59 protein-coding genes and 2 pseudogenes (2 of these 61 only partly in view) are annotated in these 53532 nt (G+C 64.4%); 36 read left to right on the top strand and 25 right to left on the bottom strand.

Features of this window, described 5'->3' with window-relative positions; translation table 11 throughout:
- The 3 genes in view from flgA to flgF are tightly spaced (at most 16 nt apart) and all read right to left on the bottom strand, a layout consistent with a single transcriptional unit that may run on beyond the window.
- A protein-coding gene (gene flgA / locus ACSHT2_RS10415; protein WP_440641483.1) for a flagellar basal body P-ring formation chaperone FlgA crosses the window boundary here: on the bottom strand, positions 1-735 show its 5' portion. It extends 396 nt beyond the left edge of the window; 735 of the gene's 1131 nt are visible here — the first part of the coding sequence; it begins with the start codon at positions 733-735; the stop codon falls past the left edge of the window.
- 10 nt (positions 736-745) lie between these two features.
- Complete coding sequence (gene flgG / locus ACSHT2_RS10410) at positions 746-1534, bottom strand: flagellar basal-body rod protein FlgG (protein WP_319329728.1); 789 nt, start codon at positions 1532-1534, stop codon at positions 746-748.
- Between the two features lie 16 nt (positions 1535-1550).
- On the bottom strand, positions 1551-2312 hold the full coding sequence (gene flgF / locus ACSHT2_RS10405; protein WP_440642813.1) for a flagellar basal-body rod protein FlgF: 762 nt from the start codon (positions 2310-2312) through the stop codon (positions 1551-1553).
- A 383-nt stretch (positions 2313-2695) separates the two neighbouring features.
- On the opposite strand from flgF, the gene fliL reads away from it, so the two are divergent.
- The 5 genes from fliL (at position 2696) to ACSHT2_RS10380 (ending at position 9442) form a co-directional block, all read left to right on the top strand.
- The gene (fliL, locus tag ACSHT2_RS10400) at positions 2696-3193 is read left to right on the top strand and encodes a flagellar basal body-associated protein FliL (RefSeq protein WP_131874774.1); all 498 of its coding nucleotides are present in this window, start codon (positions 2696-2698) and stop codon (positions 3191-3193) included.
- A gap of 19 nt (positions 3194-3212) precedes the next feature.
- On the top strand, positions 3213-4415 hold the full coding sequence (gene fliM, locus ACSHT2_RS10395) for a flagellar motor switch protein FliM (RefSeq protein ID WP_061883026.1): 1203 nt from the start codon (positions 3213-3215) through the stop codon (positions 4413-4415).
- Positions 4412-4858, top strand: coding sequence for a DUF6468 domain-containing protein (locus tag ACSHT2_RS10390; protein ID WP_172782878.1), 447 nt, complete (start codon positions 4412-4414; stop codon positions 4856-4858). Before fliM ends, ACSHT2_RS10390 begins: the two co-directional genes overlap by 4 nt.
- 9 nt (positions 4859-4867) lie before the next feature.
- The gene (locus tag ACSHT2_RS10385) at positions 4868-5623 is read left to right on the top strand and encodes a MotE family protein (protein WP_440641482.1); all 756 of its coding nucleotides are present in this window, start codon (positions 4868-4870) and stop codon (positions 5621-5623) included.
- 102 nt (positions 5624-5725) lie between these two features.
- Positions 5726-9442 carry a tetratricopeptide repeat protein gene (locus ACSHT2_RS10380; RefSeq protein ID WP_440642812.1) on the top strand — a complete coding sequence of 1239 codons (3717 nt, stop codon included), beginning with the start codon at positions 5726-5728 and terminating at the stop codon, positions 9440-9442.
- Positions 9443-9451: 9 nt separating this feature from the next.
- On the opposite strand, the gene fliP is transcribed toward ACSHT2_RS10380, so the two are convergent.
- Complete coding sequence (gene fliP, locus ACSHT2_RS10375; RefSeq protein ID WP_440641481.1) at positions 9452-10210, bottom strand: flagellar type III secretion system pore protein FliP; 759 nt, start codon at positions 10208-10210, stop codon at positions 9452-9454.
- Positions 10207-11187, bottom strand: a complete 981-nt coding sequence (locus ACSHT2_RS10370) for a flagellar biosynthetic protein FliO (protein WP_440641480.1) — start codon at positions 11185-11187, stop codon at positions 10207-10209. The genes fliP and ACSHT2_RS10370 overlap by 4 nt, the downstream gene beginning before the upstream one ends.
- Before the next feature lie 353 nt (positions 11188-11540).
- On the opposite strand from ACSHT2_RS10370, the gene flgB reads away from it, so the two are divergent.
- The 9 genes from flgB (at position 11541) to ACSHT2_RS10325 (ending at position 19916) form a co-directional block, all read left to right on the top strand.
- Entirely contained in the window at positions 11541-11945 is a 405-nt protein-coding gene (flgB, locus tag ACSHT2_RS10365; protein WP_440641479.1) for a flagellar basal body rod protein FlgB, read from the top strand.
- Between the two features lie 36 nt (positions 11946-11981).
- The gene (gene flgC / locus ACSHT2_RS10360) at positions 11982-12407 is read left to right on the top strand and encodes a flagellar basal body rod protein FlgC (protein WP_319329714.1); all 426 of its coding nucleotides are present in this window, start codon (positions 11982-11984) and stop codon (positions 12405-12407) included.
- Between the two features lie 16 nt (positions 12408-12423).
- A complete protein-coding gene (gene fliE / locus ACSHT2_RS10355; RefSeq protein ID WP_319329711.1) occupies positions 12424-12732 on the top strand; it encodes a flagellar hook-basal body complex protein FliE in 309 nt (102 codons plus the stop codon).
- 101 nt (positions 12733-12833) lie between these two features.
- A complete protein-coding gene (fliQ, locus tag ACSHT2_RS10350; protein WP_440641478.1) occupies positions 12834-13097 on the top strand; it encodes a flagellar biosynthesis protein FliQ in 264 nt (87 codons plus the stop codon).
- Positions 13098-13114: 17 nt separating this feature from the next.
- The gene (gene fliR / locus ACSHT2_RS10345; RefSeq protein ID WP_440641477.1) at positions 13115-13888 is read left to right on the top strand and encodes a flagellar biosynthetic protein FliR; all 774 of its coding nucleotides are present in this window, start codon (positions 13115-13117) and stop codon (positions 13886-13888) included.
- A 10-nt stretch (positions 13889-13898) separates the two neighbouring features.
- Entirely contained in the window at positions 13899-14978 is a 1080-nt protein-coding gene (flhB, locus tag ACSHT2_RS10340; protein WP_440641476.1) for a flagellar biosynthesis protein FlhB, read from the top strand.
- A 154-nt stretch (positions 14979-15132) separates the two neighbouring features.
- Positions 15133-17712 (top strand): cell cycle histidine kinase CckA, encoded by a 2580-nt coding sequence (gene cckA / locus ACSHT2_RS10335; protein WP_440641475.1) that lies wholly within the window; start codon positions 15133-15135, stop codon positions 17710-17712.
- Positions 17713-17998: 286 nt separating this feature from the next.
- On the top strand, positions 17999-19015 hold the full coding sequence (locus ACSHT2_RS10330; protein ID WP_440641474.1) for a Tim44 domain-containing protein: 1017 nt from the start codon (positions 17999-18001) through the stop codon (positions 19013-19015).
- 193 nt (positions 19016-19208) lie between these two features.
- Entirely contained in the window at positions 19209-19916 is a 708-nt protein-coding gene (locus ACSHT2_RS10325) for a glutathione S-transferase (RefSeq protein WP_440641473.1), read from the top strand.
- A gap of 29 nt (positions 19917-19945) precedes the next feature.
- On the opposite strand, the gene ACSHT2_RS10320 is transcribed toward ACSHT2_RS10325, so the two are convergent.
- From ACSHT2_RS10320 to ACSHT2_RS10310, 3 genes are all read right to left on the bottom strand, one after another.
- Positions 19946-20620 (bottom strand): methyltransferase family protein, encoded by a 675-nt coding sequence (locus ACSHT2_RS10320; protein ID WP_440641472.1) that lies wholly within the window; start codon positions 20618-20620, stop codon positions 19946-19948.
- 114 nt (positions 20621-20734) lie between these two features.
- Complete coding sequence (locus ACSHT2_RS10315) at positions 20735-20908, bottom strand: hypothetical protein (protein ID WP_440641471.1); 174 nt, start codon at positions 20906-20908, stop codon at positions 20735-20737.
- 327 nt (positions 20909-21235) lie between these two features.
- Positions 21236-21709, bottom strand: coding sequence for a hypothetical protein (locus tag ACSHT2_RS10310; protein WP_440641470.1), 474 nt, complete (start codon positions 21707-21709; stop codon positions 21236-21238).
- Positions 21710-21919: 210 nt separating this feature from the next.
- On the opposite strand from ACSHT2_RS10310, the gene ACSHT2_RS10305 reads away from it, so the two are divergent.
- Entirely contained in the window at positions 21920-23575 is a 1656-nt protein-coding gene (locus tag ACSHT2_RS10305) for a fumarate hydratase (protein WP_440641469.1), read from the top strand.
- A 149-nt stretch (positions 23576-23724) separates the two neighbouring features.
- Here the strand turns inward: ACSHT2_RS10305 and ACSHT2_RS10300 are convergent, their stop codons facing one another.
- The 6 genes from ACSHT2_RS10300 to ACSHT2_RS10275 all read right to left on the bottom strand — a co-directional run bounded on the left by ACSHT2_RS10300 (position 23725) and on the right by ACSHT2_RS10275 (position 28067).
- Complete coding sequence (locus ACSHT2_RS10300; protein WP_440641468.1) at positions 23725-24648, bottom strand: SH3 domain-containing protein; 924 nt, start codon at positions 24646-24648, stop codon at positions 23725-23727.
- A gap of 17 nt (positions 24649-24665) precedes the next feature.
- Entirely contained in the window at positions 24666-24962 is a 297-nt protein-coding gene (locus ACSHT2_RS10295; protein WP_028181202.1) for a hypothetical protein, read from the bottom strand.
- 104 nt (positions 24963-25066) lie between these two features.
- Complete coding sequence (locus ACSHT2_RS10290) at positions 25067-25621, bottom strand: inner membrane-spanning protein YciB (RefSeq protein WP_440641467.1); 555 nt, start codon at positions 25619-25621, stop codon at positions 25067-25069.
- A gap of 12 nt (positions 25622-25633) precedes the next feature.
- Positions 25634-26209, bottom strand: coding sequence for a hypothetical protein (locus ACSHT2_RS10285; RefSeq protein WP_440641466.1), 576 nt, complete (start codon positions 26207-26209; stop codon positions 25634-25636).
- A gap of 76 nt (positions 26210-26285) precedes the next feature.
- Positions 26286-26549 (bottom strand): hypothetical protein, encoded by a 264-nt coding sequence (locus ACSHT2_RS10280; RefSeq protein WP_440641465.1) that lies wholly within the window; start codon positions 26547-26549, stop codon positions 26286-26288.
- A 126-nt stretch (positions 26550-26675) separates the two neighbouring features.
- Positions 26676-28067: a carotenoid oxygenase family protein gene (locus tag ACSHT2_RS10275; protein WP_440641464.1), complete on the bottom strand. Its 1392-nt coding sequence runs from the start codon at positions 28065-28067 to the stop codon at positions 26676-26678.
- 106 nt (positions 28068-28173) lie between these two features.
- Here ACSHT2_RS10275 and ACSHT2_RS10270 point away from each other — a divergent pair, with 106 nt between their 5' ends.
- Positions 28174-28896 (top strand): TetR/AcrR family transcriptional regulator, encoded by a 723-nt coding sequence (locus tag ACSHT2_RS10270; protein WP_440641463.1) that lies wholly within the window; start codon positions 28174-28176, stop codon positions 28894-28896.
- A 23-nt stretch (positions 28897-28919) separates the two neighbouring features.
- Here the strand turns inward: ACSHT2_RS10270 and ACSHT2_RS10265 are convergent, their stop codons facing one another.
- Positions 28920-29525 carry a hypothetical protein gene (locus ACSHT2_RS10265; RefSeq protein ID WP_440641462.1) on the bottom strand — a complete coding sequence of 202 codons (606 nt, stop codon included), beginning with the start codon at positions 29523-29525 and terminating at the stop codon, positions 28920-28922.
- A 164-nt stretch (positions 29526-29689) separates the two neighbouring features.
- Here ACSHT2_RS10265 and ACSHT2_RS10260 point away from each other — a divergent pair, with 164 nt between their 5' ends.
- Positions 29690-30256, top strand: a complete 567-nt coding sequence (locus ACSHT2_RS10260; RefSeq protein WP_440641461.1) for an SET domain-containing protein — start codon at positions 29690-29692, stop codon at positions 30254-30256.
- 181 nt (positions 30257-30437) lie between these two features.
- On the opposite strand, the gene ACSHT2_RS10255 is transcribed toward ACSHT2_RS10260, so the two are convergent.
- On the bottom strand, positions 30438-30836 hold the full coding sequence (locus ACSHT2_RS10255) for a hypothetical protein (protein WP_440641460.1): 399 nt from the start codon (positions 30834-30836) through the stop codon (positions 30438-30440).
- Between the two features lie 37 nt (positions 30837-30873).
- Positions 30874-31104, bottom strand: a complete 231-nt coding sequence (locus tag ACSHT2_RS10250) for a hypothetical protein (RefSeq protein ID WP_440641459.1) — start codon at positions 31102-31104, stop codon at positions 30874-30876.
- A gap of 280 nt (positions 31105-31384) precedes the next feature.
- Here ACSHT2_RS10250 and ACSHT2_RS10245 point away from each other — a divergent pair, with 280 nt between their 5' ends.
- From ACSHT2_RS10245 to ACSHT2_RS10235, 3 genes and pseudogenes are all read left to right on the top strand, one after another.
- Positions 31385-31792: an Arm DNA-binding domain-containing protein gene (locus ACSHT2_RS10245; protein ID WP_440641458.1), complete on the top strand. Its 408-nt coding sequence runs from the start codon at positions 31385-31387 to the stop codon at positions 31790-31792.
- Between the two features lie 87 nt (positions 31793-31879).
- Positions 31880-31981, top strand: a pseudogene (locus ACSHT2_RS10240) (hypothetical protein); the annotation flags it as partial.
- 31 nt (positions 31982-32012) lie between these two features.
- A complete protein-coding gene (locus ACSHT2_RS10235) occupies positions 32013-32765 on the top strand; it encodes a tyrosine-type recombinase/integrase (RefSeq protein ID WP_440641457.1) in 753 nt (250 codons plus the stop codon).
- A 19-nt stretch (positions 32766-32784) separates the two neighbouring features.
- Here ACSHT2_RS10235 and ACSHT2_RS10230 read toward each other — a convergent pair whose 3' ends face one another.
- Together ACSHT2_RS10230 and ACSHT2_RS10225 are read right to left on the bottom strand one after the other, a co-directional pair.
- Positions 32785-32997, bottom strand: a complete 213-nt coding sequence (locus ACSHT2_RS10230) for a hypothetical protein (RefSeq protein WP_440641456.1) — start codon at positions 32995-32997, stop codon at positions 32785-32787.
- A gap of 336 nt (positions 32998-33333) precedes the next feature.
- A complete protein-coding gene (locus ACSHT2_RS10225; protein WP_440641455.1) occupies positions 33334-34230 on the bottom strand; it encodes a LysR family transcriptional regulator in 897 nt (298 codons plus the stop codon).
- Between the two features lie 168 nt (positions 34231-34398).
- On the opposite strand from ACSHT2_RS10225, the gene ACSHT2_RS10220 reads away from it, so the two are divergent.
- From ACSHT2_RS10220 to ACSHT2_RS10200, 5 genes are all read left to right on the top strand, one after another.
- A complete protein-coding gene (locus ACSHT2_RS10220) occupies positions 34399-35403 on the top strand; it encodes an alpha/beta fold hydrolase (RefSeq protein WP_440641454.1) in 1005 nt (334 codons plus the stop codon).
- 5 nt (positions 35404-35408) lie between these two features.
- Positions 35409-36650 carry a sulfite dehydrogenase gene (gene soxC, locus ACSHT2_RS10215; protein ID WP_440641453.1) on the top strand — a complete coding sequence of 414 codons (1242 nt, stop codon included), beginning with the start codon at positions 35409-35411 and terminating at the stop codon, positions 36648-36650.
- On the top strand, positions 36637-37182 hold the full coding sequence (locus ACSHT2_RS10210; protein ID WP_440641452.1) for a c-type cytochrome: 546 nt from the start codon (positions 36637-36639) through the stop codon (positions 37180-37182). The genes soxC and ACSHT2_RS10210 overlap by 14 nt, the downstream gene beginning before the upstream one ends.
- Positions 37183-37247: 65 nt before the next feature.
- A complete protein-coding gene (locus ACSHT2_RS10205; protein WP_440641451.1) occupies positions 37248-37652 on the top strand; it encodes a DUF302 domain-containing protein in 405 nt (134 codons plus the stop codon).
- Positions 37653-37816: 164 nt separating this feature from the next.
- On the top strand, positions 37817-37984 hold the full coding sequence (locus ACSHT2_RS10200) for a hypothetical protein (protein ID WP_440641450.1): 168 nt from the start codon (positions 37817-37819) through the stop codon (positions 37982-37984).
- Between the two features lie 191 nt (positions 37985-38175).
- Here ACSHT2_RS10200 and ACSHT2_RS10195 read toward each other — a convergent pair.
- Positions 38176-39062 (bottom strand): IS630 family transposase gene (locus tag ACSHT2_RS10195; RefSeq protein WP_440642811.1). Its coding sequence is split into 2 segments (ribosomal slippage): positions 38176-38588 and positions 38588-39062, totalling 888 coding nucleotides; the frame shifts between segments, so codons are not numbered across the junction.
- Between ACSHT2_RS10195 and ACSHT2_RS10190 the strand changes: the two are divergent.
- From ACSHT2_RS10190 to ACSHT2_RS10180, 3 genes and pseudogenes are all read left to right on the top strand, one after another.
- Positions 39053-39466, top strand: a pseudogene (locus ACSHT2_RS10190) (tail fiber domain-containing protein); the annotation flags it as partial. The gene ACSHT2_RS10195 and the pseudogene ACSHT2_RS10190 overlap by 10 nt on opposite strands.
- Complete coding sequence (locus ACSHT2_RS10185) at positions 39463-40377, top strand: DUF2950 domain-containing protein (RefSeq protein WP_440641449.1); 915 nt, start codon at positions 39463-39465, stop codon at positions 40375-40377. The pseudogene ACSHT2_RS10190 and the gene ACSHT2_RS10185, both read left to right, overlap by 4 nt.
- Positions 40361-40729, top strand: a complete 369-nt coding sequence (locus tag ACSHT2_RS10180) for a hypothetical protein (RefSeq protein ID WP_440641448.1) — start codon at positions 40361-40363, stop codon at positions 40727-40729. Before ACSHT2_RS10185 ends, ACSHT2_RS10180 begins: the two co-directional genes overlap by 17 nt.
- Positions 40730-41401: 672 nt before the next feature.
- Here ACSHT2_RS10180 and ACSHT2_RS10175 read toward each other — a convergent pair.
- Positions 41402-42313, bottom strand: coding sequence for a LysR family transcriptional regulator (locus tag ACSHT2_RS10175; RefSeq protein WP_440641447.1), 912 nt, complete (start codon positions 42311-42313; stop codon positions 41402-41404).
- 233 nt (positions 42314-42546) lie between these two features.
- On the opposite strand from ACSHT2_RS10175, the gene ACSHT2_RS10170 reads away from it, so the two are divergent.
- The 8 genes from ACSHT2_RS10170 to ACSHT2_RS10135 all read left to right on the top strand — a co-directional run bounded on the left by ACSHT2_RS10170 (position 42547) and on the right by ACSHT2_RS10135 (position 51770).
- Entirely contained in the window at positions 42547-44073 is a 1527-nt protein-coding gene (locus tag ACSHT2_RS10170; RefSeq protein ID WP_440641446.1) for an amidase, read from the top strand.
- The gene (locus ACSHT2_RS10165; protein ID WP_440641445.1) at positions 44064-45203 is read left to right on the top strand and encodes an ABC transporter substrate-binding protein; all 1140 of its coding nucleotides are present in this window, start codon (positions 44064-44066) and stop codon (positions 45201-45203) included. The genes ACSHT2_RS10170 and ACSHT2_RS10165 overlap by 10 nt, the downstream gene beginning before the upstream one ends.
- Before the next feature lie 38 nt (positions 45204-45241).
- Complete coding sequence (locus ACSHT2_RS10160; RefSeq protein WP_440641444.1) at positions 45242-46291, top strand: branched-chain amino acid ABC transporter permease; 1050 nt, start codon at positions 45242-45244, stop codon at positions 46289-46291.
- A 2-nt stretch (positions 46292-46293) separates the two neighbouring features.
- Positions 46294-48045: a branched-chain amino acid ABC transporter ATP-binding protein/permease gene (locus ACSHT2_RS10155; RefSeq protein WP_440641443.1), complete on the top strand. Its 1752-nt coding sequence runs from the start codon at positions 46294-46296 to the stop codon at positions 48043-48045.
- A complete protein-coding gene (locus tag ACSHT2_RS10150; protein ID WP_440641442.1) occupies positions 48042-48800 on the top strand; it encodes an ABC transporter ATP-binding protein in 759 nt (252 codons plus the stop codon). Before ACSHT2_RS10155 ends, ACSHT2_RS10150 begins: the two co-directional genes overlap by 4 nt.
- Before the next feature lie 106 nt (positions 48801-48906).
- Positions 48907-50127, top strand: a complete 1221-nt coding sequence (locus ACSHT2_RS10145) for an acyl-CoA dehydrogenase family protein (protein ID WP_440641441.1) — start codon at positions 48907-48909, stop codon at positions 50125-50127.
- Positions 50128-50242: 115 nt separating this feature from the next.
- Positions 50243-50767: a flavin reductase family protein gene (locus ACSHT2_RS10140; RefSeq protein WP_440641440.1), complete on the top strand. Its 525-nt coding sequence runs from the start codon at positions 50243-50245 to the stop codon at positions 50765-50767.
- Between the two features lie 307 nt (positions 50768-51074).
- Entirely contained in the window at positions 51075-51770 is a 696-nt protein-coding gene (locus ACSHT2_RS10135) for a VIT1/CCC1 transporter family protein (protein WP_440641439.1), read from the top strand.
- 40 nt (positions 51771-51810) lie between these two features.
- Here ACSHT2_RS10135 and ACSHT2_RS10130 read toward each other — a convergent pair whose 3' ends face one another.
- The 4 genes from ACSHT2_RS10130 to ACSHT2_RS10115 all read right to left on the bottom strand — a co-directional run.
- Positions 51811-52023: a hypothetical protein gene (locus ACSHT2_RS10130; protein ID WP_440641438.1), complete on the bottom strand. Its 213-nt coding sequence runs from the start codon at positions 52021-52023 to the stop codon at positions 51811-51813.
- A gap of 39 nt (positions 52024-52062) precedes the next feature.
- Positions 52063-52374, bottom strand: coding sequence for a CBS domain-containing protein (locus tag ACSHT2_RS10125; protein ID WP_440641437.1), 312 nt, complete (start codon positions 52372-52374; stop codon positions 52063-52065).
- Between the two features lie 305 nt (positions 52375-52679).
- Positions 52680-53387 (bottom strand): SDR family oxidoreductase, encoded by a 708-nt coding sequence (locus tag ACSHT2_RS10120; RefSeq protein ID WP_440641436.1) that lies wholly within the window; start codon positions 53385-53387, stop codon positions 52680-52682.
- Positions 53384-53532: the 3' portion of a sugar phosphate isomerase/epimerase family protein gene (locus ACSHT2_RS10115; RefSeq protein WP_440641435.1), read on the bottom strand. 682 nt of this gene lie beyond the right edge of the window; the window shows 149 of its 831 coding nt (coding positions 683-831); the start codon falls outside the window, past its right edge — the gene reads right to left on this strand; it ends in the stop codon at positions 53384-53386. Before ACSHT2_RS10115 ends, ACSHT2_RS10120 begins: the two co-directional genes overlap by 4 nt.

Raw genomic sequence — 53532 nt, 5'->3', positions numbered from 1 at the left:
CGTGCCCGCGCGCATCGGCCGGCGCAGCTGCATGCCGATGCTGCGGTCGCGCGCTGCCGGTTCCCCGGGAACCTCGGCCTTCGGCCGGCGCTCCAGCGAGACGTCGGAGGATTTCAGAAGCTCGGCGCGGTCGATGTCGCGGGTCAGCACGGCCACCTCCACGGTCTCGATCGCGGTGCCGGTGAAGCGCAGCTTGGTCGGCGCAGAGTTGCTGTCGTTGGCAATCTCGAAGGCGATGTCGAAGCGGCCGCTGCGGGCGTCGTAGCGGGTTGCGACCGGCTCGAGCGCGCCGGTGTTGGAGGCATCGAGCCGCATCTCGGCGACGCTGCGGTCGAACGTGACGGTGATGTTGGCGGCTTCTCCGAGGCCGAAGCGGCGCTCGAGCGCAGCGGTGACCGCGTTTTGGATATCCTTGCTCGCGAGAGTGCGGGCGAGGCGGGTGACCTGGATCTCCTTGAGGTCGGCGGTCATGACGCCGATCACCTGTTTTGCCCGCAGCACCGAGAGTACTTGGCCGACCGTCAGCGTGCCGGTGGTGCCGAGATCGGGCGAGCGGTAGACCGGGATCAGCGCGGCTGAGCCGGCATTGTCGATGAGATCGCCGATCCGCACCACGTCCGAGGTGACGGTGACGCTTGCGCGCAGCGTCGGTGGGGGGATGAATTCGTCGGCGGCCATTGCCGGCAATGCCAGCGCGAGAAGGATGGAGATCGAGGCGAGCGTGGTGCGGATCATCGTCATCACCTCAGCGGAACAGCGCCGTGGTCGACTGCATCATCTGGTCGGCCGCGCTGATGACCTTGGCGTTCATCTCGTAGGCGCGCTGCGCGGCGATCAGATCGCTCATCTCCGAGACGACGTCGATATTGGCCTGTTCCAGGCTGCCCTGCGTGATCTTGCCGTAGCCCTCGGAGTTGGCGGTGCCGTCCTGCGGCGCGCCCGACGAGGGGGTCTCGATGAATTGGTTGTTGCCGACGGGCTGAAGGCCCGCCTTGTTGATGAAGCGCGTGACGCCGATCTGGCCGATGATCGACGAGGTCGTTGAACCCGGTAGCGTCACCGAGACCTGGCCCTGCTCGCTGACGGAGATCCCCGAGGCGTTGTTCGGAATGGTGATGGTCGGCTGCACCGGGTTGCCCTGCGCGGTGACGACGCGGCCCTGATTGTCCATCTGGAAGGTGCCGTCGCGGGTGTACTGGTAGGTCCCGTCGGGCATCAGGATCTTGAAGAAGCCCTCGCCCGAGATCGCGAGATCGAGGTCGTTGCCGGTCTGCGAGAGCGTTCCCTGCGTCATGCTGCGCGGGGTGCCGACGGTCTTGACGCCGCCGCCGATGTCGACGCCGACCGGCAGGATGGTACCCTGGTCGGACGACTGGGCGCCAACGCGGCGGACGTGCTCGTAGATCAGGTCCTGGAACGCCGCGGTCTGCTTCTTGAAGCCGGTGGTGCGCAGGTTGGCGATGTTGTTGGAGATCACCTGAACGTTGAGTTCCTGTGCCGCCATTCCGGTCGCAGCGGTATGAAGCGCCTGCATGTCAGTTCTCCTTCAATCAGGCCGGAACGTCGGCGAGCTTATCGATCGCATTCTTGTGGAGGTCGCTCTGCTGCTGGAGCAGGCTGGCGATCGCGGTGTAGCTGCGCATCACCTCGACCATGCGGGTCATCTCGCCGACCGCATTCACGTTCGACTTCTCGACATAACCCTGCTGCAGGGTGGACCTGGTGTCGGCCTGCTGGTTGGCCGAGCCGGCGCCATAGAGATTGCCGCCGAGCTTGGTCAGCTTGGCCGGATCGTCGAACGACACCATCCGGATCTTGCCGCGGATCGAGTCGGTGCGCGACGTCCCCTCGAGCACCGTGACGGTGCCGTCGGGCGCGACATTGATGTCGTGGTCGGTCGGCTGGAAGGTAATCGGGCCGGCATTGCCGAGCACGAGATTGCCGCTCGCGGTGACGAGCTGGCCGGTGCTGTTGAGCGAGAACTTGCCGTCGCGGGTATAGAGCTCGCCGCCATTGGCCTGCACCGCGAAATAGGCGCTGCCGTTGATCGCCATGTCGAGCGGATTGTTGGTCGCCTCCATCGGCCCCTGGCCGACGTCGCGGAAGGTGCCGCGATCGTGCACATAGGAGATCCGGCGGTCGCGACCGATGAAATTGTCCTGACGCGCATTCGAGTTGAGATACTCCTCGAACAGCGAATGGTCGGCCTTGAAGCCGTTGGTGTTGGCATTGGCGACGTTGTTGGCGATGACATCCATCTGCCGTTCCAGCGTCATCTGCCGTGACAAGCCGATCAGAAGCGCGTTCTGCATCGGAAATCTCCCCTGAGTGAGATCTGCCATTTCGCTCTCCCAAGCGCCTTGGCGGATCCCGTGAACGAGACATCAGGTTCTCCCAAACCGTGAGGTCTCGGCCCTCTCCCAGCGAAAGCCGTGCCAACTCAAAAAATTGTGTAATTTCAATTGTTTGTTGATTTCTGATGGGCGCGGGAGGGCGGCAGAAAGGTTCTGTTAGCCATGTTTGCCCGGCAGATTTTTCCTAGCGGAGGCCCAATCGAAAGGTTCCGTTAACCATTATTACCGTAGCGTTTGCGCATCAGAGGAGCGCATTGCGCTGGGACATTTGTATCGCGTCACTGTCTGCCAGGAGACTTCGCTCTTTCGACCCCTTTGAGAGATGAACGAGCGCGGCAACCATGGCAGAGAATGAGGAAGGCGGCGCAGCCGCCGACGGCGCGGAAGCCGCTCCGCCGAAGAACAAGCTCAAGCTCATCATCATGGCCGTCGGTCTGCTCGCCGTCCTCGGCGGCGGTGCGGCGACCTGGTTCTTCTTCTTCCGTCACGGCGAGGGCGAGCACCATGCCGAGGCCGCGCCGCCGCCGAAGCCGCCGGCCTTCGTCGACGTCCCCGACCTGATGGTCAACCTCGCCGGCTCGCCCGGCGAGCGCGTGCAATATCTGCGGCTGAAGATCGTGCTGGAGCTGAAGGAAGAGAAGCAGATCGAGGCGATCAAGCCGACGATGCCGCGCGTCACCGACATCTTCCAGACCTATGTGCGCGAACTGCGCCCCTCCGACCTCAACGGTTCCGCCGGCATTTTCCGCCTCAAGGAGGAGCTGACCAAGCGCGTCAACGCAGCGGTCGCCCCGATCCAGGTCAGCGCGGTGCTGTTCAAGGAAGTCGTGGTCCAGTGAGCATGGCGGACTAGGGATCATGGCGGGCAACGACCAGGTCGACCAGGATGCAATTGCCGCCCAGTGGGAGGCCTCGCTCGATTCCGAGGATCCCGCCGAGGCCGCGAAGGCTGCTGCCGAGAACGAACTATCGGAAACCATGGCCCTGCAATGGGCGGCCATGGTCGAGGACGGCAGCCGCGATCTCGGCACCGGCAAGAACTCCGGCGAGCGGGTGCTGTCGCAGGAGGAGATCGACAATCTCCTCGGCTTCACGGTCGGCGACGTCACGCTCGACGATCATTCCGGCATTCGCGCGATCATCGATTCGGCGATGGTCTCCTACGAGCGTCTTCCGATGCTCGAAATCGTCTTCGACCGCCTGGTGCGGTTGATGACGACGTCTTTGCGCAACTTCACCTCTGACAACGTCGAAGTCTCGCTCGACCGCATCACCTCGGTGCGCTTCGGCGACTACATGAACTCGATCCCGCTGCCCGCCGTCCTCACTGTCTTCAAGGCCGAGGAGTGGGAGAACTTCGGCATGGCGACGGTCGATTCCAACCTGATCTATTCGATGATCGACGTGCTGCTCGGCGGCCGCCGCGGCACCAGCCAGCTCCGCATCGAGGGCCGGCCCTACACCACGATCGAGACCGAGCTGGTCAAGCGGCTGGTCGAGGTGGTGCTGGCCGATGCCGAGCAGGCGTTCCGGCCGCTGTCGCCGGTGACCTTCACGATCGACCGGCTCGAGACCAATCCGCGTTTCGCCGCGATCAGCCGTCCCGCCAACGCCGCGATCCTGGTCCGCCTGCGCATCGACATGGAAGACCGCGGCGGCAATATCGAGCTGCTGCTGCCTTACGCGACCATCGAGCCGATCCGGGGCGTCCTGCTCCAGATGTTCATGGGCGAAAAGTTCGGCCGCGACCCGGTCTGGGAGGGCCATTTCGCCACCGAGATCGTGCAGGCCGAGATCGCCGTCGATGCGGTGCTCTACGAGGCCGACATTCCGCTCAAGCAGCTGATGCGGCTCAAGGTCGGCGACACGCTGCCGCTGGACATGCGCGCCGACGCCAACGTCACCGTGCGCTGCGGCGACGTCACGCTGACGGAGGGGCGGATGGGCCGGGTCGGCGACCGCGTCGCGATCCGCGTGACGAAACCCTTGCGCAAGCCAAGTACGACACTTGCGATGTTCGAGAAGGTGGACGAGCAGAACAAGATGATGGAGGCCCCATGAACCACTCCCTGGGAATGGCGATCGAGACGCTGGTGGCTATCCTGCTGATGCTGACGATCGTCTACTGCGTCATGCTCAACAAGAGGCTGACGCGGCTGAAGGCGGACGAGCATTCGCTGAAGGCGGTCATCGGCGAGCTGATCACAGCGACGGAGATCGCCGAGCGCGCGATCGGCGGGCTGAAGCTCGCCGTGCGCGACGTGAACGAGAACCTGGGCAGCCAGCTCGCCGCCGCGACGCAGATGTCGGACCAGCTCTACAAGCAGCTCGGCGAGGCCGACAACGTGGTGCGGCGCCTGTCCAAGATCGCGATCGCCGCGCGTCCCGTGACCAATCCCGAAACAGTTGCCGCGCCCGCGGCCAAGCCGTCGACGGCGAAGGCAGTGGCGGCTGCGGCCGAAGCCTTCTCCGAGCGCCGGCGATCCAACGGCCTTGCCGCATAAAGCCTGGGTATGAAGTCCTTTCGTAACATCCGCGTCATTCCGGTCGTCCTGGTCGCCGTCGCAGGCCTCGCCACGCTGAAGGTGGCGGGCCTTGCGATCAATGGCGGCTATGTCTTCGACTACAAGCCGAACCAGAAGTCCTGGGCCGAGGAGAACCTGAATTTCCCGACCGGTCGCGAGGACCCCGACATCACCGGATCGACCCATGGTGCGCCGAAGGAGGCGCCGAAGCCCGCCGCGCCCGAGACCAAGCCCGAGGGCACCGTGGTCAAGATTGAGGAAGGCCAGCCGCAGGTCTCGGCCTCGGAGCGTGCGATCCTGGAACGGTTGCAGGCGCGGCGGCAGGAGATCGAGGCCCGCCAGCGCGAGATCGACATTCGCGAAAGCCTGCTCAAGTCCGCCGAGAAGCGCATCGAGAACAAGGTCGAGGAGATGAAGGCGGTGGAAACCCGCATCTCCGCAACGCAGGCCGAGCAGAAGGCCGCCGAAGCCCAGCGCATGAAGGGCCTCGTGACCATGTACGAGGGGATGAAGCCCAAGGATGCCGCGCGGGTGTTCGACCGGCTCGAGATGGGCGTGCTGATCGAGATCGCCTCGGCCATCGCGCCACGCAAAATGTCGGACATCCTGGGGCTGATGTCGTCGGAGGCCGCCGAGCGGCTGACGGTCGAGATGGCCCGCCGCGCCAATGGCGGCGGCGATCAGTCGGCCTCGGCCGGCGATCTTCCCAAGATCGAGGGCAAGCCGACGCAAAAGCCGAACTGAGGGCTCATACTTAAGAAGTCCTTAATCGGCAAAACCTTAAATTCGACGGCACGGGCCGGCGCCAGTGCCGGCATGACCGCCGAACCGGAAGAAATGCCGCCAATGGCGCGAGAGGCTGCCGCTGGATTTGTGTCGCGAGCCCGCGCAGTGGCGCGGGGATTGTCGCGTCATGTCCGAACAGCGCCCTTGCTGGCGGCCTGTTTCCTGATTGGCCTCGCGGCCCCGGCCCGGGCGGCCGATCCGATCAGGGGCGAGGCGACGTTTTCCGCCGGCGGCGGCTTTGCCCGTCTCGTCATCAAGCTCGGCGAGGACGTTCCGTCCGAGGTGACGACCGCAGGCTCCATCCTCGTGATCCGCTTCGACCGGCCGGTCGACGTTCCCGTCGACCGAATTCCGGAAGGTGCGCCCGATTACGTCAACTCCGCCCGCCGCGACCCGGACGGGAGTGCGATCCGCCTGTCGCTGGCGCGGCGCGTCACCGTCAACACCATGAACGCCGGGGAGCGCACCTTCGTCGACCTGCTGCCCGAAGGCTGGAAGGGACCGCCGCCGAGTCTGCCCATGGACGTGGTCAAGGAACTCGCCGAGCGCGCACGCGTGGCCGAGCGCGCGCTGCGCGCTCAGCGCGCCGCCGCCGAGGCCAGGAAGCGGCCGCAGATCCGCGTACGTGCCTCGGTGCAGCCGACGTTCGTGCGCTTCGTGTTCGAGATGCCCGACGGCGTCGGCGTCTCCTCCGTGCTCAACGAGCAGAAGCTCACGCTCGTCTTCAACGCCAACCTCAATTTCGACCTGGCGGACGCGGTCGTCGCGGCGCCGCCGAACGTCGCCTCGATCAAGCAGAAGGCCGACATCGACCAGACCAATGTCGAGATCGCGCTGATCGGCGATTCAGACGTGCATTCGTTCCGCGACGAGAAGAACTATGTCGTCGACGTCGCCTTCCAGCCCGAAAAGGGCAAGACGGCCGCGACGCCCGAGGCGGTGATCGCGCAGATGAAGCCCGCCGGTCACGGACCGGAGCCTGCGCCGGAAAAACCGGCGGCCGAGAAGCCGAAGGATCCCCGCATCGAGATCGCGCCGCCGACCTCGGAGACGATCGCGCGCGAAGCCAAGATCGACATCAGGCCCGAGGTGAAGCCGGAAGCGCCCGCCACGCTGCCGTCCACCGAGGCGCCGAAACCGGCGGCCGCTCCCGCGATCGAAGCTGCGCCTGCTCCGCAAGTGCCCAAGGACGCTGCGAAGCCGGCGCCGCCCGCTCCCGAAGCTGCGGCGGCGGTTGCCAAGCCGGCGCCGGCCGATGCGCCGAAAGAGGCCGCGAAGGAGCCGGTCAAGGAAGTTGTCAAGGCTGCGCTCGCGGCCCCGGACGCGCCGCCGGCCATCGCCGGCGTCGATGCGCGCCGCGACAGCGACGGCCTGCGCGTGACGTTCCCGCTTCAGGTCGCAACGCCGGCGGCGGCGTTCCGCCGCGGCGATACGGTATGGCTGGTGTTCGATACGCCGAAGCCGATCGATGTCGAGGCGATCCGCACCAAGGGCGGCGCGATGATCGGCGAGGTCGGCCGCATCCCGCTCGACAAGGGGCAGGCGGTGCGCATCCGTCTCACCCGTCCGCTGGTCTACTCGCTGACGAGCGAGGAGGTCGGCAAGGAGACCAACTGGCTGTTGACGCTCGCCGACAAGATCCAGGCGACGCCGCTGCCGCTGATGATGTCGCGCAACATCACCGATCCGGCGCTCGCCAACATCGCGATTCCCTTCGCCAATCCGGGCCTCCTGCACAAGCTCACCGACCCCGATGCCGGCGATACGCTCTACGTCGTCACCGCGCAGCGGCCGGTGCGCGGCTTCATCAAGCGGCAGGACCTCGTCGATCTCTCGCTCCTGGAATCCGCGCATGGCATCGCGATCCGGCCCAACTCCGACGAGGTCGGCGTCGAGGTCGGCTCCGACAAGGTGATTGTCGGCAAGAAGGGGGGATTGACGCTCTCGCCGGTGGACATCTCGGCCGAGCGGGCGCCGACCGCGGTGCGCCCGATCTTCAGCCCCGAAGGCTGGCGCAAGGGCCAGTCGGAAAACTTCATGGCGCGCCAGAGCGAGCTGCTGACGGCGATCTCGGCGGTCGAACCGGCGCTGCGTTCGCTGCCGCGGCTCGACCTCGCGCAGTTCTACATGTCGCGTGCCATGTATCACGAAGCCAAGGCCGTCACCGACGTGATGCTGAGCGATCCCCTCAACAAGGAGGAGAGCGGCGCGCTGATCATGCATGCGATCGCGAGCATCCTGATCGGCCGGCCGGCGCAGGGCCTGAAGGACCTCGCCAATCCCGTGATCGGCAACAGCCACGATTCCCAGCTCTGGAAGGCGCTCGCCTATGCGCGCCAGGGCAAATGGGCGGACGCGCGCGAGAAGTTCAAGAACGTCGAATTCGCCATCGCCTCTCTGCCACTCGACATCCAGCGCATCGTGACGATGGACGCGATGCGCGCCTCGCTCGAGGTGAAGGACTATGCCGGCGCCTCCAAGCGCCGCAGCGAGCTCGAGGTGGTCGGTGTCCCGCCTGAGGCTGCGCCCGGATTCGCCGTGCTGCGCGGCCGGCTCGCCGAGGCGCTCGGCCACGACAAGGATGCGCTGGACGACTACAAGTTCGCGGTCGCCTCGAGCGACCGGCAGGCTGCGGCCGAGGCCAAGCAGCTCGACGTCGCACTGCGTCAGAAGCGCGACGAGATCAGCAAGGAAGAGGCGCTACGCGAACTCGAGACGTTGTCGATGACCTGGCGCGGCGACACGACCGAGGTCAAGACGCTCCAGATGCTGTCGCAGCTGTATGCCGAGAACGGGCGTTACCGGGATGCGCTCACCGCCGCGCGCACCGCGACGAGGCTTCAGCCGAACGCCGAAGCTTCGCGTCAGGCTCAGGATCTCGCCTCCGAGCTGTTCACGCAGCTATTCCTTGGGCCGAAGGGCGACGAACTGCCGCCGGTCGAGGCGCTCGGGATGTTCTACGAGTTCCGCGAGCTGACGCCGATCGGCCGCCGCGGCGACGAGCTGATCCGCCGGCTCGCCGACCGTCTCGCCTCGATCGATCTGCTCGACCAGGCCGCCGAGCTCCTGCAATACCAGGTCGATCATCGCCTTGAAGGCGCGGCACGCGCCCAGGTCGCCGCGCGGCTTTCCATGATCTATCTCGCCAATCGCAAGCCCGACATGGCGATCACCGCGCTGCGCGCGAGCCGCATCAGCGATCTCTCCGGCGAGCTCCGGCAGCAGCGCCTGCTCCTGGAAGCGCGCGCACAGAGCGACGTCGGCCGTCACGATCTCGCGCTCGACATCGTCTCCAACGTCTCCGGGCGCGAAGTGCTCCGCCTTCGCTCCGACATCTTCTGGGCGGCGCGGCGCTGGCGCGAGTCCGCCGAGCAGATCGAACTCTATTACGGCGACCGGTTCCGCGACTTCAAACCGCTCAATGCGGTCGAGAAGAGCGACATCATCCGGGCCGCCGTCGGCTATGCGCTCGCGGACGACTCGATCGGCCTGTCGCGCTTCCGCGAGAAGTACGCGCCGCTGATGAGCGAGAGCGCCGACCGTCTCGCCTTCGACGTCGCGAGCAAGCCGGCCGCAGCCTCGAGCGCCGAATTCGCAGAGATCGCCAAGCTGGCTGCCAGCGTGGATACGCTCGACGGCTTCCTGCGCGAGATGAAGCAGCGCTTCCCAGACGCCACGGCGCGCGCGCCGGGCTCGCCGCAGGCCAAGGACGAGTCCGACCACACCGGCTCGCTGCCCACGATCCCGGTCGTGCGGCAGATCAAGATGACCCGGTAGAGGCCTCCCTTACCCCCCGTAGCTCTGCACCAGGCTCCCGGCGACCAGCGACCAGCCGTCGACCAGCACGAAGAAGATCAGCTTGAACGGCAGCGAGATCGTCGCCGGCGGCAGCATCATCATGCCCATCGACATCAGCACCGAGGCGACGACGAGGTCGATGATCAGGAAGGGGAGGAACAACAGGAAGCCGATCTCGAACGCGCGCTTCAGCTCGGAGATCATGAAGGCGGGAACGAGAATGCGTAAAGCGAGCTCGTCGGGGGTGGCCGGCGGCGGCTCGCCCGACAGATCCAGGAACAGCTTGAGGTCTTTCTCGCGCACGTTCTTCTGCATGAAGCCGCGCAAGGGGACGGAGGCGCGCTGGAGCGCGTCCTCGACGCCGATCTGGTTGGCGACAAGCGGGCGGATGCCGTCGTCGTAGGATTTTTGCAGGACCGGGCCCATCACGAAGAAGGTGAGGAACATCGCGAGCGCAATGATCACCGAGTTGGGCGGGGCGGTCGCGGTGCCCAACGCGGTGCGCAGCAGCGACAGCACCACCACGATGCGCGTGAACGACGTCATCATGATCAGGATCGACGGTGCGATCGACAGCACCGTGAGCAGCGCGATCAGCTGGATCGCGCGCTCGGTGACGCCGCCGCCGCCAGCGCCGCCGCCGAGATTGATGCTGATGTCCTGGGCATGCGCCGGCATCGCGAGCGATGCCGCGCCGATCAGGACAGAAAGGAAAAGAACTCTACGCGGGAGGGTCGGCAACCTCACGAAGACGGCTTCGGACGGCCGAGCAGGGAGGCCATCTCGTCTTCGAGATTTTCAAAGCTGGTCTTTTCCGCGGCCGGCTTCACTGCCGGGGCGGGTGGCGCCGGCGGCTCGCTGCGGGCCGCACGCGGGGGCGCGGCCGGCGGCTCCGGTGCGACTGGAGGCGCGGTCGTTTCGCCCGCCGGGCGGCGCAGCGCAGCCTCTAGCCGCTGCGCCATTTCGGCGAGATTCTGCTCGGCGCTCGAGGGTGCAGGGGCCGGTGCCGATGCCGGCGGCGGAACGGGCGGCGCCTGCGGCACGGGCGGAGGCGGCGTTGGTGCAGCGGCGCGCTCGGGGCGCACTGGCGGCATCTTCATCGGCTCACTCTGGCGCGGTGGACGCGGCATCAGCGGCGGTTCGCCGCGAGCGATGCGGGGCGGCAGGGGCTCGGGCCGAGGTTCGCGCTCGGGACGTGGCGCGATCGGCTCGGGTGTAAAGCCTCCCAGGGGCGGTTCGCCGCGACGTTCGGCCAGCGCAGGAGCAGGCCGGCGCACCTCGTCGGCGAAGGATGGGCGGGCGGGCCGCGGCGGCGGCTCGGGCATTTGCGGCTCAGGATGATCGAGCAGTTCCGGTCGCGGCGCCTCGTCGGCCCACCCGGCGAGGTCGGGCATGGGGGCGAGGCGCGGCGGCTCGGCGGCGTTGGGACGCTGCGGGAGCTGGTCGCGGCTGGGCGCGGCGCGAACGATATTGGGCTCGACGACGATGTCGGTGGGGCCGCCGATCATCAGGAGATGCTCGACATTGTCGCGCCGGACCAGCACCAGACGGCGCCGGCCATCGACCGCGGCGGCATCGATCACGGCGAGCCTCGGCATCCTGCCGCGCTGGGTGTTGGCGCCCAGCCGGCTGCTGCCGAATCGGCGAACCAGCCATGCAGCGACGCCGATCAACGCCAGAACGACGATGAACGCGACGATGAAGGTGATAGGGCTGCCTTGCATACTTGTCCCCGACAAATGGCGCTTTTCTCGTGCCCATGGTCAGATGCGCCAACCACCGGCGTACGATGCCCCAAGCTGCGATTTCTTAACGTTCCACGGCAAGTTTTGCCGTCCCCAACTCTTAATAACCCATGAATCGCCCGATCCAAAACGACTTCTTGCCCTGTGTACGCACCGCCAAACGGTTGGGTTAATGCCACTTTTCGAGGCGTAGAATCACGGGCGTGCAGAAATGGTGTGTCGCTCGGGGACATACATCGAGATCGTCCTTAACCAGCTGTTAACCATACAGGCGGCAAATTCTGCCTAGCTTCGGACCTCAAGGTCCGCAAGGGGCGGAAGGAGCCGCGACGATGTCCATCAACGACCTCCCGGTGCTGTCGGCGCTTCGCACCAAGATGCAGTGGCACCAGGAGCGCCAGCGCGTCCTGTCCGAGAACGTCTCCAATTCCGACACCCCCAGATTCCGGCCGCGCGATCTGGTCGAGCCGAAGTTCGACAGGACCGGCGCCGTCACGGGGGGCATGGGGCCGCTGGCCCTGACCCGTACCAGCGCCTCGCACATGACCTCATCAGGCGCCGCTTCCGCATTCGACCAGGACAAGAACGCCGGCTTTGAGACCCGCCCCGCGGGCAATGCCGTCAATCTCGAGGAGGAGATGATGAAGGCCGCCAGCAACCAGATGGACTATGCGGCGGCGACCTCGCTCTATTCGAAGAGCCTGCGCCTGCTCAAGACCGCGATCGGCAAGGCCTAGGCGTGATTCCGGAACCAGGAGAGCTAGAGGCGCATCATGGCGAATGACAGCAGCGACTTTGCCCGCTCGATGGCGATCGCCACCTCCGGCCTGCGCGCCCAGGCCGGGCGCATGCGGGTGATCTCGGAAAACATCGCGAATGCCGACTCGACGGCGCAGACCGCCGGCGGCGATCCCTATCGGCGCAAGGTTCCGACCTTCTCCTCCGCGCTCGACCGCACGCTCGACGCGCAGGTCGTCACTCTCGGCAGGATCAAGCCCGACCAGTCCAACTTCCGCGTCAAATACGAGCCGAACAATCCGGCTGCGGATACGAGCGGCAACGTCAAATATCCCAACGTGAACTCGGTGGTCGAGATGACCGACATGCGCGACGCGCAGCGGTCCTACGAAGCCAATCTCAACATCATCAGTGCGACGCGCCGGATGATCCAGCGCACGCTCGACATCCTCAAGAGCTGAACAGGACATCTGAGCCATGGCATCACCGACAATCGCCGCGAACGCCTACGCCAACCTTGCCCGCGTGCTGGAGAACAGCGGCGCCGGCAAGGGCAGCGAGCCGACCGGGCAATCCTTTGCTTCGCTGCTGAAGGACGCCGTCGGCAGCGTCATGGAGTCCGGACGCAAATCCGACGCGCAGACGGTGGCGATGGCCGCCGGCAAGGCCAACGTGATGGATGTGGTGACGGCGGTCGCAGACACCGACGTGGCAGTGTCCACGCTGGTCTCGGTCCGCGACCGCGTGATCGCGGCGTATGAAGACATCTTGAAGATGCCGATCTGAATTGGGGGAGTGGCGAGTAGGGAGTGGGGGCGTTTTCCATTCGCCATTCGCTGCTCGCGATTCGTTTCCCTCTAGTCATCAACGAACAGCGGAACTGCCAAATGACCGGACCTGAGACCCTCGACGTCGCGCGCGATGCGATCTGGACCATCGTGATCGTGTCCTCGCCGCTGATGGTGGTCGGCCTCGTGGTCGGCGTCATCGTATCGCTGTTCCAGGCGCTGACGCAGATCCAGGAGCAGACGCTGATCTACGTGCCGAAGATACTGGCCATCTTCGCCACGATGCTACTGGCGCTGCCGTTCATGGCCGACGCGCTCCACGCCCACATGATGCGTATATCGTCGCGAATCATCGGCGGCTAAGGCAAGATGCGTAGATCATGCGCATCGACGTCTCGCTGCTGCCGGCGCTCGCCGCTTCCTTCATGCTCGCCTTCGCCCGGGTCGGCGCGATGGTGATGCTGCTGCCAGGGCTGGGCGAGACCAACATCCCGACGCGGATAAAGCTGTCGATCGCGCTGCTGCTCACGCTGATCATCCTGCCGCTGCATCGAAACGCCTACCATGTCGACATGGGCTCGCTCGCGCCGCTGCTGGTCCTGATGCTGCATGAGATCGCGATCGGTATCGTGCTGGGCGCGACCGCGCGCGTGACGCTGTCGGCGCTTCAGGTCGCCGGGGCCGTGATCGCACAGCAGATGGGGCTCGGTTTCGTCACGTCGGTCGATCCGACGCAGGGACAGCAGGGCGTGCTGGTCGGCAACTTCCTGACCATGCTCGGGGTGACGCTGCTGTTTGCCACCGACAGCCATCATCTGGTGATCGCGGCCCTGAACGACAGCTATACGATCTTCTCGCCGGGCGAGACCGTATCGAGCGGCGACATCGCCTCGCTGGCAACGCGTGCCTTCTCCGCCGCGTTCAGCCTCGGCTTGCAACTCTCGGGACCGTTCCTGGTGTTCGGCCTCGTCTTCAACATCGGGCTCGGCGTGCTGGCCCGGTTGATGCCGCAGATGCAGGTCTATTTCGTCGGCGTGCCGCTGTCGATCTTCGCAGGCTTCCTGGTGCTCGTCGTGGTGCTGACCGCGATGATGGGCACGTTTCTCGATTATTTCATCGGTGTCATGCACCAGATGATGCCGCTCAAGCAATAGGGATCGATCGATGGCGGAAGACAACGATCCCGAGAGTCAAACAGAAGACCCGACGCAAAAGCGCCTTGACGATGCGCTCGAACGCGGCGACGTGGCCAAGAGCCAGGAGATCAACACCTGGTTCATGATGGCGGGCGGCACCCTCGTGGTCTCGACCTTCTCGGGCTCGGTCGGCAGCGGGCTGCTGACGCCGATGCGCAACCTGCTCGCCAATTCCTGGATGATCAAGACCGACGGCAAGGCTCTGCTCGCGCTGATGCAGCAGATCGAATTCGTCGTGCTCGCGGCCGTCGGCGTGCCCCTCTTGATGCTGATGCTGGCGGCGATTGCCGGCAACATGCTCCAGCACCGCCTGGTGTGGTCGGCCGAATCCCTGAAACCCAAATTCAACAAGATTTCGCCCGGTGCCGGCTTCAAGCGCATCTTCGGCAAGCAGGCGGCCGCCAATTTTCTCAAAGGCATCGGCAAGCTGGTCCTGCTCGGTGCGATCATGACCATGGTCCTGTGGCCGGAGCGGCACCGCATGGAGGCGATGGTCCGGCTCGATCCGGCCGCCATGCTCGGCGCGACCACCAGCATGACCATTCATCTGCTCGGCGCGGTGGTCGCGGCGCTCGCGATCATCGCCATCGCCGATTATTTCTTCCAGTACCGAAGCTGGTTCCAGCGCCAGAAGATGTCGCTTCAGGAGATCAAGGAAGAATACAAGCAATCCGAAGGTGACCCGCACATCAAGGGCAAGATCAGGCAGTTGCGGCAGCAGCGCGCCAAGAAGCGCATGATGGCGGCGGTTCCCAAGGCCTCGGTGATCATCACCAACCCGACCCACTATTCGGTGGCGCTGTCCTACGAGCGCGGCATGTCGGCGCCGATCTGCGTCGCCAAGGGCGTCGACAACCTCGCCTTCAAGATCCGGGAGATCGCGCGCGAGCACGACATCCCGATCGTGGAGAACGTGCCGCTGGCCCGCGCGCTCTACGCCACGGTCGACATCGACCAGGAAATCCCGACCGAGCACTATCATGCGGTCGCCGAAGTCATCGGCTACGTCATGCGGCTGAGGCGCGGATTCAGCGCCGGGCGGGGATAAAACACCCGGAAAGTACCGGAAATGGCCCTAATCTGGGAATCAGCGTACCTTTCGCCCGTGCTGCCCTTGCACCCCTGGGTCCGATTCAGGCAGGGAGGACCCCACGCGCCCCGTAACGCGTTGATTCTCTGCCGACAGGCTGCGCCAGCTCGAGATGACTGCTGAGACCGACCACGACCTCACACGCGAGCCCGTTGCGGCGCACGAGCCGTCGCCGCGCTCGGGCAGCATTGCGCTGGTGCTGCTGGTGGCCGCCGGCCTCGTCGCGGTCGCCGTCGGGCTGATGACGCTCGGGCGCGCGCAGGCGCAGCCCTATATCCTCGGCACCCTCGCCGTCTTGGCGATGGTCGGCCTGTTCAACCTGTTCGCCTTCGCCGCCGGCATCATCCGCTTCGCGGACCGCAATCTCGATGATCCCATCATTGGCCGCATCTCCGATCACGCGTTCGACGGGCTCGCAGTCACCGATGCGCGCGGGCACGTGGTCTATTCCAATGCCGCCTATCTGACGCTGACCGGCGCCAGCGGCCCCCAGGACGTGCGTCCCGTCGAGCGCGTCTTCATCGGCAACCCCGACGTCTCCGAAGCGGTGTTCCGCCTGCTCAAGGCCGCCCGCGAAGGCAAGCGGCAGCAGGAGGAGGTGCGCATCTCCGGCCATGACGGCAGCCAGGGCCGCTGGCTGCGCATGCGGGTGCGCCCGCTCGGCACCGGAAAGCGCGAGGCGAAATACGCGGTGTGGTCGATCGCCGACATCACCCGCGACCGCGAGCGCCAGGAGGACGTGTTCCAGGAGCTCCAGCACGCGATCGAATATCTCGATCACGCGCCGTGCGGCTTCTTCTCGGTCAATCCGGCCGGAGAGCTCGCCTATGTCAATGCGACGCTGGCGAATTGGCTCGACTACGATCTCGCCGAGATCGGCTCGGGCGGCCTGAAGCTCACCGACATCGTCTCCGGCGACGGCGCCTCGCTGCTGACCTCGATCGTGGCGGTGCCGGGCGAGGTGAAGACCGAAGTCTTCGACATCGACCTGCGCATGCGCACCGGCAAGACCATGCCGGTGCGGCTCTATCACAAGCTCGCCTTCGGCGCCGACGGTGCGCCGGGGCCGTCGCGCACGCTCGTGATCAGCCGCGCCCGCGACGAGCGCAGCGACCCCGACCGCGCCGCCGAAGTGCGCTTCATGCGCTTCTTCGACCACACGCCGATGGCGATCGCGACCGTCGATCGCGCGGGCAATGTCGTGCGCGCCAATGCGCGCTATGCCAAGCTCGGGCAGGCGCTAGGGCTCGACAGCGCCAGCAAGTCGATCTTCCGCGCGGTCAGTTCGCGCGACCGGCACCTCTTGATCACGGCCATCAACCAGGCCGCCGAAGGCAAGGCCGACATCGCGCCGGTCGAGGTGGCGCTGGAAGGGGCCAAGGAGCGCTGGGGCCAGTTCTTCGTCACGCCGGTCGATACGGCCGAAAACGAGGCGGAAGCCGCCATCGTGCACATGCTCGAGACCACCGAGCGGCGCGCGCTGGAGAACCAGATCAACCAGTCCCAGAAGATGGAGACGGTCGGCCAGCTCGCCGGCGGCATCGCCCACGACTTCAACAACGTGCTGTCCGCCATCATGATGGCGAACGACTTCCTGCTGAACGCGCACAAGCCGACCGACCCGTCGTTCCAGGACATCATGCAGATCAAGCAGAACGCGACGCGCGCCGCGACCTTGGTGCGGCAGCTGCTCGCATTCTCGCGGCGCCAGACGCTGCGGCCGCAGGTGCTCGATCTCGGCGACGCGCTGTCCGATCTCACCATGCTGCTGCGCCGGCTGATCGGCGAGAAGGTCAAGCTCGACCTCGTCCACGGCCGCGACCTCTGGCCGGTGAAGGTCGACGTCTCCCAGTTCGAGCAGGTGATCGTCAACCTCGCGGTGAACGCGCGCGACGCCATGCCTGACGGCGGCAAGCTGATCATCCGCACCGCCAACATCGCCACCGAGGAGGCAGGCAAGCTCGCCTACAAGGGCATGCCGGCTGCGGATTATGTCCGGATCGAGGTCGCCGACACCGGCACCGGCATTCCCGCCGACATCCGCGACAAGATCTTCGAGCCGTTCTTCTCGACCAAGGAAGTGGGCAAGGGCACCGGCCTCGGGCTCTCCACCGTCTACGGCATCGTCAAGCAGACCGGCGGCTTCATCTATGTCGATTCCGAGCCGGGGCAGGGTACCTCGTTCCATATCTTCCTGCCGCGCCATCACGCCGAGCAGGACGCGCAGGCCGAGCAGCCCGCAGCCGCGATCAGCGCGACCGGCGGCACCGCGAAGGAAGCGGCGCCGGCTGAGGCCAAGCCGCGCACCGATCTCACCGGGCAGGGCACCATCCTGTTGGTCGAAGACGAAGAGGGCCTGCGCGCGCTCAACGCGCGCGGCCTGCGCTCGCGCGGCTACACCGTGGTCGAGGCCGAGAACGGCGTCGAGGCCATGGAGGTGCTGGAGGAGCAGAGCGGGGCCATCGATCTCGTCGTCTCCGACGTCGTCATGCCCGAGATGGACGGCCCGACGCTGCTGAAGGCGATGCGGGAGAAGAATCCCGAGATCAAGTTCATCTTCGTCTCCGGTTACGCCGAGGACGCCTTCGAGAAGAGCCTGCCCGAAGGCCAGCAGTTCGACTTCCTGCCGAAGCCTTTCACGCTCAGCCAGCTCGTTGCGGCGGTGAAGGAGACGATGACGAAGCAGGGGTGAGGAGCCTCAAAGCCGTCATCGTGAGGAGCCCTTGCGACGAAGCTATCGAGGCTGCTCCCTCGGAGGGCTTCTGGATTGCTTCCGCCGCGCTCCCAATGACGAGGAGAAAGCGGAATATTTGTCGCAATAGCGACGGTAACCGGCGACCTCGGTTCCCTCCCGCATCCCGTCAAGCCCCCGCCAAATATGGGCTTTTGCCACATCCCCGCGACTGAGGGCCGCAGCCGCTCGCTCCGAAACCGGCTTCACTTTTCGGGAAGTCTGCCCATCTTAAGCGCACGTCCCCATGCCGGGGATTTGGGAAACGAACATGACTTTCTCGCAACGCTCCCGCAGTCTCTTCAAGACGCTCGCCGTCGTGCTGGCGCTTGCGCTGCCGACCGCGCTGACGATCTCGTCCGCCGACGCCCGCGCCGGCGGCGGCTTCTCGTCGGGTTCGCGCGGCTCGCGCACCTATTCGGCGCCGCCGTCGACCACGACCGCGCCGGGCTCGACCTCGCAGTTCAACCGCACCTACGCCCAGCCGGGCGCAGGCATGAATTCGGCTGCTTCCGCGCCCGCGCGCGGCGGCCTGTTCGGCCGCGGCGGCGGTTTCCTGGGCGGCCTTGCGGCCGGCTTCCTCGGCGCCGGCCTGCTCGGCATGTTGTTCGGCGGCGGCCTGTTCGGCGGCCTCGGCGGACTGTCCTCGATCCTCGGCCTGATCATCCAGATCGCGCTTGTGGTGCTGGTGGTGCGGCTGGCGATGTCCTGGTGGCAGCGCCGCCACGCGCCTCGAACGGCCTATGCCAATGCTGACGCAGGTGCCGGTCCGGGACCGCAGGCGAACCAGCGCAGCGCTCTTGGCGGGCTCGGCGGTGGTCTTGGCGGCTTCGGCTTCGGCGGCAATGCCAACAACGCGCCGCTCGAGATCAAGCCGGACGACTATGAGGCGTTCGAGCGCCTGCTCGGCGATGTCCAGACCGCCTGGTCGAACGAGGACGTGGCCAAACTGCACACGCTCGCGACGCCGGAGATGGTTTCCTATTTCGAGCAGGACCTCGCCCAGAACCGCGCGCGCAACGTCGTCAACAAGGTGACCAACGTCAAGCTGCTGCAGGGCGACCTCGCGGAAGCCTGGCGGGAAGGCGAGACCGACTACGCCACGGTGGCGCTGCGCTTCGCGCTCTCCGACAAGACGGTCGACCGCAATACCGGCGCTGTCGTTGCCGGCAGCGAGCAGCCGGGCGAGGCCACCGAAGTCTGGACCTTCGCCCGACGGCCGGGCACCGGCTGGGAATTGTCGGCGATCCAGCAGGCCAGCTGATCGCTCGCGATTTGACAAGGAGGGGCGTCGTGCTCAGGCACGGCGCCCTTTTTCTTTGGGCCCACCGCTCTCTCCACGCGTCGCTGCGCCCGCAATGACGGAGTGATTAGCGGCAGGCGTCGCTGCGACGCTGACGGAACCTTGGGGCGAGTGCTACATTGGTTCCGTGCCCCCAAGCTGACGGACCTCTCCCATGAAATACGAGCTCTACTACTGGCCCGAGATCCAGGGCCGCGGCGAATATGTGCGGCTGGCGCTGGAGGAGGCGGGGGCCGCTTACGTCGATGTCGCGCGTGGTCCGCGCGGGACTGCTGCGATGATGAAGATGATGGACGCGCACAAGGGCACGCCGCCCTTTGCGCCGCCGTTCCTCAAAGCAGGCAAGCTCGTCATCGGTCAGACCGCCAACATCCTGCTCTATCTCGGCGGCCGCCATGGGCTTGCGCCGAAGACGGAACCCGGCAGGCTCTGGGTGCACCAGCTTCAGCTCACGATCACGGACTTCGTCGTCGAGATCCACGACACTCATCATCCGCTCGGACCCTCGCTCTATTATGAGGACCAGAAGGCACCGGCGAAGAAGCGCACGGCCGAGTTCTGGGAGGAGCGCGTGCCGAAATATCTCGGCTACTTCGAGCGGCTTCTCGACGGGGGCGGCGGCACCTATGTCGCCGGTCGCCGCCCGACTTACGTCGACCTCTCGCTATTCCAGATCGTCGACGGCCTGCGTTATGCCTTCCCCAGGCGCATGAAGGCGTTCGAGGCGGATGTCCCGGGCCTTGTCGGCCTGCACGACCGCATCGCCGCGCGGCCGAACATCAAGGCCTACCTCGAAAGCGAGCGCCGCATTCCCTTCAACGAGCAGGGCATCTTCCGCCGCTATCGCGAGCTCGACGGTTAGCCGGTCCGGGCGGGGACAATGATCTGTCCTCACCAGACGCCGGGTACAAGGCGGTAGCGCACCCGCGCCGCATAATCGGTATAGCCCGGCAGGCCGTCGCGCAGCGTGCGCTCCTCGATGGGAATGCGGACCGCGAGCAAGGCGATGAAGAGCGGCATCATCGCAAGTCCCCACCACGACCCCAGCAGCAACGGCACGCCGGCGAAGAACAGCACCATGCCGCTGTACATGGGATGACGGACATGGGCGTAGGGACCGGTCGAGATCACGTGCTGCGCGCGCTCGGTTTGCAGCTTCACCACGGGCGCGGCGAACGAGTTCTCGCGGAAGACCCACATGGTGAACAGTGTCGAGGCCAGGAACAGCGCGAGGCCGAGCGCCTGCAACGCAGTCGGCATGTCGGAGGGGTGAAAGCGCCGGTCAAGCCCCATCGCGACCAGCCAGGCCAGCATCGCGGCGACGAAGACGACCATGAACGTCTTGTCGGCGGCGGGCTGATCCTTTTGCAGGAGCGGCCGCAGACGTTCGGCGAGCAGCGCCGGATCGATCCGGTAGAGCCACCACCCGCAGAGCGGGCCGAGGAGCGCAGAGGTGACGAGGAACGTCCAGGCCGACGGCCAATGCAGTGTTCCGGCGCACGCGAACAGCAGCGCGCCCATTGCGACGACGAAGATCGTGTTCTGCAACAGCAGGCGTGCGATCATGCGCAGGTCCCGGATGAACGGCGCATGATTGGTGCGGCTATCCGGCAAAGATGCGGCCGGACGCGCGAAAGGCCCGATCGACCGGATCGGGCGCTTCAGCTTTGGCAGGCCTGATCAGGCAAGCTGATCGATCCGCGTGCCCTGACCCGGCGGCAGCGGCGCGGGCGGTTGCGGCTTGAAGGTCGGATCCTCGTCCTTGGCCTTGGTCTGCTCGTCCTGCTGCTTGCTCGTGTCGTAGTTAGGGACCACGATCGCGATCGGCGGCGGCGCTACGGTGGAAACCTTCATCCGCAAATCCTCACATATGGAAACAATTCAGCCTGCCCTGCGAGGAGCGAAATTTCCTTCAAGGCAATCGCTAAAATGCGAGGGATTTGGTGCGGTGGGATGGGCCGCTTTTGCAGCGTCACGTGCCCGTCTGCGTGAAACGACGGGACCTCTCCTCGTCATTGCGAAGCAATCCAAACTGCCTCTGCGGAGAGATTTCCGGGTTGCGTCCGCCTTGGCCAAGGCTTCGGCGGACAAGTCGCTTCGCTTGCAATGACGGAGCACGTGGCGAGCTGCGTCACGCCACATGAGCATCGTATCCGCAGCAAGTACGGGGCTGCGCCCCGCCTATTCGTCCTTGCCGCGGGTGATGGCGATGGAAGCATCGGTCTTGGTGCGGGTGCATTCCATGTTGAGCCGGCGATAGCGCATGCTGACCTTGTCGCCGCGCAACAGGCCCATCCGCTTCAGGCAGCGTGTCGCGCCCGTCGTCGTGTCGTCCTTCGTCACGGTGAAGACGATCGCGGCCATCGATCCCACCAGCGCATAGAACTCCGGCTTGGGCTTGCGATCACCTTTGGCATAGAGCTCGATCGAGTACTTGTCGCCGCGGCAGGCGACGGACAGCTCCTTGGCCGCCGGGTGCGTCATGTAGACGACGTTGGCCGCCCGGAAATTCACCTTCAGGCGATCGACCTGGTTTGCAAGCTCCTTGGCGCTGTCGTCGCAGCGGTCGGCGCGCGCTGGTGAGGCGAGGGCCACAAGGCCGGCGATGGCGGCGGCGACCGTGATCGCGCCGCGAATGTTCAGTCTGAAAGTCATGATGAAAAGCCCCTTAGGGCGCGCATTCAACCGTCCTCGCGGGCGAAGCGCAAGGGCGGGCAGGGGCATTTCCACGAGCTGTGCCAATGCCTTCCGGCCCTGGCCTGCCGCTCCCATGCGCACCGCTCCCTTTCTTTTCTGGCCGAAATGCGCTTAGAACCCTTCTATGCCGAGAGGCCCGCGAGGCCCCAAAAACCCGAGATCTGCCCCATGAACGCTCCCACCGCCTTTCCCGACCAGTCCAAGCCCGTTCCGCCCTACAAGCACACCCCGCTGTTCCCGCTGGGCAAGGACGAGACGCCCTATAAGAAGATTTCGTCCGAGGGCGTCAGGGTCGAGAAGGTCCTCGGCAAGGACATGCTGGTGGTATCGCGCGAGGCGCTGCGGACGCTGTCGGAGGCGGCTTTTGGCGACATCAATCATTACCTGCGGCCTGGTCATCTGAAGCAGCTCCGCGCGATCCTGGAGGACAGCGAGGCGAGCCCGAACGACAAGTTCGTTGCGCTCGACTTCCTGAAGAACGCCAACATCGCGGCCGGCGGCGTGCTGCCGATGTGCCAGGACACCGGCACCGCGATCATCATGGGCAAGAAGGGCTGCAACGTCATCACCGACGGTGACGACGAGGCCGCGCTGTCGGAAGGCGCGCGCGACGCGTATCTCCGCCGCAATCTGCGTTACTCGCAGGTCGCGCCGCTCTCGATGTACGAGGAGAAGAACACCGCCAACAACATGCCGGCGCAGTGCGAGATCTACGCGGAGGGCGACGACGCCTACAAGTTCATGTTCATGGCGAAGGGCGGCGGCAGTGCGAACAAGAGCTTTCTGTTCCAGGCGACGCCCTCGGTGCTGACCAAGGACCGGCTGCTCGCTTTCCTCAAGGAGAAGATCCTCACGCTCGGCACCGCGGCGTGCCCGCCCTATCACCTCGCCATCGTGATCGGCGGCACCTCGGCCGAGCTGTGCATGAAGACGGTGAAGCTCGCCTCCGCCCGCTATCTCGATGCGCTGCCGACCCACGGCTCGCCCGACGGCAACGCCTTCCGCGACGTCGAGATGGAGAAGGAAATCCACAAGATGACGCAGTCGCTCGGCGTCGGCGCGCAGTTCGGCGGAAAGTATTTCTGCCACGACGTGCGCGTGATCCGTATGCCGCGCCACGGCGCTTCGCTGCCGATCGGGCTTGGCGTGTCCTGCTCGGCCGACCGCCAGGTGTTGGGCAAGATCACCAAGGACGGCGTCTATCTCGAGGAGCTCGAGCATAATCCGGCGCAGTACCTGCCGCAGGTCGAGCAGTCGCTCGGCGGCGAGGTCGTCAAGATCGACCTCAACCAGCCGATGAAGGACATCCTGGCGACGTTCTCGAAACATCCGATCAAGACCCGCGTCTCGATGACCGGCACCATGATCGTCGCGCGCGATAGCGCGCATGCCAAGCTGCGCGAGCGGCTGGAGAAGGGCGAGCCGCTGCCGGACTATTTCAAGAACCATCCGGTCTATTATGCCGGCCCCGCCAAGACGCCCGAGGGCTATGCCTCCGGCGCGTTCGGTCCGACCACTGCGGGCCGCATGGATTCCTTCGTCGACCAGTTCCAGGCCGCCGGCGGCTCGATGGTGATGGTGGCGAAGGGCAACCGCGCTCCCGCCGTGCGCGAGGCCTGCAAGAAATATGGCGGCTTCTATCTCGGCTCGATCGGCGGCGCCGCCGCGAACCTCGCCGAGCACTGCATCAAGAAGGTCGAGGTGCTCGAATATCCCGAGCTCGGCATGGAAGCCATCTGGCGCATCGAAGTCGTCGATTTCCCGGCGTTCATCATCATCGACGACAAGGGCAACGACTTCTTCAAGGAGTTGAATTTGGGTTAACCGGCTTTACATCGCCGCGCACGCGCGCAGTGATGTTGCATGTACCTTCGCAGGAAACCGTCATGCCCGGGCTTGTCCCGGACATCCACGTTCCTCGTGCCGCGAACAAGGCGTGGATGGCCGGGACAAGCCCGGAAGCTTCCGCGGCCCTAACTGCAATTCGTGACCTGGTTGGAGCAGAGCGCGCGCCACCAGCCGCGGACGCCGTCGTGGCTCTCGACGAGGCCCCAGAGGCCGCTGCACGCGAAGATGCGCTTCGGGCCGCCGTCGGTGTCGAGCGCGCCGCCGAGCTCGCGTTGCGCCGGCATCCATTTGGCATCGACGAAGGGCGCCTGGAACAGCCCGCCCATGCGCGTGGCGCCATTGGCATAGGCTGCACCCACCTTGTTGGAGGCGACCCAGCCGCGCCCGGCATAGGGCTTTGGCGCGCTGCGCGGATATCTCTTGTCGTCCTCGTAGTCCTTGCCCGGCGGTTTGGCGCCCTCGATCAGAAACCAGCCATCCTTGAAACCGATGATGCGGAACTCGGTGAGCCAGCCGCCCGCGGGCGTGTTCTCGCTGCCGCCGAGCTTCAGCCGATAGGGCGGCGGCAATGTGCCGAGCACACGCGCCTTTACCGACGGCTCGGCGCGCACATTGAGGCCGCTCGGGTCCTTGTCGATGGACCAGGCGCCGAGAGCGCAGGGCTCGGTGCCTTCGGGCAGGCTGGCGCGCTTGGCGGCGAGTTCGGCGTGCAACTGTGCGAAATCGGTGTCGTCGTTATCAGGATCGGGCCCGGTGCGTGGCTTCAACTCCGCCGAGACCGCGCGTGTCGCATCCGCCGTCAGCATGACCACGAGGGCCTGACGCGCAGCGAACACGCTCGTGGGCGTCTTCGGATCGTTCGATGTCGCGGGATCAACGGCGAGATAACCGGTCGAGCCATCGGTCCGATAAGCGGTGCCGGCCACAAAGCCTGGCGGCATCATGGCGAGCGCGCTTGCGCGCCACGCCGGTTCGGTGTCTTCCGCGTGCGCCACCACCGATGCTGCGACACAGAGGATCGTCGCCGCTACGAGGCGGATGTTGGGCATGTGCCGAAGCCGCGGTGTTACGCCCGTACGCCCGTAAACGGAAAGCTGCCCATCGGGCCGATGCCCATCTCGCCGCTCATGCTGTCGCCGGAGACCTTTCCGATGAACTCAAGCGTCAACGGCATCGGATTGGTGATGGAAACCTTCCAGTTGACGGCGTCGCCACTGATGGTGCCGTCGAAGATCTCTGCGGTGTTGCCCTCTGCGCCCTGCGTGCCCGTCAGCGTGCCGCCGGAACTCAGCAGGGTCAGCGTCGCCTGGCGCTCGCCCATCGGCGTCGTCATCGTCAGATTCCAGTTGCCGTCTACGGCCATTCCCGTCTCCCGAGCAGATTTCGGCGGTCCGCGACGATCCGCGGCCGTCCTGAGCGAGGCTATAGCCCAACTCGCAGTTCCTGCCTAACGCTCCGATAGGGCATTTAGGCGCGGGCGGCGGCACGCCGGCGGCTGGTGACGATGAGGCGCAGAACGACGTATTGAACGGCAAAGGCCAGGATCTTGCCGCCGCCTGCGACCACCGTGAGGTAGAACGCCCACAGCTTCAAATCGCCGGTCGATGCGACAGCGATCATGCCGGCGCCGATGACGAACATCAGCATGGCCCAGGCATAGCCCGCAGCCGTCACATATTCCGGAACGGTCTCGGTGACGATCGGCGGCATGTAGCGCAGCATCCAGCCGCGTTTGAGCATGATGAGGCCGATCGCGAAATGCGCGATCGCGGGCTTCGCCAGCATGAAGCGGGGATCATTGGTCAGCAATGTGATCGCGCCCAATCCGACGACGAGCGCGAGGCTCGCATATGTCATGTAGTTGAGCTGCTGTCCCTTGATGCGGGCGTAGATCACTTGTGCGAACGCGCCGGCGATCGCCACCGACGTCGCCAGGATGACGTTGTCGGTGATGAGATAGACGACCAGGAAGACGATGGCGGAGAAGAGGTCGGAGGCGAGGCGGGCGAATACGTCCTTCATCGTCAGTCCTGTTCAGCGTGCGCTGAGCAATGCGCGGGCAGGCGTACCGTACTTGATCCGGCAATACTCGGGATACCACTTTGTGAAGTAAATCGCACTGTTCCGGGCGGCAAAAGCAACCGCAAGGCTCGACCAGAGCGGCAGGCCGGGGGCGTAGAGCAGCACGAGATTGGCGGCCGTCATCAACAGCGCGGCTGCCGTCCACGCGGCAGTGATGATGTAATTGGCGCGGAGAAAGCCGGGCATCGCCGCGGTCTCGGTCGGCACGGATTCGAGCGCATATTGCAGCGTGAACGGGCGGCGGATCAGCATCGAGCCCAGCGAGATGACGAAGATGCCGACATCGACCGACAGCTTGACGCCGAGCGTGCCGAGCGCGGGATCGATCAACGCAAGGTAAAGGCCGATCGCTGCGAATACGATCGCCGAGCCCGCGGAGAGGATTTTCACGGAGCGGCCGCGCGCGACATCGATCGCGACCGTGCCGAGGCAGATCGCGGAAGCCGCGAACACGCTTGAAGTGGCCGAGGTCACCAGCATCAGAAAGGTGAAGGCGCCGTAGGGCGCAAGGATCCCGAAAATCGTCATGGGTCGCCTCGGTCAAGCCGATCTTGACATTGTAAAGATTAGTAGGTCAGGAGCGAAGCCGGGTCAAGCAAAATCTTTACAGTGTCAAAATGACGTAGGCGACCTCCAAAAAGTGAAGTACTGCAACAATTTGGTCGGAAAATTCGTCAGCTAGCTCCGCCCATGGCAGGCGCGACAGGATCGGCAGCGCAGAGACGATGAGAAGGCCGGCGGCGAGCAGGATGCCGCCGTTGAAGATGGCATGGCTGCTCCGCCGTAGCCGGATCATCCGGAGTGCGAGCGTGATGCAGGCGAGGGCGAGGATGGCGAAGCAGCCCGTGGTGATCGAGGGCATGTGCATGGGAAACTCCTCTTCTCGTCATTCCGGGCGACGACAAGCGTGAACTGGGTAGCGCGATTGCGCAGCTGAGAATTCATGCGGCGGCAGAATGTGCGGTTGAAATGGATCTCGGGTTCCGAATGACGACTACGCCGCGCCCACCCAATTGCCGTGAAAGCCGTCGGGCACACGGTGCCCGAGCTGGACGAGCGCGACCGGGCCGGTCTCGACATCGGTGGCGTTGAACACGGCGAGGTCGCTGCGGTTCTCGCGCGCCCGCCAGATCACCGCCAGCAGCCAGCCGTCGCCCTCGGCCGCATCCTTCGATCGCTCGACGAATACCGGTTCGGAGATGGTGTCGCCGGCCGGCAGCAGATAATGGCCGAGCCTTCGGCCGTTGCCGTCGACATGCACGAGGCCTGACAACGCGCCGAACATCGGCAGTTTTGGATTGGCGCAGGCGTACCAGCCATTGCGGTTTTTCAGTCCGGCGCGGCGGTCGTCGATGCGGGGAAATTCGCCGGTGAGATCGTCCAGGTACGTCTGCTGGAAGCGGTCGGTATTGCCTGCGAGATCGAACGTCCAGCGGCAGTGGCGGGCCCGCGACTTCTCCGGATCGGTAGGACGGCCATCGGGATGCGGAAACAGCGGCGCTTCCTCAAACTGCATGACGTCGGCGACGATGCGGTGACCGTCTTCCCACGCATTCATGACGTGGAAGACGTAACAGGCCTCGCTGCGAAACCAGACGATGTCGTTGGCGGTGCCGCTGCGCTTCATCACGCCGACATAGGCGCCCTTGTCCGGCTCCCAGGCGTAGGGCGGCCGTCCGCTCATCGCGCGCTCCATGCTGCCCGTGATCGGGAGGATCGGAAACAGCACATGGTCTTCGGTGACGATGAAGTCGTGCACCATGCTGGCATAGGGCGCCTCGAAGCGCTCGAAGCGCGTCGCCTTGCCGGATGCGTCGATCGATCCGCAGGAGAGGGCAGGCGTCAACGGTCCCGCGGCATTGTAGCCGAAGAACACCAGTTCGCCGGTGACGGGATCGACCTTCGGATGCGCGGTAAAACTGCCGGCGACGCGGCCCTGATAGTTGTGATAGCCGCGCGTCGCCAGCGTGCCTGGCTCGATCTCCGTCGGCAGGTGAGCTTCTTCCAGCGCGAGCAGTTTGCCGGCATGGAAGACGATGTTGGTGTTGGCGACGCCGCCGTCGGTGAGGTTGGCCGGTGCATCCGGCAGCTTGCGGCCGAAGCCGCCGAACAGCGCCCGGCCGGCATCGTGCTCGGCGAGCCATTTCGGCGTGCGGATCCAGCGGTTGCGATATCCGGCACGTCCGTTTTCGAGATGGAAGGCGTGCAGCATGCCGTCGCCCACGAACCAGTGCGCGCCGGGCGATTCGAACTGCGGATTGGGACCGTTGCGGTAGAGCGTGCCGTTCAGCTCGCGCGGCAATTCGCCGATGATCTTCAGGAAAGGCGCGTCGGCTTCGAACGGGATCGGTGCGATGTTGCTGTATCGCTCGGCGACCTGCTGCACGGCGTATCCTCCTGATCTTTACATCGTAAAGATTAAATAGTGCCAAATGCCGTTCCGGTCAAGCGAAATCTTTACACTGTCAATATTGCGTCATATAGCTTGTCCCATGGGCAAGAGCGAAACCGCGCCTAACCCGCGCACTTCGAAAAAAGCATCGTCGGCCGCGAAGGCGCCGGCGCGTCCCGCACGGCGGCCGGCGGCTGCGAGGACCGAGACGCCCTATCATCATGGTGCCCTGCGCGAGGCGCTGCTCGAGGCCGCCGAACGGGTGCTCGAGCGCGACGGGCTCGCCGGCCTGACATTGCGCGCGGTGGCGCGCGAGGCGGGCGTCTCGCATGCCGCGCCCACTCATCATTTCGGCGATCTCACGGGGCTTCTCAGCGAGCTCGCCGCCATCGGCTTCCGCCAGTTCAACGCCGCGATGGCGTCGGCCTGCGATGCCGCCACAACGCCGCTCGAACGCGCGCTGGCGAGGCCGAAAGCCTACATTGCCTATGCGCAGGCGCATCCCGGCATGTACGGCATCATGTTCCGCACCGAGCGGCTCGACTATTCGAGACCCTCGCTGCACGAGGCCGCCGAAGCCTCCTTCGCGGGGCTTGCCAATGCGATCGGCATGATGCGGCAGGAGCAGATCAGCGAAGACGCGCTGACGCTGAACCAGGGCGCGGCGATCGCGCGCGCCTGGTCGCTGGTGCACGGCTTCACCATGCTGCTGCTGGATGGACGGCTTGAGGACATTCTCGAGCGGATGCCCGAGGGGACGACGGCAGAGCGGCTGCTCGAGGCGATGCTGACGGCGCCCTTGGCCCCGAACCTTCCCGTGTAGCGGCTGTTTGCGCCCGCCAAGGCTTACCGCATCGTGGCCAGTTCGACGGCGCGGCCCCGCGTGCCGATGATCTTCACCTCATCCTTGCCGCAAGCGAAGCTGCGGGCGAAATCGTCGGCGGCCTTGCGCGCGAGCTCATTGGCGGCCGGGTTGGCGATCGCGTCGACATAGGCGACGTGGCAGACCGGGCCCGGCGGCAGCCGGGTCACGACCAGCAGGGCCTTGGTGTTCGGCCGTCCCTGCCTGTCGGGATCGGTGTTGTCCGCGATGTGCCAGCGCTGGATGATCGCAAACGGCTTTGCACCGGCAGTGCGCCATTCGACGGTGCTCTCTGATGAATTGAACGGCGCGAACCAGACGTTGGCTGCCGGTTCCTCCGCCGCTTGCTTGCGATTGCGGCCGACGGAGACGATTTCGCGCAGATCATCCTCGGCGATCAGCACCACGAGCCCGTCCTTGCCCGGACACACCCGCGTGGTGCTGCCGTCGAGGTCGCTGGGCTTGCCGATCTGGCGGCAATCTTTTGGTGCTGCCGAGGTGTAGGTGCTGCTCACGGATTGGGCGTCAGCGCTGTTCAGGCCGATGCAAATCGTCAAAACAGCCAAGCCTATGCCGGTCATGCGGTTCATGTGACGCTTTGATTCAGTGGGAACTCCGTACCATCAGACGTCTTGATTGTGGGCAAGGTTCAAACAGGGTCGGGATATACCTGACAGCGGCGCGGAATCGTTCTAGAAGAGCGGCTTCGCTTTAGGCCGATCCGGCCTCGTTCGCGTCCCTCGTTTTCTTGATCATGCCAGCCACATCCTCGAACAAACCCTATCGCGTCGGCCGCTCCAAGACTGGGCTCGGCCTCTTCGCCACCAAACCGATCAAGAAGGGCACCCGGATCATCCGCTATTTCGGACCGATCCTGGATTCCAGGATCCCCGAGCATGATGAGATTGAGAACAAATATCTGTTCGAGCTCAACGGCCGCTGGACCATCGACGGGTCGGTGCGCAAGAACCTCGCCCGCTACATCAACCATTCCTGCCGGCCCAACGCCGAATCCGACGTCCGGCCGCGCGAACGCAAGGTCTTCATCCGCGCCATCAAGAACATCGAGCCGGGCGAGGAGATCAACTACGATTACGGCACTGACTATTTCAAAGCCTATCTGAAGCCGATCGGCTGCAAGTGCGACTCCTGCGAGAGGAAGCGCAAGAAGCTTCGCGCCGAGGCGCGGGCCGAACGCGCCAAGGTGAAGGCTCGGACCGAGCGCAAGGCCAAGAAGGCGGACGCGAAGAGCGCGACGGCGAAAAAGAAGAAGTTGAACGGCAAGCACTTCGCCGGCAAAGTCGGTCGCGCAAGGGCGTAGCGCAAGCTCACGCTCCCGGCTCCGGTGTCATGCCCCGGCTCGCCGCGTCCGGTAAAGCTTCGGCGGCCGAGCACCCTTCTGGCCCGGCTCCGCCAAAGGCTTCGCCGGGCTTTTCAGCGTTGGGCCGGCGAAGCCCTAGCCAAGACGGCGAGCCGGGCGACGACAGCGCGGGAGTGCGGCCTCAGGCCGCCACCACACCCGCACTCTTCCGCAATCCCATATATTGCAGCTCGGCAAACACGCCGGTCGCGATCGCCTGCGCAACGACCATGACCTCGCCGGCGAGGTTCGGTGACACCGCGCCCGAGAGCAGCAGGGCGATGCTGCCGACGGTCCAGGCCGCGTTGCCGATCACGACCAGCAGGACGAGCGGTTTGGCCACCGTGACCCGCGAGGCGAGCCAACCCACCAGGGCGGTGTAGGCAATCAGGAACAGGCCGGTCTCGCGCAGCAGCGCTTCAGGCAAGTTGAACAGTGCCGCGAACGCGCCTGCGCCGAAGGTGAAGCCGAGGGCGGCGACGCCGCTGAAGATGGCGTCGGCAAGGAGCGCGCGGCGCAGGAAGGTGGATGCGTCGATCATCTTGGGTCTCCATGATTGGGTGGGCTCGGGGTGAAAGTCAGCGCAATCCGCGCCACCAGGCGCGAACGAGGCGGGGAAGCCGGAACGGGCGGAGGCTCCTGCCGACGCCATGCTCGAAAGCTGTGACCTGTGCCACGACATAGTGGCCGGTCGAATGCACCAGCGGCTCAGGCATGTTGAGGCTGCGCGCGAGCATCCGGGTCGCGAATGCCATGGCCCAGGGCAGGACGTGGTCTGCGACGGTCCGGTAGAGCAGCAGCGCGATCATGATCATCTCCTGTTGCGACCAAGATGCGCGCAGTCGCGCCCCAATTCGATTACCTCGCGGGTAAAAAAGGGCGCCTGTTCGAGACAGTCCTAAGGTATTCGATACTGTTCGCGAGGTGCGTACAACGCCTTGAAAAGGCGATTCCACGTACATCGGAGTTCGTCACCGTTTGTTCTCTTCCGCTCCCAGCCATCCGATTTGTTGGTATTTTTGTTGGTATCGGAAGAACAGAGGTTCTCGATGAGTTCGATGTTCCGAACACCAAACAAGTTCAAAGCAGATGGCACGCAACGAGGACAAACACGCCAACCCCGGGCAGATCAGGACGGACGTTGACTGCCGCGCCGCTCGACCGAAGCCTGCGAACGGAGCGTGGAGTGCCACGAAGATTTCCGACGCGACCGGCGGTGGTCTCTATCTCCTGATCACGCCGGACCCGAATAGCCCGGGCAAGGCCGGCTCCAGGCTCTGGCGGATGGCCTATCGCTTTCGCGGCAGGCAGAAGATCTACTCCATCGGACCTTACGGCAACGGCAACGACGGTACCGTCTCGCTCGCCACGGCCCGCCAGCGGCGCGACGCCGCAAAGACCCTGCTCGCTCAAGCCCCCCGGTCGATCCCACGATCGAAAAGCAATTCGAACGGCATCGCCAAGCAGTTGAGCGCCGTTCGGCGTGTGGATCGATGACTGGCTTGCGGAGAAGAAGACCGAGAAGATCAAGCGCGGCAGGCTGGTCACCGTGCGCAGTCCCGAGACCATCGCGCTACTAGAAAGATGGGCGGCTATTTGAAGAAGCGTTTCGGCAAGCTCTACCGGCAAGACATCAAGCGCCCTGATGTGCTTGCCTTCTTTCGGGCGATGCAGGCTGAAGGCAGATTAGAGACCCGTGACCGAGTCCATAGTATCGGTGAGCAAGTCTGCGACTACGCCGACCTCGAAGGTGATGGCTACAAATCCGTTCCGTGCATGCAAGAAGCAACTCACTATCAACGTCTCGACACCACGGCCCGGCGTCACCGAGCTGCAGGATGTGGCGCGTCTCTTCAGACTGATCATGCCGCCATGGGAGAGGGGCAGATTTGGCGACGTGGTCGGTGATGCCCTTCGAGTCGATGCATTGACTGTTCCTCGCCCCGGTATGATCAACGACATGGAGTGGGCCGAGGTTGATTGGGATGCCAAACGATGGACCATACCGGCGGCGAAGATGAAGACTGGATGGGATCATGTTGTCCCGCTGTCGCGGCAAGTCCTCGCGATCCTGTGGCGCGTGCAGCAGATCACCGGAAATCGGCGCTACGCATTTACTTGTGCCAAAGACGCACCTCTGTCCAGCAGAACGCTTTGCCATCGGCTGCGGGCGCTCGGGATCGACACCAAGACCGAACATTGTGCCCATGGCTTCCGCACTACGTTCTCGACCCTTTGCCACCATGAGGAGACCAATGAAGCCAATGTGTGGGACGGCGATGTTATCGAGTTACGGTTGGCGCATCTCGAAAGTGACTCGGTAAAGGCGACCTACAAACGGCACGGACCGTTGGCATTGATCGGCTCGCGCACCAGACTGATGCAGCATTGGGCTGATCGGATCGATAGCTTTGCCGGTCTAGAGAAGATTGCGCCGATCAATGCAATACTTGAAGGAGCCGCGAACTAACCAAGTTAGACGCCCGTTTTCACGTGCTCGGCTCAATGCGGGGGAGGGTCATATGATACGCGTCGATGGAATCGGAATCGACTATGGTCTGGCCCTCCATTTTGTAGGCAATGATTTTCCCCTTCTTAATTAACTGGTAGACCGCCGCCCAGTTTGCTCCGTTTTCGCTCAGGACGTCGTTCTGCGGGTCGATGAAGACCACCGCGGTGTCAAGTCTGTTGAACTTCATCATCCGAACCTCTCGTGACGTGCACCTGATAAGGTCGCTCCCCGATTTCGCTGGCTTGCGGCGTCTCAGGGGCAGGCATGCCAGCCCATTTGGATTCGGACCGATCGGTGGATTGGGCCTGCCAATCGGAACGAAATCAGGTTCAGAAGTCCGCAAATTGAATCCAGCCACCCTCATCACTGGTGGTATATGAGGGGAGATATCCGGGAAATGCCTGGCTTTGAGAAGCTGGGTTGACGGATCTGAGAGAGGGATTGCAGGCCGTCTCGACGCGGTCGCAATTGTTGCTGGAAGGCAGTCAAGCAACCGCGAGACGCACCGCGCGTCAGACAGGCGGCTCTAAGGGGCAAGCTGGTCTTTGATGCGCGGCGTCATCCAGCTGAGAAAAGTGCGCAGTTTGAGCGGCATCGGCTTGCGCGGCGGGTAGACGATGTGCACAGGCAGCGGGGCCGGCTCGAATTCATCGAGAACGATCTCGAGCTTTCGCTCGCGCATCGCAGTGCCCATCTTGTAGGACATCACACGGGCCAGGCCGGCGCCGTCGATGGCGGCAAGGACCGCGGCCTCCGAGGTATTCACGCAGAGCCGCGACTTTATCGGCGCCACCCGGGTACGATTGCCGGACACGAACTTCCAGGCCGCGGGCGCGACGTTCTCGTCGATCGTGATGCAAGCATGTTTCGCCAAATCGGCGAGTTTTTTCGGTCGCCCGCGTGTCTTCAGGTATGAGGGGCTCCCGCAGACGACGATGCGAACCGACCCGATCCGCGTCGCGATCATGCTGCTCTCCGGCAGGGGACCCAGTCGGATCGCCATGTCTATATTCTCGTCGGTCATGTTGACCACGCTGTCGGTCAGTTTCAACCGCAGGGAAATTTCGGGATAGGCGTCAAGAAATTCGATGACGTGGGGCAGCAAATGCGTGTGGCCGAGACCCCATGGTGCGGTAACCGTCATCTCGCCCTTGGGAATGCGGTACTCGCCTGATAGCTCCCGTTCGGCTTCCTCCACCTGTTCGACGATGCGTTTGCAGGCTTCGATGTACGAGCGTCCGGCCTCGGTCAGGGCCATCCGCCGCGATGTGCGCTGAAACAATTGGGCCTTGAGGCGGGCTTCGAGCTCCGCGATTTTTCGGCTGATGGTCGCGACCGGCGATTTGAGACGGCGCGATGCCGCCGAGATACTTCCGGTCTCTGCGACAGCGATGATCGCCGACATTGCCTCCAGGCGATCCATCGCCGACCCCTTCCAAATTCACCAAAGTTCCTTCTCATCTATATGGACTGCTCCGCACTGGCGCAATGAGCTACATCGCGCGGGATAGACGGTGCTGCCCCGCTGTGACGGCCTTCGAGGCAGTACACGTCGTTGGATCGAGAGCCATTCCGCACGCAGGGGGTTGATATGAAGAACGTTCGTTTGATCGGCACGCTCGCCTTGCTGAGCCGCCGGCGTTTTGCCTTCGGCTTGCCGCTGCTGACCGCCGGTGCAGCCATTTCACAGAACGCGCCCGTCGCCAACGCGGCGCCCGGCGGCAAGGCGCCGATTATCACTTATCATCGCACAAGAACCGTCGACGGCGTCAAGATTTTCTATCGCGAGGCGGGGCGGAAAGGGGCCCCAGTCGTGCTGCTGCTGCATGGTTTCCCGACCTCCTCGCACATGTTCCGCAATCTCATTCCGGAGCTTGCCGACCGCTATCACGTCATCGCCCCCGATTACCCAGGCTATGGCCAGAGCGATATGCCCGATCGGGCCAAGTTCGCCTACACTTTCGACCGCTTCGGCGAGTTGGTTGACGGCCTGCTCGATCAACTGGGCGTCAGCAACTTCGCCATGTACGTCATGGACTACGGCGCGCCCGTGGGCTGGCGCCTTGCGCTGAAGCACCCCGAACGCGTCACGGCTCTCATCGTGCAGAATGGCAATGCGTATGACGAAGGCTTGAAGGAGTTCTGGGACCCCATCAAGGCCTATTGGTCCGATCACTCCGAGGAGCATCGCAAGGCACTCTACAAGCTGGTGACACCGGAGATCACAAAGTTCCAGTACACCGACGGCGTCAGCGACGTGGCCCGCGTTGCGCCCGACAATTGGGTCCATGATCAGGCTTTGCTCGACCGGCCCGGCAACGCTGAAATTCAGATGGACCTGTTCTACGACTACCGAACCAACCTGCCGCTTTACCCCAAGGTGCAGGCCTATTTCCGCAAGCATCAGCCACCGACGCTGATCGTCTGGGGCAAGAACGACAAGATCTTCCCGGCTGACGGCGCGCACCCTTACAAGCGTGACTTGCCGAAGGTCGAGTTTCACCTGATAGATACCGGGCATTTCGCGCTCGAGGACAAGGCCGACGAAATGGTGCCGCTCATCCGCGATTTCCTCAACCGCAAGATTGCTTCGTGAGTTTGATGAGCGACGAAGGCAGACTGTCCCGTAGGAATTTCATCGCGGCGTCCACAGGGTTTGCGGGGAGCATGGTGGCCGGCCAGGCCGCCGCCGACTCCCTCGCCGACGTGCCGCCGCGTGAGGACGGCGCCGACCTTAGCGGTCACAGTGAGCGATCGCAGTACGTCAAGATCGCCCGCATCCCGGAAGCCGGTCCAGGCAAGCGCAACGTCGATCCAAGCGATGCGATCAATTCGAAGGCACCGCTCGACAAGCTGGTCGGCAGCATCACGCCGACCGATCTGCACTACGAACGCAGCCATTCGGGGGCGGCGGATCTGGATCCCGCGAAGCACCGGCTGCTCGTGCACGGCATGGTCCGCAGGCCCCTGGTGCTCAACATCGACGACCTCAAGGCGATGCCGTCGATGTCACGCACGGTCTTCATCGAATGCACCGGCAATGGCTGGGAAAATTGGCACAAGGCCGATGAGAACCTCACCGTTCAGAACACCCACGGACTGGTCAGTACCAACGAATGGACCGGTGTTCCCCTGAGCTTCCTGGTCGATCTGGTCGAAAAGGAGCGCGGTTCGACCTGGATGCTGGCCGAGGGCGGCGACGCGGCAGGCGTAGCCCGCAGCATTCCGCTCACCGACGAGATCCTGAACGAGGCGTTCGTGGCGTATGGCCAGAATGGAGAGCCGCTGCGGCCGGCACATGGCTTTCCGATGCGTCTGGTGATGCCGGGCTTCGAAGGCAACCTCAATATCAAATGGTTGCGACGCCTCAAATTCGGCGACCAGCCCTGGATGACCCGATGGGAGACGGCGCGCTATACGCAGCTGCAAGCGAACGGCAAGGCGATCCAGTTTCAGCTTCGGATGGACACCAATTCGGTGATCACCTCTCCCTCGGGCACGATGACGATCAAGCCAGGTTATCGCCGGATCTCGGGCCTGGCGTGGAGCGGTCACGGCAAGATCGCGAGGGTCGAGGTCTCGACCGATGGCGCGAAGACCTGGAGGGATGCCCAGCTCAATCTACCGGCATTGGCCAAAGCGCAGACGCGCTTCCAGATGGATTGGGTCTGGGACGGCAAGCCGACCAAGCTCGTAAGCCGCTCGACCGACGACAAGGGCAACGTCCAGCCCGATCGCAAATCCTTCATCGCTGCGGTCGGGACCAACGCGCTGTTTCACTACAATGCGCAGCAGACCTGGAGCGTCGACGCGGACGGGAGGCTCCGCAATGTTCTCGATTAGAAGGGCGTGGATCCTCGGCGCGATTGCGCTCGTTTGCGCCTCGCCGGTCCTCGCAAATGAATTCGGCCGCCCGGCAACTCCCGACGAGATCGCGTTGTGGGACATCGAAGTAAGGCCTGACGGCAAAGGGCTGCCGCCCGGAAGCGGGACCGTCGAGCGCGGCAAGCAAGTCTTCGCGGAAAATTGCGCGGCGTGTCACGGCGACGGTGGTGTCGGGGGCATCAAAGACCGCCTCACCGGTGGACAGGGCACGCTGACGTCGGCTACACCGGTGAAGACCGTGGGTAGCTATTGGCCATATGCCACGACCTTGTTCGATTACATCCACCGAGCGATGCCGTATCAGGCGCCGGGCTCGCTCAGCAACGACGACACCTATGCCGTCGCGGCCTATATCCTGAGCCTGAACGGCATCGTTCCACCCGATGGCAAACTCGATCGCGATAGCCTGCCAAAGGTGAAGATGCCCAACCGAGACGGCTTCGTACCGGACACGGAGTTCGATCCGGCCAGGCTGTTCAGGAATCAATGATGACGCCGTCCCTTCGGGCGATCGTTCTTGCGTCGGTCGTAACGATGTTGATTGGAGCACATGCCATGGCCGTCGAAGGCTTGATAACTCTCCGCAGCGCATTCGGGCCACAAGAGACGATGAAGCGCCTTGAGGCCGAGGTTCTGGCCAAGGGTATGAAGGTATTTGCCCATATCGACCATGCCGCCGGCGCCGCCGCAGTTGGCCTGTCGCTGCGGCCAACCGACCTTTTGATCTTCGGCGCGGCCAAGGGCGGAACGCCCCTGATGCAGTCGGCGCAGACAATCGGCATAGATCTGCCGTTGAAGGTGCTCATCTGGCAGGATGAAGCCGGATCAACGTATCTTTCCTACAACGATCCTGCCTACCTTGCGGACCGACATGCCGTTGGCGAAGCGGCAAAGCCAGCCACAGAAGCCATGAGCGGCGCGCTGAAGACGATGGCGGCCAAAGCTGCCACCGCGCCCTGATGTCGGCCGCCTCGCAAAACGGTTCGGTTTACTGGCGTGGTCCCCGCAACCACGCCTTAGCGAGTCTCCTTGCTCCGCGTCAGGGTACTTCGCGAAACATCGTTATGGCGGCTTCCGGCGGCATCGATTGCCGACGGGAACGAGGGAATCGCTAGGAGGTGCAGTTGGCGTACCGCCAATTTGCCTTCGCTGGTCGCTTGGGGATTGTTGGCGATCATGTGCCTTTGACCGAACAGGCTTTTCCCGGCGGCGAATGCCATTTCGGACCGGACCGTGATTTCAAGTGGTGGGTTTTGGTCAACGAAGGTCAAGAATGCTTTATCTTTCAATGAGGATTGACTGACACTCTCTCCGCCTGGAAGGATTTCGCATGGCACGCAATGTGCAAGCCGCGTGAGGCCGGAGCAGGGACAGTCCACGATCTAATACGTGTGGTGGGCTCATGGGGCAAAGGGAGATGGACGATTCTTTCTCTCAATGGCTCCAATCGGCCATCGACTGCTGATGCTAAAGCGTGATGGCATTAAGTTCGATAGCCTGAATTTTTGAGGTAGTTGGCGCATTCTTCGGGAGTGAAGGCATCGAGTGCGCGACCGATTGCGGCGCAGACTGCGTCGACGGTTCGTGCGGCGGCTTTACGGAGCAGATGCTTGAGCTTGGCGAAGACCTGTTCGATCGGGTTCAGGTCGGGCGAGTATTTGGGCAGGAAGAACAGCTTGGCGCCGACCGAGCGGATGAGCTGGCGCACGGCTTTGCTTCTGTGGCTGCCGAGGTTGTCCAAGACGACGATATCGCCGGGTTGAAGGACGGGCAGGAGAACCTTCTCGACATAGGTCCTAAAGCTCACACCATCGATCGGCCCCTCGATGAACCATGGCGCATCGATCCGGTCATGGCGCAGGGCAGCCAGGAAGGTCATGGTCTTCCAGCGCCCGTGGGGGCCTTGGCGGGAAGTCTGTGCCCGCGCGGCGCCCATCCCCGCAAGGGGGCCATATCTGTCCGCGTCCAGGTTTCGTCGATGAAGACCAGCCGTTCAGCTTCGACGCGGCCTTGATACTTTGCCCACTGGGCTCGCCGCCATGCGACCTCGGGACGGTCGCGTTCGCCAGCCGCGACGCTTTTTTTGAAGCTGAGCTTCTCGGCATGCACGAAGTCCCACACCGAATGGTAGTCGACCTTCAGGCCGCGTCCGGCAAGTTCGGCAACGAGCCCGCGTATGGTGAAATCGCCGTCCTTGATCCGCTGCGACAGCCAGACCGCGTGTTCGCCCGAAATCGCCTTCGGCTTGTAGCCGCCCATCTGGCTTGGCTCAACGCTGCCGGTCTCATCGACCCGCTTCATCCAGCCGATCGCGGTGCTGATCGCCACCCCAAATTGCTTGGCGGCCTGATTGCGGGACATCCGCCGCATCGGCGCGCGGTCGGTCAAGCATGGCGAGCATGCCGCGTGGCGGCGGCGGCCCGAGCATGGCCGGCCGAGGTGGCGGAGGCGGAATGGCGATGCGTGGCGGGGGCGGAGGCGGCTTCCGCGGAGGCGGCGGGGGCCGGCGCTCCGACATTGCACTTACGCACGATATCGTCCTGCTCGGGCACCTCGCCAACGGCCTCGGTTACTATCGCTTCAGCTATATCGGCAGCGACAAGGCCTATGTCGGTGTGATGGCGCAGGAGGTCGCGCAGGTGATGCCTGACGCCGTCACGCGAGGTCGCGACGGTTACCTGCGGGTCTACTACGAAAGACTTGGGCTGACATTCCGCACCTACCGCGATTGGCTCGCCGGCGGCGCGAAGCTCCCCGCAGAGGTGATGCCATGATCGCCCTGAAATCTTTCCGATGTGCGGTGTTGCCGGGCATGTTCGTGCTTGCGCTGCTTGGCTCTGCGGCCCAGGCGCAGCAATCCTACAAGACGCCGGAGGATGCGGCCGCAGCGCTTGCGGCCGCAGTCAAGAGCGGCCCTCGCGACATCCTGAACGTGCTCGGAAGCGCGGCAGATGACATTGTCTTCTCCGGCGATAAGATCGCCGACAACGATATCCGCCAACGCTTCACCTCGATGTATGACGCCAAGCACGGCATCAAGGCGGACGGCAACAAGAGCGCGACACTCATCCTAGGGTCCGACGATTTCCCATTCCCGATTCCGCTGGTGAATACCAAGGCGGGATGGGAGTTCGACACCGACGAAGGACGCATCGAGGTGCTTCGCCGTCGCATCGGGCGCAACGAGCTTGATGCGATCCAGACCGCGCTCGCATTCGTCGACGCGCAGAACGAATATGCTGACAAGGACCGCGGCGAGGGCGTCGGCGTCTACGCGCAGCGCATCGTGTCCTCGCCCGGCAAGAAGGACGGCCTGTTCTGGCGTGACGACAGCGATCCGAGCCCGCTCGGCCCACTGGCGGCGCAAGCCTCGAGCGAGGGCTACAAGGCCGGCGAGGGAATGACGCCCTATCACGGCTACTACTTCCGGATCCTGAGGGGGCAGGGACCCGATGCCCCCGGCGGCGCCATGCATTACGTCGTCAAAGGCAAGATGATCGGCGGCTTCGCGCTGATTGCATGGCCGGCCGAATACGGCAATTCGGGCGTGATGACTTTCCTGGTCAATCACGCCGGCGTCGTCTACCAGAAGGATCTCGGCAAGCGCACCGACTTCGTGGCCAAGCGCCTCACGCTGTTTGATCCCGACCAGACCTGGAAGAAGGTCGATGCCGCGAAACCGTGAGATGACCAGCGCCATGCTGCGCTCGATCAGCCGCCTTGCCGCGATCGTGCTGTTCGCCGTCACCGCTCCGGCCGCTCCCTTGCTCGCGCAAGCTGCCGGCCATGTCCGGGTCAAGATCGTGAAGGCGGGCCTGCTGGTCGGCGGCGGTGCCGGCACTGGTGTATTGAGCTATCGCGGCCGCAGCTATTCCTTCCGCGTCACAGGAATAAGCCTCGGCATCACCGCCGGCGCCACAGCCGGCCGCCTGGAAGGCTGGGCCTCCGGCATCAGAGATGTCCGCGACTTCGCGGGCACCTACAGTTCGGTTGGCGGTGGTGGCGCTCTCGTCGGAGGTGTGGGGGTGTCCATCTAAGGAACGACAACGGCGTCGTAATGGTGTTGCAAGGCCCCAAGGCCGGATTGGAGATGGCCGCCAACCTCAGTGCTATCGTGATTTCATTGAAGTGAGGCCATCTACATTCTTTCTCCGTAGAGGCCTTTATCCACCTGATATGGTTGTCGCGCCAACGACCGCTTCCCTTTGACCACTGCTTACTCCAAGGCGCTTGCATGCGTGATAGCGCGCGCCATGCCTAAGCGAATCCGAAGGGCAGCTGCGTTGCTCGATCGATCGCTGGCTGCCCTATTTTCATTTGGAAACAGTAGCCAACCTACTGAAATTACTGGAGTGTGTTTCGACCATTCTTTCCAAATGCGCCTTGAAATCACTATATAATCAAGCGGATTTTGATTCCGCCATTCGGAGGTTCGATCCCTCCCGCCCCAAGCGCCAATGCGCCGCGCAAATAAAGGGCCGGAAGCGCTTTAGCCGGCTGAAGAATCCTGATAGCGCGCGGGGGTCTGCACTCGTGATGACGCAGGTGTTGGCTGTCGGAACCTAAGCAGAATTTCTCTGCTCGATCGAAACATTCCCGACCTCGGGACAGAAACTACGCGGTCAGGAGTGACGCGCAGGGAACGATCGCCGAGCAGCCATGAGTGCTGATCGAATGGAAGAGATAATTTCCAGGATACCGCGGACAAGCTATGCGTGATCTCTGAGGATTCTCGAGACCGTCTCGCACATCCATTTGATCCCTTTGTCGCTGGCGAAGCGAGAATGGCTGTGCACCTTTACCTCGATTGGGGCGAGATCGAACGGCAGATCAAGCCGGCGAAAGTCCTTGGCCTGGTGCAGCCGCAGCGCGAGCGACTCCGGAAAGATGGCGGCGAGATCGGAATTTCGTACGATCTCCGGTGCGACCATGAAGTGGCCGCGCACGGCGATCTGCGAACCGCTGTCCCTGTCGGCGAACCATTGCTCGATCGTCTGATGATGGATCGGCGAGGTGATCCTCGCGTAGAAGAATCGCAGGCCGGCGAAGCTTGCTTTTGTGAGCCGTCCCTTTGCGATCGGATGTCCCGCACGGACGAGGCAGACGAAGCGGTCGTTGAAGACGTCGATGCTGGTACAATCCTCGGTGTTCTTGACGTGGCCGATCGCGAGATCAACCTCGCCGGAGCGCATCGCAGCGACGACGTGGTCGGGCACGAACGGCACGACATCGATCCGGGCGAGCGGTGCGATGCGCGTCAGCTTGGGCATGAGCTGCGGCAGCGAATAGACCTCGGCGATGTCGGACATGGCGATGCGGAACGTCCTCTGCGTCAGGCGCGGATCGAACGCGGCGCGTTCCTTGAACGCACGGTTGATGATGGCGAAGGCCTGATCGAGCGGCTCGTGCAGGCGCACCGCCGCGTCGGTCGGCAGCATACGGTTCGTCGCCCGCACGAACAGCGGATCGTTGAAATGGCCGCGCAGCCGCCGCAGGGCGTGGCTGATCGCCGGCTGGGTCAGGCCGAGGCGGTCGCCGGCCGCCGTCAGGCTGCGCAGGTCCCAGATCGCAAGGAAAACCCGCAGCAGGTTGAGATCAATCGCATCATTCGTGTGATTCATGATGCGGATAATAACTATGAATTTGACTTAGCTCAATGCGTCGGGAAAATTTGTGCGCGTTCAGGCAATGGCGCCGTTGAACGGGGACGCAGGATGAAACGGATGCACACTCCGAAGCGATGGATCGCCGGCAGCCTCACCGCTGCGGCGCGCTCCCGCCGACGCACGGCCCGGTCCGCCGCACGCCCGGCAGCGTCGCCCCTTCGCCGGCGATCATAGTCACACGGGGACGCGTGGGCATCCAGTTCAAATCGGTCGGCGATCTCATGGCACTGCTCGCAGCCAAGGAGATTTCCAGCGTCGAGGTGCTCCAGGACTTCATTGCCCAGATCGAGGCCTTCGACGGCGAGATCAATGCCGTGGCCGCCCGCCGCTTCGATCATGCGCTCGCGCTCGCAAGAGCCGCCGACGACGCCCGCATGCGTTCTCGGCCTGACGAGCTCGGTGCGCTCCACGGCCTGCCGCTGACGGTCAAGGAATCCTTCGACGTCGCGGGGCTGCCGACCACTTGGGGCATGGTGTCGCGAGCCGGCCATCTCGCCACGGACGACGCCGACGCCGTGGCGCGTCTTGCCGCCGCCGGCGCCATCGTTTTCGGCAAGACCAATGTGCCGGAAGGGCTGGCGGACTGTCAGACCGCAAATCCGCTCTACGGCACGACCAACAATCCCTGGGACCTCGCGCTGACATGCGGCGGCTCGTCCGGCGGTTCGGCCGCCGCCCTGGCGGCCGGGTTCACCTGTGCCGAGCTCGGCAGCGACCTCGCGGGTTCGCTGCGCACGCCTGCGCATTTCTGCGGGGTGCACAGTCACAAGCCGTCGTACGGCGTTGTATCCCAGCTCGGTCATTCGCTGGATGCGGATTCCACACAGACGGATCTGACCGTCATCGGACCGATGGCACGATCGGCTTCGGCCCTTCGCCTCCTGTTCGACTGCATCGCAGGTCCGAGCGGGTTCGAAACCGTTGGATGGAGGCTCGCGCTGCCGGAATCGCGGGGCCGGCGGCTGCGCGATTTCCGGGTGGCGGTGTTGCCCGATCACGGCGCCTGCGCGGTCGACGCCGCGATACGGGCCGCCATCACGGGGCTCGCGACCGATCTGCAGCGCCAGGGCGCACAAGTCGACCTCGAGCCGAAATGGCCGATCGATCTGGAGCTCTGCTGGCAGGACTACATGATGATGATGCGGGCCGTCGGCTCGCGCCGCGCATCCGTCGAGGCTCTGAGGCAATTGTCGGACCAGGCGGCCGGCTTGCGGGGTGACGACCGAAGCTATCGGGCCGCCGTCCGCCGAGCGGCCGGGATGACGCATCATTCATGGCTGTCGCTCAACAGCCGTCGAGGCCGTTTCCGCGAGGCATGGCAGCGATTCTTCCGCACCTACGACGTCGTTCTCTGCCCCGTTCATTCATCGCTGGCCTTTGCGCACGACACCGCATCGCCACGCGAAGATCGGACGATCGAGATCAATGGGCGCCGACAGGATTACAACCAGTCGCTGTTCTGGATGGCCATCGCCGGTCTCAGCTATCTGCCGTCGACCGTTCGTCCGATCTCGCTCGTCAGGGGCTTGCCGATCGGGATCCAGATCATCGGGCCGTATCTGGAGGACCTGACGACGCTGCGCTTCGCGGAGCTTCTGGACGAGCTCTGCCCGCCATTGGTCTATCCACTTCAGGACGCCGCCGAGCCTGAGCACGCGGGATTCACGTCAACGCAACGACATCACGATCAATCGAGGAGAAAAGCATGTTCTTGAGACATCTGGCACTCGCTGCTGCATGCGTCGCTTTGTGCGCCGGTCCGGCAAATTCGCAGGAGATGAAGGTCGGCATCACCGCCGACTTCACCGGGGCGACGGCCGCCGTCGGCGCGCCGTTCAAGCTCGCGGCGGAAATTTTCCCGGATCACGTCGGCGGCGTGCCGGTCAAATGGATCGTGCTCGACGACGGGGGCAACACCTCGACCACGGTCAAGAACGCGCGCAAGTTCATCGACGAGGACAAGGTCGACATCATCCTCGGCTCGAACACCATTCCGTCGACCATGGCGATGTTCACGCCGGCAGCCCAAGGCGGAACGCCGCAGATCGCGATGGTGCCGGTCGACATTCCCAGCGAGCAGCGCGCGTGGCTGTTCAATCTGCCGCAATCCGCGAAGATCATGGTCGGCGCCATCGTCGACGACATGAAGTCGCGCAATTTCAAGCGCGTCGCCTTCATCGGCTACAATGACGGCTGGGGCGAGCTCAACTGGAAGAATTTCGAGCAGCTCGCCACGGCGGCAGGACTCCAGATCGTCGCCAAGGAGCTCTACAGCCGCACCGACACCTCGGTAACTGCACAGGTCCTCAAACTGCTGGATGCCAATCCAGATGCCGTCTTCGTCGGCGCCTCGGCGACGCCTGCGACGCTGCCGCATCTGACGCTGAAGGATCAAGGCTTCAAGGGCCAGATCTACCATACCCACGGTGCCGTCTCGAAGCCGTTCCTCAACGCGGGCGGCAAGCAGCTCGAAGGCGCGATCCTGCCCACCGGGCCGATCGTCGTGGCTGCAGGCCTTCCCGACGCCAACCCGATCAAGAAGGTCGCGCTCGACTTCGAGGCGAAATATACGGCGAAGTACGGCCCCGGCGCTCCGAGCCCGTTTGCCGGATATGCGTGGGACGCCATGCTGCTTCTTAACGCCGCCGTGCCGGATGCCGCCGCGAAGGCGAAGCCGGGAACGCCAGAATTCCGCGCCGCGCTGCGCGACTCGCTGGCCTCCGGCCGCGAAGTGGTCGGCACCCACGCCGTCTACAAATTCACCGACCAGGATCGCTACGGCGTGGACGCTCGGTCGCGTGTCCTCGTGATCGTCAAGAATGGCGCGTTCGCACTCTACAAGTAACCGGCGAACAGGCGCACCCACAAAACGCAGGTCATGCGATGAACGGCACGATGGCGCTGATCCTGGCGCAGGACGGACTGACGACGGGCATCATCTACGCCCTGCTATCGCTGTCGATCCTGCTGGTGTTTCTCGTGACCCGCATCCTCTGGGTGCCCGCGGGAGAGTTCGTCACCTTCGGCGCGCTCACCATGGGCGTGCTGCAACGGCACGAGGTGCCGGCGACGGTTTGGCTGCTCGCCGCTCTCGGCGGCGCCACGCTCGCCCGGGAGGGGGTGCGGGCGTGGCGGTCGGGTCGCCGCACCAACTGGTGGCTCATGGCGGTCTCCTATGCCGTGCTTCCGACCGCGGTCGTCGGTGCGGCCATCGTGCTCGCGCCGATGGATCTGCCGATCTTCGCTCAGGTACTTCTCACTCTGGCGATCACGGTGCCGATGGCACCGATGATCTATCGCAGCGCCTTTCTCGATCTCGCTGGCTCGCCGGTGCTCATCCTGCTCTTCGTTGCCGTCGCCGTTCACTACCTGCTCACGGGCCTCGGCCTCGTCTTCTTCGGCCCGGACGGAATGCGCACGCCGCCGTTCATTCCCGGCCGGCTCGACATCGGCGTGACGCGGATCTCCTGGCATCTGATACTGGTGATCGGCGTCGCGCTGGCCCTGACCGGCAGTCTGTTCGCGTTCTTCGAACGGACGTTCTGGGGAAAATCCATGCGCGCGGTAGCGCTCAACCGCAGGGGCGCCCGGCTTGTCGGCGTCAAGCCTGAAGCGGCGGGAACGATTGCGTTTGGCATCGCCGGTCTGATCGGGTGCCTGTCGGGAATTCTGATCGCGCCGGTCACGGGCATCTATTACGACAGCGGCTTTCTGATCGGCCTGCGGGGTTTCGTCGGCGCGGTGCTGGGCGGGCTGGCGAGCTTTCCTGCGGCAATCGCCGGATCGATCTTCCTCGGCCTGTTCGAGAGCTATGCCTCGTTCTTCGCATCGGCCTACAAGGAAGCGATCGTCTTCTCGCTGCTGGTTCCCATTCTGATCTGGCGTTCGGTGATCGAACGGCGCCGGCACGCCCTGCCTGACGACGCGGAGTGACCATGCGCTGGCTCTCGCTTGCAGTGGTCGCACTGCTCGGCATCGCTCCGATCGCCTTTCCGACGTCCTATCTGACGCCGTTGAACTATGTCGGCCTCAACGCCATCGTCTGCATCGGACTGGTGCTGCTGGCCGGCGTGGTGGGACTGGCCTCGTTCGGGCAGGCCGCCTTCGTCGGCACCGGCGCCTATACCGCCGCCCTGCTCAGCGCCAGGCTCGGATGGTCGGCCTGGGAAACGCTTCCGGCCGCACTGCTGGTGACGGGAGCCTCGGCGCTCGGGTTGAGCTGGCTGACGATCAGACTCTCGGGCCACTATCTGGTCCTCGGCACCCTCGCCTGGGCCATCGCGCTTTATTACCTGTTCGGCAATGTCGAGTTTCTGGGAGGCTATAACGGCCTTTCTGGAATCCCGGCATTGACCTTGTTCGGGGTATCGTTCGCCGACACGAGGTCCGTCTATTGGGTGGTGTGGACGATCGTCGCGATCGTCATAGTGATGACGGGCAATCTGCTCGACAGCCGCACCGGGCGGGCCCTGCGCGTCGTCCGGCACGCCACCATGGCGAGGAGCTTCGGCATCGACATCTCGAAGCTGAAGACCAAGGCCTTCGTCATCGCCGCGATGTTCGCGGGAGTCTCTGGCTGGCTGATCGCGCACTATCTCGGCGTGGTGAATCCGGGCCCCTTCAATGCCAATGCCTCGATCGACTACATGTTCATGGTCGTGGTTGGCGGCTCATCTCACCTGTCCGGCGCGCTGGTCGGACCTGCGCTCGTCGAATTCCTGCGCAACTGGCTGCGAGAGACGCTGCCGATTCTGGTCGGCGGCTCCAGCCATTTCGAGCTGAGCGTTTTCGGGCTGCTGATGGTCGTGCTGCTGCAGGGCTCGGGCGGCGGCGTCATGAGCCTGGTGAAGCGATATCTGCCGGCCCGGACCAGCACCAAGGTTTTGCCGGGCGGCGAACGCCTGCCGCGGGGGCCGCGGGTCGCCGCCGGCGATGCCCTTCTCTCGGTGAAGCGAGCCAGGAAGCAGTTCGGTGGACTCGTCGCCGTCAATGACGTGAGCTTCGAGGTCCATCCCGGCGAGATTGTCGGCCTGATCGGTCCCAACGGCGCCGGCAAGAGCACGCTGTTCAACGTGATCACGGGCGTGCTGGCGCCGACCAGCGGAGAAATCTGGTTCCGAGGTGAGCGCATCGACACCCTGCCTCCTCACCGGCTGGCCGAGCGCGGCATCGCGCGAACGTTTCAGCATGTCATTATCCAGGCCGACATGAGCGTGCTCGAGAACGTTGCGGTGGGCGCTCATCATCGGGCGGGTGCCGGCGCCGTGGCCTCGATGGTCCGCCTCGATCGTGGCCAGGAGCAGCTGCTGCTGCGCGAGGCGCAGCACCAGCTCGGCACGACCGGCCTCGCTGCCGATGCCGCGGTCGACGCCGGCAATCTGCCGCTCGGCAAGCAGAGGGTGCTCGAAATTGCGCGCGCGATGGCTGCCGATCCGCTCATCCTCCTCCTGGACGAACCGGCGGCCGGTCTGCGCTTCCAGGAGAAGCAGGCCCTCGCCGACGTGCTGCGGGCGCTGCGGGCCGACGGCATCTCCGTCCTGATCGTCGAGCACGACATGGACTTCGTGATGAACCTCGTCGACCGGCTCGTCGTGCTGGACTACGGCCAGCAGATCGCGTCGGGATCGCCGCGCGAGATCCAGAACGATCCCAAGGTGATCGAAGCCTATCTGGGAGGGATCGAATGAACGACACCCTGCTGGAGGCACGCGACATTCACGTCGCCTATGGAAAGATAGAGGCTGTCGCGGGCGTCGCGCTACGGGTCGCGCGCGGGCAGATCGTCACCGTCATCGGCCCGAACGGCGCGGGCAAGAGCAGTCTGTTGAACGCGCTCATGGGACTCGTTCCCTGCTCCGGCGGGCTGTTGCTTGCGGGCGCCGACATTGCCCGGCTGGCGGTCGAGGATCGCGTCGCACGGGGCATGTGTCTCGTGCCGGAAAGCCGCGAGCTTTTCACCGAAATGTCGGTGCTGGACAATCTGATCCTCGGCACCTACGCCCGTTTCCGCAGGGGCGAACGGAATTTCGAAGCCGACATCGAAGGCGTCTATGACCTGTTTCCTCGCCTGCGCGAGCGCAAGGCGCAACGCGCCGGTACGCTGTCGGGCGGCGAGCGGCAGATGCTCGCGATCGGGCGGGCGCTGATGGCCCGTCCGACCTTGCTGATGCTGGACGAACCTTCTCTCGGTCTGGCGCCGCGCATCGTGCGCGAGATCCTTCGCGTCGTCGTGTCGTTGCGGGAGCGTGGGGTCTCGCTTCTCATCGTCGAGCAGAACGCCAGGGCGGCGCTGCAGATCGCCGACTACGGCTATGTGATCGAAGGTGGCCGCGTGGTCCTGGAGGGACCCGCCGCCGAGCTGCAAGCCGATGCGAACGTCGTCGCCACCTATCTCGGAACCGGCGGAAGCAAGACGCCGCTCCCGCCCGGAGCGACCGCGTGATGCCGCCGCGCAGCTATCCACTCAATCCCGCGTGCGGCCGCGCATCGGCGGGCCACCGCCGCGCGTCCCGCAAAATCCCGTCACCACGGACATCAAGGAGCAAGCGATGAACCACATCAACGTATCGAAGGGTGAATACTGGACCGGATCGCCTACGGCCGCATTCGACTACAAAAGCGCGGCGCGCGCCATCCTGCCGCGCCTCGACGCCACCGCCGCGAACAGCGAGCGGCTGCGCCGGCTCGACGACGATGCAGCGGCGGCGCTGCGCCAATCCGGCCTGGCCCGGGCCCTGACTCCCAAGGTGTTCGGCGGCTTCGAACTGTCCCCGAGCGCGCACATCTGGACCTGCGCGGAGCTTGCGCATAGCTGCTCGGCGGCGAGCTGGGTGCTGATGGTCTGCGTCGCCCACGACTACATCATCGGGCGGTTCTCGGAGGAGTGCCAGAAGGAGGTCTATGAGGGTGACCCCGACAATCTGCTTGCCGGCGCGCTGGCGCCGCAGGGGACGATCGAACGTGTCGGCGGCGGATGGCGCCTCAGCGGGCGCTGGCAGTTCGGCAGCGGCTGCGATCATTCGCCCTGGTTCATCCTGGGCGCGAAGGTCAAAAATCCGGAAGCCGACGGCTATCTCAACTACCACGTCATGGTGCCCGCCGCGGACATCGAGATCGACGATACCTGGCACACGCTCGGCATGCGCGGTACCGGCTCCAAGGATCTCGTTGCGCGGGAGGTGTTCGTGCCCGAGCATCGGGCAATGCCGACCTTCCCCACCTTCATGGGCATGAGCCCGCATACCGACAGCCCGCTCTATCGGCTGCCGGTCTATGCCGGACTGTCCTCGATGCTGTCGGGCTCGGTGCTCGGCATGGCCGAGCGCGGCCTCAAGCATTTCATCGAGCGGACCTCGGTCCGTACGACCGCGCACGGCGTGTCGAAGGCGCAGAACGCCAACATGCAGCAGCGGGTGGCCGAAGCCAGCGCCGAAGTGGCCGCCGCGCGACGGCTGCTGGACAACATGTGCGAACGCTTCGACCAGGCGATCGCCGCCGACGCGGGTCTCATGCCCGCGGCCGAACGCGTCCAGTTCCGCTGGGATGCGGCCTATGTGGTCGAGCTCAGCCGTCGCGCCATCGACAGACTGTTCGCCGCCTCCGGTGCGCACGGCGTCTACGAGGGCAGCGACGTCTATCGCGCCTATCGCGACATCAACACGGCCTGCCATCACGCGGTGATCGACTTCGACACCGTGTCCGGACTGCGCGGACAGATCGCGCTTCTGGGCGACATCGGTGAAAACCCGCGCGCGGCACCGCTCGCCTGAGGCTGTGCCAACCTGACGTCCGGTCCGGGTAGAAGGCGGCACGGGCTCGTCCTGCTCGTCCGGCCGGCGTCACCACGCATGCGAACCTGTACCAACGACATCGAGGCAGCGCGATATGACGATAGAGCAAGCCGCTACGATCGGGGAGACGCCGATCTCCCCTGCGGTATTCAAGCAGAGCATGCGCCGTCTGGCAGGCGGCGTCTGCATCCTGGCCAGTGCGAGGGACGGCGAGCGTCACGGCTTGACCATGACGGCCGTGTGCTCGCTGACGCTCGATCCGCCGACGCTGATCGCCTGCGTCAACCGCGACGCCGGAGCCTATGAGACGATGCGTTCGACCCGGCGAGTCAGCGTGAACCTGCTGGGCTCCGACCAGGTCGAGCTCGCGGAGCTGTTCTCGTCCTCGACCATCAGGGGCGCGGAGCGGTTCGAACGCGCCGAATGGGTCGAGATGGCGAGTGGCGTGCCGGCACTGACGGGCGCCCTCGCGGTGCTGGACTGTCAAATCGTGGAGGAGAAAGCAGTCGGTCAGCATTCGGTGCTGTTCTGCGAGGTTAAGGCCGCCCGGCTCGAGAGCGACAAGGATCCTTTGGTGCATTATGATCGCAATTTCTGCGGACTGCTTCCTGTAGTTTGACTCCGGCTTCATGCGCCAAGGAATCATTGTCGAAGCCGGGTCGGTCCTCTGGAGGACAGGCTGTCGAAAAATTTACCGCACCGGCGGGGGCGCCCAGAACCGCCGTTGTCCAGCTTCCCGTTGATTTAGATCATTACGGCAGGCGCCAAGTTCCGGAGACTTGAGATCGAGCAATCGATCATGATGCACCTGAGCCGTGACCGTGTCACGAAGTGCGAAAGCAGCATCACGTCGGCTGTATATCGTTAGCAAGCTCTTCAACCGCCTCCGCAGGGCAGGTAAGGGCGGTCGAGGGAGTATTGGACAGATGAGCCGCCTCCACAAAGAGACCCACCTCGTTGCGCGCATCGGCTGGTTGAGAGCGGCGGTGCTCGGCGCCAATGATGGGATCATATCAACCGCCAGTCTTATCCTAGGAGTAGCGTCAGCTGCCGTCTCCCGAAGCGATGTTCTCTTGACCGGGGTTGCCGGGCTGGTTGCCGGCGCGATGTCCATGGCAGCCGGCGAATATGTTTCCGTCAGTTCGCAGTCGGATACGGAGCATGCCGACCTCGCGCGCGAGAAGCGCGAGCTGGCGGGCGATCCGGTGTCCGAGAGGGAAGAGCTTGCTCAGATTTATGTCGCGCGAGGCGTCGAGCCCGATCTCGCCCGTGAGGTTTCGAAGCAATTGATGGCAAAGGACGCCCTGGGTGCGCACGCCCGGGATGAGCTGGGCATTTCGGAAATCAGCACCGCTCGTCCGGTGCAGGCGGCATTGGCATCGGCCGCGACCTTCTCCGTCGGAGCGGTAGCACCGCTTGCGCTTGTCCTGGTTTCGCCGTCCAACGTGTTGATTCCGTCCGTCGCTGCAGGTTCGTTGCTCTTTCTGTCACTGCTTGGCGCGATCGGTGCCAAGGCAGGAGGCGCCGGCCTGTTGAAGCCAACCATACGAGTGGCATTCTGGGGCGCCTGTGCGATGGCACTGACGGCCGGAATTGGCGCAGTTGTTGGCAAGGTTGTGTAAGCGCTCCTTTGCGGAGCCTTTGTCACAGCGCGCCGCTGCGTCACGAGGGGAAATCGGCCGGCTGCACGTCGATGCGATCGGCGTGCCGCGACCAGTCTCCAATCTCCCGAAACTCGCAGAATTGCTGTTGAGCCAGTAAGGTCGCCTCGGCTGCATCACGTGCATCGACATCGACGATGCACTGACAGATTTCGCAGGATTTTCCCTGGTCGCCGATAACGTTCTTGAGGAAGCGGACCGTGAAGTGGGCCATGGATACCTCGTTCGTTATGGTGACATGCCGGGATGCAGGTTAATAGACGAAGGCTCGAGTTTCCAGCAGGTGATCATTCACGGCCACAGCGCCGGGTATCGCCTCGGCGGCAACGCGAATGGTCGTGCGTTCGGCGAGCGATGACGCAAAGCCGGTTAACAGGCACAACCACCAGGAGGGGGAGCGTTCGGTCCCGCTCTCGGCCCTGTGCAGCAGATCGCCTTCGCTTACGATGCCGAGCACCTTGTTGTCGGCATCGACGACCGGCACCGCGCTGATCCGCCGTTCCAGCAGGATCTGCGCGACTTGGCGGACGGTTGCGCTTGGTCCGACCGCAACCACGATGGCCATGTAGTCGCAGTTGCCCCCGTAAAGTCGGAGTAGTGCGTGTTTAGATATCGGGCAGTGCAACGACCATGATCGTGCGACGAGTACCCATTTTCGGTCGGATAAGCCCAGTGCTGCGACCAGTAAGTCATTGATTGTTCTCTACCGGTCGCCGTCTCTTAATCAGCGGGTCCCAGGTTCGAGCCCTGGTGCGCCCACCACTCTCTTACGCTGACAACTGATCGCGGGAGTGTCATTCCGACAAGCCACGTTGGAGCAGCGGCCGGCCCGACTCCATCGCGCGCACGGTGCTACCGCTATAGTCATACTCAGTAAGTTGCCCGTCCGCCCGACAGGTCGAACACCGCGCCAGTCGAAAAGGAGCATTCGTCGGAGGCAAGCCAGACGACCAGCGCTGCGACCTCTTCCGGACGGCCGGCACGGCCGAGCGGGATCTTGGCCAGCACGGCCCGGTAGGCTTCATCTGACATCTGCTTGACGAGATCGGTGGCGATCACGGCGGGCGCGATGGCGTTGACGCGGATTTCGGTGCCGGCGAGCTCCTTGCCGAGGGATTTCGTCAGCGCGATCACGCCGGCTTTCGCCGCTGAATAGCGGGTCATGCCAGCATTACCTTCCTTGCCGGCAATGGAGGCCAGGTTGACGATGCGTCCGGCGTTCTGCCGTCGCATCGGTACGACGGCCGCCTTACAGCAGAGGAACGTGCTGGTGAGGTTCACATCGAGCACGCGCCGCCAGTCTGCGAGGCTGTACTGTTCGATGTTGACCGTTGGGCCCGTGATGCCCGCGGCATTGACGAGGATGTCGATGCGGCCGAACCGCGCGAGGAGGCGCGCCATCGCGTCATTGACGGCGGCCTCATCGGTGAGATCGACCCGCGTGTCGGCACCATCTGCGACGTCCCAGACGACCACTTTCGCGCCCACGGAGGCAAGCCGCTCGCGAACGGCCTGGCCGATGCCGCCGCAGCCGCCGGAAATGACGGCGATGCGCCCGGAGAGATCGAGACCGCTCATTTCGTTGCTCCTCTGTCTGCGGCGCGTGCGACAACCTCGTGGGCTGCCGCCAGCGCGCGACGTCCCCATTCCTCGGCGCCGAGCTTGGGTAGCCACTCATCGTTCGGAATCTCGAGGCTCAGCGGAAGGTCGTCCGGCAAGGCGC

Source organism: Bradyrhizobium sp. PUT101 (genome assembly GCF_052043945.1).
Classification (GTDB): domain Bacteria; phylum Pseudomonadota; class Alphaproteobacteria; order Rhizobiales; family Xanthobacteraceae; genus Bradyrhizobium.
Note: the sequence above shows the minus strand (reverse complement) of the source record. Positions and strands in the feature narration are given on the sequence as shown.

What these genes read in the sequence shown, in the direction of transcription:
- flgG (WP_319329728.1), bottom strand. Translation starts at nt 1,534, where the DNA reads ATGCAGGCGCTTCATACCGCTGCGACCGGAATGGCGGCACAGGAACTC.
- flgF (WP_440642813.1), bottom strand. Translation starts at nt 2,312, where the DNA reads ATGCAGAACGCGCTTCTGATCGGCTTGTCACGGCAGATGACGCTGGAA.
- fliL (WP_131874774.1), top strand. Translation starts at nt 2,696, where the DNA reads ATGGCAGAGAATGAGGAAGGCGGCGCAGCCGCCGACGGCGCGGAAGCC.
- fliM (WP_061883026.1), top strand. Translation starts at nt 3,213, where the DNA reads ATGGCGGGCAACGACCAGGTCGACCAGGATGCAATTGCCGCCCAGTGG.
- ACSHT2_RS10390 (WP_172782878.1), top strand. Translation starts at nt 4,412, where the DNA reads ATGAACCACTCCCTGGGAATGGCGATCGAGACGCTGGTGGCTATCCTG.
- ACSHT2_RS10385 (WP_440641482.1), top strand. Translation starts at nt 4,868, where the DNA reads ATGAAGTCCTTTCGTAACATCCGCGTCATTCCGGTCGTCCTGGTCGCC.
- ACSHT2_RS10380 (WP_440642812.1), top strand. Translation starts at nt 5,726, where the DNA reads ATGGCGCGAGAGGCTGCCGCTGGATTTGTGTCGCGAGCCCGCGCAGTG.
- ACSHT2_RS10370 (WP_440641480.1), bottom strand. Translation starts at nt 11,187, where the DNA reads ATGCAAGGCAGCCCTATCACCTTCATCGTCGCGTTCATCGTCGTTCTG.
- flgB (WP_440641479.1), top strand. Translation starts at nt 11,541, where the DNA reads ATGTCCATCAACGACCTCCCGGTGCTGTCGGCGCTTCGCACCAAGATG.
- flgC (WP_319329714.1), top strand. Translation starts at nt 11,982, where the DNA reads ATGGCGAATGACAGCAGCGACTTTGCCCGCTCGATGGCGATCGCCACC.
- fliE (WP_319329711.1), top strand. Translation starts at nt 12,424, where the DNA reads ATGGCATCACCGACAATCGCCGCGAACGCCTACGCCAACCTTGCCCGC.
- fliQ (WP_440641478.1), top strand. Translation starts at nt 12,834, where the DNA reads ATGACCGGACCTGAGACCCTCGACGTCGCGCGCGATGCGATCTGGACC.
- fliR (WP_440641477.1), top strand. Translation starts at nt 13,115, where the DNA reads ATGCGCATCGACGTCTCGCTGCTGCCGGCGCTCGCCGCTTCCTTCATG.
- flhB (WP_440641476.1), top strand. Translation starts at nt 13,899, where the DNA reads ATGGCGGAAGACAACGATCCCGAGAGTCAAACAGAAGACCCGACGCAA.
- cckA (WP_440641475.1), top strand. Translation starts at nt 15,133, where the DNA reads ATGACTGCTGAGACCGACCACGACCTCACACGCGAGCCCGTTGCGGCG.
- ACSHT2_RS10330 (WP_440641474.1), top strand. Translation starts at nt 17,999, where the DNA reads ATGCCGGGGATTTGGGAAACGAACATGACTTTCTCGCAACGCTCCCGC.
- ACSHT2_RS10325 (WP_440641473.1), top strand. Translation starts at nt 19,209, where the DNA reads ATGAAATACGAGCTCTACTACTGGCCCGAGATCCAGGGCCGCGGCGAA.
- ACSHT2_RS10320 (WP_440641472.1), bottom strand. Translation starts at nt 20,620, where the DNA reads ATGATCGCACGCCTGCTGTTGCAGAACACGATCTTCGTCGTCGCAATG.
- ACSHT2_RS10315 (WP_440641471.1), bottom strand. Translation starts at nt 20,908, where the DNA reads ATGAAGGTTTCCACCGTAGCGCCGCCGCCGATCGCGATCGTGGTCCCT.
- ACSHT2_RS10310 (WP_440641470.1), bottom strand. Translation starts at nt 21,709, where the DNA reads ATGACTTTCAGACTGAACATTCGCGGCGCGATCACGGTCGCCGCCGCC.
- ACSHT2_RS10305 (WP_440641469.1), top strand. Translation starts at nt 21,920, where the DNA reads ATGAACGCTCCCACCGCCTTTCCCGACCAGTCCAAGCCCGTTCCGCCC.
- ACSHT2_RS10300 (WP_440641468.1), bottom strand. Translation starts at nt 24,648, where the DNA reads ATGCCCAACATCCGCCTCGTAGCGGCGACGATCCTCTGTGTCGCAGCA.
- ACSHT2_RS10295 (WP_028181202.1), bottom strand. Translation starts at nt 24,962, where the DNA reads ATGGCCGTAGACGGCAACTGGAATCTGACGATGACGACGCCGATGGGC.
- ACSHT2_RS10290 (WP_440641467.1), bottom strand. Translation starts at nt 25,621, where the DNA reads ATGAAGGACGTATTCGCCCGCCTCGCCTCCGACCTCTTCTCCGCCATC.
- ACSHT2_RS10285 (WP_440641466.1), bottom strand. Translation starts at nt 26,209, where the DNA reads ATGACGATTTTCGGGATCCTTGCGCCCTACGGCGCCTTCACCTTTCTG.
- ACSHT2_RS10280 (WP_440641465.1), bottom strand. Translation starts at nt 26,549, where the DNA reads ATGCACATGCCCTCGATCACCACGGGCTGCTTCGCCATCCTCGCCCTC.
- ACSHT2_RS10270 (WP_440641463.1), top strand. Translation starts at nt 28,174, where the DNA reads ATGGGCAAGAGCGAAACCGCGCCTAACCCGCGCACTTCGAAAAAAGCA.
- ACSHT2_RS10265 (WP_440641462.1), bottom strand. Translation starts at nt 29,525, where the DNA reads ATGAACCGCATGACCGGCATAGGCTTGGCTGTTTTGACGATTTGCATC.
- ACSHT2_RS10260 (WP_440641461.1), top strand. Translation starts at nt 29,690, where the DNA reads ATGCCAGCCACATCCTCGAACAAACCCTATCGCGTCGGCCGCTCCAAG.
- ACSHT2_RS10255 (WP_440641460.1), bottom strand. Translation starts at nt 30,836, where the DNA reads ATGATCGACGCATCCACCTTCCTGCGCCGCGCGCTCCTTGCCGACGCC.
- ACSHT2_RS10250 (WP_440641459.1), bottom strand. Translation starts at nt 31,104, where the DNA reads ATGATCGCGCTGCTGCTCTACCGGACCGTCGCAGACCACGTCCTGCCC.
- ACSHT2_RS10245 (WP_440641458.1), top strand. Translation starts at nt 31,385, where the DNA reads ATGGCACGCAACGAGGACAAACACGCCAACCCCGGGCAGATCAGGACG.
- ACSHT2_RS10230 (WP_440641456.1), bottom strand. Translation starts at nt 32,997, where the DNA reads ATGATGAAGTTCAACAGACTTGACACCGCGGTGGTCTTCATCGACCCG.
- ACSHT2_RS10225 (WP_440641455.1), bottom strand. Translation starts at nt 34,230, where the DNA reads ATGGATCGCCTGGAGGCAATGTCGGCGATCATCGCTGTCGCAGAGACC.
- ACSHT2_RS10220 (WP_440641454.1), top strand. Translation starts at nt 34,399, where the DNA reads ATGAAGAACGTTCGTTTGATCGGCACGCTCGCCTTGCTGAGCCGCCGG.
- soxC (WP_440641453.1), top strand. Translation starts at nt 35,409, where the DNA reads ATGAGCGACGAAGGCAGACTGTCCCGTAGGAATTTCATCGCGGCGTCC.
- ACSHT2_RS10210 (WP_440641452.1), top strand. Translation starts at nt 36,637, where the DNA reads ATGTTCTCGATTAGAAGGGCGTGGATCCTCGGCGCGATTGCGCTCGTT.
- ACSHT2_RS10205 (WP_440641451.1), top strand. Translation starts at nt 37,248, where the DNA reads ATGGCCGTCGAAGGCTTGATAACTCTCCGCAGCGCATTCGGGCCACAA.
- ACSHT2_RS10185 (WP_440641449.1), top strand. Translation starts at nt 39,463, where the DNA reads ATGATCGCCCTGAAATCTTTCCGATGTGCGGTGTTGCCGGGCATGTTC.
- ACSHT2_RS10180 (WP_440641448.1), top strand. Translation starts at nt 40,361, where the DNA reads ATGCCGCGAAACCGTGAGATGACCAGCGCCATGCTGCGCTCGATCAGC.
- ACSHT2_RS10175 (WP_440641447.1), bottom strand. Translation starts at nt 42,313, where the DNA reads ATGAATCACACGAATGATGCGATTGATCTCAACCTGCTGCGGGTTTTC.
- ACSHT2_RS10165 (WP_440641445.1), top strand. Translation starts at nt 44,064, where the DNA reads ATGTTCTTGAGACATCTGGCACTCGCTGCTGCATGCGTCGCTTTGTGC.
- ACSHT2_RS10160 (WP_440641444.1), top strand. Translation starts at nt 45,242, where the DNA reads ATGAACGGCACGATGGCGCTGATCCTGGCGCAGGACGGACTGACGACG.
- ACSHT2_RS10155 (WP_440641443.1), top strand. Translation starts at nt 46,294, where the DNA reads ATGCGCTGGCTCTCGCTTGCAGTGGTCGCACTGCTCGGCATCGCTCCG.
- ACSHT2_RS10150 (WP_440641442.1), top strand. Translation starts at nt 48,042, where the DNA reads ATGAACGACACCCTGCTGGAGGCACGCGACATTCACGTCGCCTATGGA.
- ACSHT2_RS10145 (WP_440641441.1), top strand. Translation starts at nt 48,907, where the DNA reads ATGAACCACATCAACGTATCGAAGGGTGAATACTGGACCGGATCGCCT.
- ACSHT2_RS10140 (WP_440641440.1), top strand. Translation starts at nt 50,243, where the DNA reads ATGACGATAGAGCAAGCCGCTACGATCGGGGAGACGCCGATCTCCCCT.
- ACSHT2_RS10135 (WP_440641439.1), top strand. Translation starts at nt 51,075, where the DNA reads ATGAGCCGCCTCCACAAAGAGACCCACCTCGTTGCGCGCATCGGCTGG.
- ACSHT2_RS10130 (WP_440641438.1), bottom strand. Translation starts at nt 52,023, where the DNA reads ATGGCCCACTTCACGGTCCGCTTCCTCAAGAACGTTATCGGCGACCAG.
- ACSHT2_RS10125 (WP_440641437.1), bottom strand. Translation starts at nt 52,374, where the DNA reads ATGGCCATCGTGGTTGCGGTCGGACCAAGCGCAACCGTCCGCCAAGTC.
- ACSHT2_RS10120 (WP_440641436.1), bottom strand. Translation starts at nt 53,387, where the DNA reads ATGAGCGGTCTCGATCTCTCCGGGCGCATCGCCGTCATTTCCGGCGGC.